Origin of the sequence: Bacillus altitudinis 41KF2b, from assembly GCF_000691145.1 — a bacterium.
Classification (GTDB): domain Bacteria; phylum Bacillota; class Bacilli; order Bacillales; family Bacillaceae; genus Bacillus; species Bacillus altitudinis.
The window spans coordinates 1-57,671 of the sequence record NZ_ASJC01000004.1; the positions used below are offsets into that span (position 1 = coordinate 1).

49 protein-coding genes (1 of these 49 running past the window's edge) are annotated in these 57,671 nt (G+C 41.5%); 21 read left to right on the forward strand and 28 right to left on the reverse strand.

What is annotated here, in order from left to right:
- Positions 1–57 precede the first annotated feature (57 nt).
- The gene (gene wecB, locus BA79_RS08365; protein ID WP_035702223.1) at positions 58–1,197 is read right to left on the reverse strand and encodes a non-hydrolyzing UDP-N-acetylglucosamine 2-epimerase; all 1,140 of its coding nucleotides are present in this window, start codon (positions 1,195–1,197) and stop codon (positions 58–60) included.
- 268 nt (positions 1,198–1,465) lie between these two features.
- Here wecB and galU point away from each other — a divergent pair, with 268 nt between their 5' ends.
- On the forward strand, positions 1,466–2,347 hold the full coding sequence (gene galU, locus BA79_RS08370; protein WP_008343198.1) for a UTP--glucose-1-phosphate uridylyltransferase GalU: 882 nt from the start codon (positions 1,466–1,468) through the stop codon (positions 2,345–2,347).
- A gap of 27 nt (positions 2,348–2,374) precedes the next feature.
- Here the strand turns inward: galU and tagH are convergent, their stop codons facing one another.
- From tagH to tagD, 6 genes are all read right to left on the reverse strand, one after another.
- The gene (gene tagH / locus BA79_RS08375) at positions 2,375–3,979 is read right to left on the reverse strand and encodes a teichoic acids export ABC transporter ATP-binding subunit TagH (protein WP_035702226.1); all 1,605 of its coding nucleotides are present in this window, start codon (positions 3,977–3,979) and stop codon (positions 2,375–2,377) included.
- A gap of 19 nt (positions 3,980–3,998) precedes the next feature.
- On the reverse strand, positions 3,999–4,826 hold the full coding sequence (locus BA79_RS08380) for an ABC transporter permease (RefSeq protein ID WP_008343200.1): 828 nt from the start codon (positions 4,824–4,826) through the stop codon (positions 3,999–4,001).
- Positions 4,827–5,000: 174 nt separating this feature from the next.
- Entirely contained in the window at positions 5,001–7,367 is a 2,367-nt protein-coding gene (locus BA79_RS08385; RefSeq protein ID WP_017359981.1) for a CDP-glycerol glycerophosphotransferase family protein, read from the reverse strand.
- 182 nt (positions 7,368–7,549) lie between these two features.
- Complete coding sequence (locus tag BA79_RS08390; RefSeq protein ID WP_017359982.1) at positions 7,550–9,820, reverse strand: CDP-glycerol glycerophosphotransferase family protein; 2,271 nt, start codon at positions 9,818–9,820, stop codon at positions 7,550–7,552.
- 47 nt (positions 9,821–9,867) lie between these two features.
- Entirely contained in the window at positions 9,868–11,334 is a 1,467-nt protein-coding gene (locus BA79_RS08395; protein ID WP_008343210.1) for an alpha-glucosyltransferase N-terminal domain-containing protein, read from the reverse strand.
- Positions 11,335–11,431: 97 nt separating this feature from the next.
- Positions 11,432–11,821 (reverse strand): glycerol-3-phosphate cytidylyltransferase, encoded by a 390-nt coding sequence (gene tagD / locus BA79_RS08400; RefSeq protein ID WP_008343212.1) that lies wholly within the window; start codon positions 11,819–11,821, stop codon positions 11,432–11,434.
- Between the two features lie 370 nt (positions 11,822–12,191).
- Between tagD and BA79_RS08405 the strand changes: the two genes are divergently transcribed.
- Positions 12,192–12,962 (forward strand): WecB/TagA/CpsF family glycosyltransferase, encoded by a 771-nt coding sequence (locus BA79_RS08405; protein WP_007499915.1) that lies wholly within the window; start codon positions 12,192–12,194, stop codon positions 12,960–12,962.
- Positions 12,963–12,973: 11 nt separating this feature from the next.
- A complete protein-coding gene (locus BA79_RS08410) occupies positions 12,974–14,161 on the forward strand; it encodes a CDP-glycerol glycerophosphotransferase family protein (protein ID WP_017368158.1) in 1,188 nt (395 codons plus the stop codon).
- Between the two features lie 17 nt (positions 14,162–14,178).
- Here the strand turns inward: BA79_RS08410 and BA79_RS08415 are convergent, their stop codons facing one another.
- The 12 genes from BA79_RS08415 to BA79_RS08470 form a co-directional block, all read right to left on the reverse strand.
- Positions 14,179–16,809, reverse strand: coding sequence for an N-acetylglucosaminidase (locus tag BA79_RS08415; RefSeq protein WP_035702230.1), 2,631 nt, complete (start codon positions 16,807–16,809; stop codon positions 14,179–14,181).
- Positions 16,810–16,932: 123 nt separating this feature from the next.
- On the reverse strand, positions 16,933–17,883 hold the full coding sequence (gene manA / locus BA79_RS08420) for a mannose-6-phosphate isomerase, class I (protein WP_007499909.1): 951 nt from the start codon (positions 17,881–17,883) through the stop codon (positions 16,933–16,935).
- A gap of 147 nt (positions 17,884–18,030) precedes the next feature.
- Entirely contained in the window at positions 18,031–18,852 is an 822-nt protein-coding gene (locus BA79_RS08425; RefSeq protein ID WP_008343219.1) for a carbohydrate ABC transporter permease, read from the reverse strand.
- A complete protein-coding gene (locus BA79_RS08430) occupies positions 18,849–19,820 on the reverse strand; it encodes a carbohydrate ABC transporter permease (protein ID WP_017359986.1) in 972 nt (323 codons plus the stop codon). Before BA79_RS08430 ends, BA79_RS08425 begins: the two co-directional genes overlap by 4 nt.
- A gap of 58 nt (positions 19,821–19,878) precedes the next feature.
- Positions 19,879–21,147, reverse strand: a complete 1,269-nt coding sequence (locus BA79_RS08435; protein WP_035702233.1) for an ABC transporter substrate-binding protein — start codon at positions 21,145–21,147, stop codon at positions 19,879–19,881.
- A 99-nt stretch (positions 21,148–21,246) separates the two neighbouring features.
- The gene (locus BA79_RS08440) at positions 21,247–22,668 is read right to left on the reverse strand and encodes a response regulator transcription factor (protein ID WP_035702234.1); all 1,422 of its coding nucleotides are present in this window, start codon (positions 22,666–22,668) and stop codon (positions 21,247–21,249) included.
- Positions 22,662–24,104 carry a sensor histidine kinase gene (locus BA79_RS08445; protein WP_035389711.1) on the reverse strand — a complete coding sequence of 481 codons (1,443 nt, stop codon included), beginning with the start codon at positions 24,102–24,104 and terminating at the stop codon, positions 22,662–22,664. The genes BA79_RS08440 and BA79_RS08445 overlap by 7 nt, the downstream gene beginning before the upstream one ends.
- Entirely contained in the window at positions 24,101–25,102 is a 1,002-nt protein-coding gene (locus BA79_RS08450; RefSeq protein WP_035702237.1) for a sugar-binding protein, read from the reverse strand. Before BA79_RS08450 ends, BA79_RS08445 begins: the two co-directional genes overlap by 4 nt.
- 70 nt (positions 25,103–25,172) lie before the next feature.
- The gene (locus BA79_RS08455; protein WP_008343228.1) at positions 25,173–25,628 is read right to left on the reverse strand and encodes a GNAT family N-acetyltransferase; all 456 of its coding nucleotides are present in this window, start codon (positions 25,626–25,628) and stop codon (positions 25,173–25,175) included.
- Positions 25,629–25,737: 109 nt separating this feature from the next.
- On the reverse strand, positions 25,738–26,346 hold the full coding sequence (locus BA79_RS08460) for a bifunctional 4-hydroxy-2-oxoglutarate aldolase/2-dehydro-3-deoxy-phosphogluconate aldolase (RefSeq protein ID WP_008343230.1): 609 nt from the start codon (positions 26,344–26,346) through the stop codon (positions 25,738–25,740).
- Positions 26,318–27,334: a sugar kinase gene (locus BA79_RS08465; RefSeq protein ID WP_035702240.1), complete on the reverse strand. Its 1,017-nt coding sequence runs from the start codon at positions 27,332–27,334 to the stop codon at positions 26,318–26,320. The genes BA79_RS08460 and BA79_RS08465 overlap by 29 nt, the downstream gene beginning before the upstream one ends.
- Before the next feature lie 86 nt (positions 27,335–27,420).
- Positions 27,421–28,431 carry a LacI family DNA-binding transcriptional regulator gene (locus BA79_RS08470; RefSeq protein WP_025208097.1) on the reverse strand — a complete coding sequence of 337 codons (1,011 nt, stop codon included), beginning with the start codon at positions 28,429–28,431 and terminating at the stop codon, positions 27,421–27,423.
- Between the two features lie 257 nt (positions 28,432–28,688).
- Between BA79_RS08470 and kduI the strand changes: the two genes are divergently transcribed.
- The 5 genes from kduI to BA79_RS08495 all read left to right on the forward strand — a co-directional run bounded on the left by kduI (position 28,689) and on the right by BA79_RS08495 (position 34,111).
- Entirely contained in the window at positions 28,689–29,516 is an 828-nt protein-coding gene (gene kduI / locus BA79_RS08475; protein WP_017368169.1) for a 5-dehydro-4-deoxy-D-glucuronate isomerase, read from the forward strand.
- Between the two features lie 4 nt (positions 29,517–29,520).
- A complete protein-coding gene (kduD, locus tag BA79_RS08480; RefSeq protein ID WP_007499885.1) occupies positions 29,521–30,294 on the forward strand; it encodes a 2-dehydro-3-deoxy-D-gluconate 5-dehydrogenase KduD in 774 nt (257 codons plus the stop codon).
- Between the two features lie 104 nt (positions 30,295–30,398).
- Positions 30,399–31,865, forward strand: coding sequence for a spore germination protein (locus BA79_RS08485; RefSeq protein WP_035702242.1), 1,467 nt, complete (start codon positions 30,399–30,401; stop codon positions 31,863–31,865).
- A gap of 3 nt (positions 31,866–31,868) precedes the next feature.
- A complete protein-coding gene (locus BA79_RS08490) occupies positions 31,869–32,969 on the forward strand; it encodes a GerAB/ArcD/ProY family transporter (RefSeq protein WP_007499883.1) in 1,101 nt (366 codons plus the stop codon).
- Positions 32,966–34,111: a Ger(x)C family spore germination protein gene (locus BA79_RS08495; RefSeq protein ID WP_035702245.1), complete on the forward strand. Its 1,146-nt coding sequence runs from the start codon at positions 32,966–32,968 to the stop codon at positions 34,109–34,111. The genes BA79_RS08490 and BA79_RS08495 overlap by 4 nt, the downstream gene beginning before the upstream one ends.
- Positions 34,112–34,315: 204 nt before the next feature.
- Here the strand turns inward: BA79_RS08495 and BA79_RS08500 are convergent, their stop codons facing one another.
- Positions 34,316–35,713 carry a bifunctional glycosyltransferase family 2 protein/class I SAM-dependent methyltransferase gene (locus BA79_RS08500; RefSeq protein ID WP_035702248.1) on the reverse strand — a complete coding sequence of 466 codons (1,398 nt, stop codon included), beginning with the start codon at positions 35,711–35,713 and terminating at the stop codon, positions 34,316–34,318.
- A gap of 136 nt (positions 35,714–35,849) precedes the next feature.
- Positions 35,850–37,214, reverse strand: a complete 1,365-nt coding sequence (locus BA79_RS08505; protein WP_136944595.1) for a sugar porter family MFS transporter — start codon at positions 37,212–37,214, stop codon at positions 35,850–35,852.
- Positions 37,215–37,484: 270 nt separating this feature from the next.
- Here BA79_RS08505 and BA79_RS08510 point away from each other — a divergent pair, with 270 nt between their 5' ends.
- Together BA79_RS08510 and BA79_RS08515 are read left to right on the forward strand one after the other, a co-directional pair.
- The gene (locus BA79_RS08510) at positions 37,485–38,450 is read left to right on the forward strand and encodes an LCP family protein (RefSeq protein WP_017360001.1); all 966 of its coding nucleotides are present in this window, start codon (positions 37,485–37,487) and stop codon (positions 38,448–38,450) included.
- A gap of 196 nt (positions 38,451–38,646) precedes the next feature.
- Entirely contained in the window at positions 38,647–39,528 is an 882-nt protein-coding gene (locus BA79_RS08515) for a Cof-type HAD-IIB family hydrolase (protein WP_186317853.1), read from the forward strand.
- 56 nt (positions 39,529–39,584) lie between these two features.
- On the opposite strand, the gene BA79_RS08520 is transcribed toward BA79_RS08515, so the two are convergent.
- The 5 genes from BA79_RS08520 to pgsB form a co-directional block, all read right to left on the reverse strand.
- Positions 39,585–40,808, reverse strand: coding sequence for a C40 family peptidase (locus tag BA79_RS08520; RefSeq protein ID WP_035702253.1), 1,224 nt, complete (start codon positions 40,806–40,808; stop codon positions 39,585–39,587).
- 106 nt (positions 40,809–40,914) lie between these two features.
- Entirely contained in the window at positions 40,915–41,085 is a 171-nt protein-coding gene (gene edmS / locus BA79_RS19575; RefSeq protein WP_008343253.1) for an extrachromosomal elements maintenance protein EdmS, read from the reverse strand.
- Complete coding sequence (locus tag BA79_RS08525) at positions 41,082–42,248, reverse strand: CapA family protein (RefSeq protein WP_017360004.1); 1,167 nt, start codon at positions 42,246–42,248, stop codon at positions 41,082–41,084. Before BA79_RS08525 ends, edmS begins: the two co-directional genes overlap by 4 nt.
- A gap of 18 nt (positions 42,249–42,266) precedes the next feature.
- Entirely contained in the window at positions 42,267–42,716 is a 450-nt protein-coding gene (gene pgsC, locus BA79_RS08530) for a poly-gamma-glutamate biosynthesis protein PgsC (RefSeq protein ID WP_007497520.1), read from the reverse strand.
- 15 nt (positions 42,717–42,731) lie between these two features.
- Positions 42,732–43,913, reverse strand: coding sequence for a poly-gamma-glutamate synthase PgsB (gene pgsB / locus BA79_RS08535; RefSeq protein WP_007497522.1), 1,182 nt, complete (start codon positions 43,911–43,913; stop codon positions 42,732–42,734).
- A gap of 747 nt (positions 43,914–44,660) precedes the next feature.
- Here pgsB and BA79_RS08540 point away from each other — a divergent pair.
- From BA79_RS08540 to rbsB, 9 genes are all read left to right on the forward strand, one after another.
- Positions 44,661–46,142, forward strand: a complete 1,482-nt coding sequence (locus tag BA79_RS08540) for a spore germination protein (protein WP_035702256.1) — start codon at positions 44,661–44,663, stop codon at positions 46,140–46,142.
- Positions 46,132–47,229, forward strand: a complete 1,098-nt coding sequence (locus BA79_RS08545) for a GerAB/ArcD/ProY family transporter (RefSeq protein WP_035702259.1) — start codon at positions 46,132–46,134, stop codon at positions 47,227–47,229. Before BA79_RS08540 ends, BA79_RS08545 begins: the two co-directional genes overlap by 11 nt.
- Positions 47,219–48,361: a Ger(x)C family spore germination protein gene (locus BA79_RS08550; RefSeq protein ID WP_035389743.1), complete on the forward strand. Its 1,143-nt coding sequence runs from the start codon at positions 47,219–47,221 to the stop codon at positions 48,359–48,361. Before BA79_RS08545 ends, BA79_RS08550 begins: the two co-directional genes overlap by 11 nt.
- A gap of 117 nt (positions 48,362–48,478) precedes the next feature.
- Positions 48,479–49,465, forward strand: a complete 987-nt coding sequence (locus BA79_RS08555) for a LacI family DNA-binding transcriptional regulator (RefSeq protein ID WP_007497527.1) — start codon at positions 48,479–48,481, stop codon at positions 49,463–49,465.
- Positions 49,462–50,340, forward strand: coding sequence for a ribokinase (rbsK, locus tag BA79_RS08560; RefSeq protein ID WP_035702262.1), 879 nt, complete (start codon positions 49,462–49,464; stop codon positions 50,338–50,340). Before BA79_RS08555 ends, rbsK begins: the two co-directional genes overlap by 4 nt.
- Complete coding sequence (gene rbsD / locus BA79_RS08565) at positions 50,337–50,729, forward strand: D-ribose pyranase (RefSeq protein WP_007497529.1); 393 nt, start codon at positions 50,337–50,339, stop codon at positions 50,727–50,729. Before rbsK ends, rbsD begins: the two co-directional genes overlap by 4 nt.
- A 15-nt stretch (positions 50,730–50,744) precedes the next feature.
- Positions 50,745–52,226 carry a sugar ABC transporter ATP-binding protein gene (locus BA79_RS08570; RefSeq protein WP_035702265.1) on the forward strand — a complete coding sequence of 494 codons (1,482 nt, stop codon included), beginning with the start codon at positions 50,745–50,747 and terminating at the stop codon, positions 52,224–52,226.
- A 1-nt stretch (position 52,227) separates the two neighbouring features.
- The gene (gene rbsC / locus BA79_RS08575) at positions 52,228–53,181 is read left to right on the forward strand and encodes a ribose ABC transporter permease RbsC (protein ID WP_007497532.1); all 954 of its coding nucleotides are present in this window, start codon (positions 52,228–52,230) and stop codon (positions 53,179–53,181) included.
- Between the two features lie 13 nt (positions 53,182–53,194).
- Entirely contained in the window at positions 53,195–54,112 is a 918-nt protein-coding gene (gene rbsB / locus BA79_RS08580) for a ribose ABC transporter substrate-binding protein RbsB (protein WP_017368181.1), read from the forward strand.
- Positions 54,113–54,148: 36 nt separating this feature from the next.
- Here the strand turns inward: rbsB and BA79_RS08585 are convergent, their stop codons facing one another.
- Positions 54,149–54,766, reverse strand: a complete 618-nt coding sequence (locus BA79_RS08585; RefSeq protein WP_211251391.1) for a flavin reductase family protein — start codon at positions 54,764–54,766, stop codon at positions 54,149–54,151.
- Between the two features lie 59 nt (positions 54,767–54,825).
- Entirely contained in the window at positions 54,826–55,713 is an 888-nt protein-coding gene (alsR, locus tag BA79_RS08590; RefSeq protein ID WP_035702272.1) for an acetoin biosynthesis transcriptional regulator AlsR, read from the reverse strand.
- 150 nt (positions 55,714–55,863) lie between these two features.
- On the opposite strand from alsR, the gene alsS reads away from it, so the two are divergent.
- On the forward strand, positions 55,864–57,564 hold the full coding sequence (gene alsS, locus BA79_RS08595; RefSeq protein WP_035702273.1) for an acetolactate synthase AlsS: 1,701 nt from the start codon (positions 55,864–55,866) through the stop codon (positions 57,562–57,564).
- A gap of 44 nt (positions 57,565–57,608) precedes the next feature.
- Positions 57,609–57,671, forward strand: partial view of an acetolactate decarboxylase gene (gene budA, locus BA79_RS08600; protein WP_370529243.1) — the beginning only. It continues 699 nt past the right edge of the window; the window shows 63 of its 762 coding nt (coding positions 1–63); it begins with the start codon at positions 57,609–57,611; its stop codon lies beyond the right edge, outside the window.

Below are 57,671 nucleotides of genomic sequence, written 5' to 3' on the forward strand. Positions count from 1 at the left end.
GTAGAAAAACATGGGTTTCTCTACAATCTGAGACTACAGGAATGTAGTCTTCTTTTTTTATGATTGGAATGGGGCTGGTTTTTCATCACTTAAACCATAGCGATGGAGAAGCTCTTCGACAATTCGTTTTGACGCTTGTCCATCACCATATGGATTAGACGCCTTTGACATGTTGTCGTACTCTTTCTGATCGACTAGAAGCTGTTTTGCCATGTTGTAAATGGTCTCTTCATCTGTACCTGCGAGCTTCAGCGTACCAGCTTTCACACCTTCAGGGCGTTCTGTTGTATCGCGCAGCACTAGTACTGGCTTCCCTAGAGAAGGCGCCTCCTCTTGTACACCGCCAGAATCCGTTAGAATAAAGTGCGAGGCAGCAGCGAAGTTATGGAAATCAACTACTTCGAGCGGCTCAATTAAGTGCACACGATCAAGATCACTGAATTCTGTCTGAGCCGCATCACGAACAGCAGGGTTTAAATGTACAGGATATACAACCTGAACATCTTCAAACTCTTCTACAATACGTCTAATCGCTCTAAACATGTTTTTCATCGGCTGGCCGAGATTTTCTCTGCGATGAGCCGTTAATAAGATCATTTTATCTGAACCGATCTTCTCTAAAATTGGATGTTGATATTGTTCTGTGACTGTTGTTTGCAGGGCATCAATGGCCGTATTCCCTGTCACACAGATGGTCTCTTCTTTTTTATTTTCTACTAAAAGATTCTGCTTCGCCTCAGCCGTAGGGGCAAAATGAATGTCAGCAATAGTGCCTGTCATTTGGCGGTTCAATTCCTCAGGGAACGGTGAGTATTTATTGTGAGTTCTTAAACCCGCTTCGACGTGGCCGACAGAAATTTGGTGGTAGAATGCGGCCAAGCTTCCTGCAAAGGTTGTAGTGGTGTCTCCATGAACAAGGACAATATCAGGTTTTTCCTCTTGGAATAATTGATCTAGTTTCAACAATGCATTTGATGTAATTTCAGATAATGTTTGGCGCTGCTTCATGATGTTTAGATCATGGTCTGGCGTAATAGAAAATGCCTCAAGAACTTGATCTAGCATTTCTCTATGCTGAGCTGTTACAGTGACAATTGAATTTATTTGTGGATGTTTATTAAGTTCAAGGACAAGTGGAGCCATTTTGATTGCTTCAGGTCTAGTACCGAAAATAGTCATTACATTTAGTTTTTTCACTTGTTTATGCCTCTTTCCTAGTATAATACTTTCAATTATACACAATTTGGAGGATAAATTTAATGATATAAAAAAGAAATTTACATTGAATTAACGTTATCATTCACCCTCCTTTACATTTAACATATAAAATGTAAACTATCTAAAAATCATTTTTAGTGAAATCATTTGTCTTTCCTATGATTTGTAAGTTACACTTTATAAAGACGACCAAGAACTAACATTGATTATTAAATCGGTTATCTATGTAAGGAAGGTGCAAAGTTCATTGAAAAAAGTACGTAAAGCCATAATACCAGCTGCAGGTCTCGGAACACGTTTCCTCCCTGCCACAAAGGCTATGCCTAAAGAAATGCTACCAATCGTTGATAAACCAACCATTCAATATATTATTGAAGAAGCCGTTGAGTCAGGAATTGAAGACATTATTATTGTCACTGGAAAAGGGAAAAGAGCCATTGAGGATCATTTCGATTTTGCGCCAGAGCTTGAGCGCAATCTAGAGGAAAAAGGAAAGAGTGAGCTTTTAGAAAAGGTGAGAAAATCCTCTAATATTGCTGATATTCATTATATTCGCCAAAAGGAACCTAAAGGACTCGGACACGCCGTTTGGTGCGCACGCAACTTTATCGGTGATGAACCCTTTGCTGTTTTATTAGGTGATGATATTGTCCAAGCCGAAACACCTGGACTTCGCCAGCTGATGGATGAATATGAAAAAACCCTTTCGTCCGTGATCGGCGTTCAGCAGGTAGCGGACAGCGATACGCATCGCTACGGGATCATTGACCCTCTTACCCAAGAAGGGCGCCGCTACCAAGTGAAAAACTTTGTTGAAAAGCCGCCGCAAGGAACCGCACCATCCAATTTAGCCATTTTAGGGCGCTACATTTTCACGCCGGAGATCTTTATGTACCTTGATCAACAAGAAATTGGTGCAGGCGGAGAAATTCAGCTGACAGATGCCATCCAAAAGCTCAATGACATCCAGCGTGTATTTGCCTATGACTTTGAAGGAAAACGATATGATGTCGGAGAGAAGCAAGGTTTCATTGAAACGACGCTAGAGTTTGCCCTTCAAGATGAAGAGCTCAAGAAAAAACTCATTCCATTTATGAAACAACTTCTTGAAAAAGAAGAAGTGAATTAAAAAAAGCTGCCGGCATCGGCAGCTTTTTTATTTGGTCGCTGAAACAGTCAGCGTATGCTGTTCATTATCAATGACAAACAGGTTATGTTCGCCCTTTACTGCGAACTTCGTTTGTTTCTCATTCATCCAGACATCCTGTTCTGTCAGTCCAAGTGTTGAAGGAGAGATGGGCATGATCTCGCGGAACACCATCGTATTTGCCTGGCCATTTTCAATCACATAATCGGTTTTCTCAGTGGTCAGCCGCTCAATGGTATTGCCTTGTTCACTTTTGACCGAGCTAAGTGTCTGCATTCTTTGCTTCAGCACAGACTCTTCTTTTCCAAGAAAAGAAAGTAAGTACTCATACGAACCTGCAGATGCGGGTGATACGTAGGAATTGAACTGTGCTGGTCCGATGGATAACGGCTTCAATTCATCTGCGTTTTGTAGCGCATCAGGTTTCACATAATACGTCTCTGATGCTGTTTTGATTTGAACGGCTTGTTTATTTTTAGCCACAGCCTTTACTTCTTGTCCAAACGATAATGTGACGTCTGCCTTTTTTTTCAGGGCCCTGTCTGTATAAACCGTCATTGGATCTGCCTTAACTATGGCCTGTTGGTCAATCTTTTTCATATCATTAGGTGCACCTTTCGTCTCATGGTTCGTTGACTGAGGCGCCTCTGTTTTACCTGAAGGAATTGCACCAAATGTTGCCAGTGTACGAAGCGGGCGATCCGAAAACATTGAAAGGGCAAGTAAGATGGTTAAAACAGCTATCATGGTCACTTGAAATGCCGGTCCAAAAAATGAACGTCGTTTCCCGTTCTCATGATAACGAGACACCTTCTCTGTCTTTTGTACGCCTTTTCGACCTTCTTTGTGCTTCAATTGGTATTCCTTTTTTTCTTTCTTGGAAAGCTTGTTAAACCAATCAACAAACTCCTTATACTCTTTCACAACCTTTTTCGTATCATCAAACATACGAAGTTCACCATAATGCATCCAAGCAACCCGATCACAGATTTTTTGGATTTGACTAATGGAGTGACTGACAAAAAAGATCGTCTTTCCTTGTTCTTTGAATTCGGTGATGCGATCCACACATTTTTGATAGAAGGTTTGGTCTCCTACAGACAGTGCCTCATCAATAATGAGGATATCTGGATCTATATGTGCTGAAATAGCAAAACCAAGACGGGATTTCATTCCGCTTGAATAGCTCTTTACAGGCTGGTCTATAAAGTCTCCAATATCCGCAAACTCTACGATTTTTTCATAAAGATCGTCAATTTCCTTATTTGTCAGACCCATCATTAAGCATTTTAAACGAATGTTGTCTTTACCGCTTAACTGATTGTTCAGCCCTGCCGCAATGGCAATTAACGATGGCTGGCCGTCCATATCAATCTCACCACTTGTCGGTGGAATGATTTTCGCTAGAAGGTTCGACATCGTGGATTTCCCAGAACCGTTGATCCCTACAAAACCAATCGTCTCTCCTTCATAGACATCAAACGACACATCACGAACGGCAAAGAAACCTTTTTCATTTTTATTAGGAAAAAACAGCCCTTTGATCTTGTCAGACTGCTTTTTATATAAGACGTACTGCTTGGATACGTTTCGAAACGAAACCTTTAGTTTCATCGTATAATCTCCTTACTTTTTAAAGAAAATCGACAAATTTATCCCTAAATTTCATATGAAGCAATGAACCGACTGTTAAAAAAAGAAGCGTAATCAGCCAGAAATAAAGCGTATATTTCACATCATGGAAGAACCATTCTCCCTTTAACAAGCTATTTCTGAAACCATCAATAATGTAGAAAAGAGGATTTAATCTTAAAATATCTCCTATCCATGCTTTGTCTCCAGTGAGCTTCTCTGAGATATTCCAAAAAATCGGCAGCAAAAAGAAAAGTAAACGTGTCACTGATTGTAAAAGAAATTGATAGTCCCTTACGAGTACACTAATTGTTGAATTAAACAAACTAAACGAAAACATAAACGCGATCATACATATAAGGTAGTAAATATATTGTAGCCAATGCGCGTCAGGATATATGCCATAAGAAATCAACACAATGAGATAGACACCCATCATGACAAAATAGCTGAATAAGTTGGACATAATGACCACAGACGGCAGCGCACTAATCGGAAAATTCATTTTTGATACCATATTAATGCGTTTAAACACACTGTTTGATCCATCAAGGATCGTCGGACTAATGAAGAACCACGGTATTAATCCAGCAAGCATCCAGATGATAAATGGAACCTCCATGCCTCCAATGACAATTGGCTGTCCTCCGCGAATGCCTAAACCAAAAACAAACCAGTAAGCCAGCATTTGAATCAATGGATTTAAAAACTGCCATAAAACACCTAAATAATTCATCTGATATTTTGATTTTGTTTCATAAACAGCAAGTCGCATAATCAGCGAAAATGAGCTGATTTGCTCCTTCAGTATCGTCAACATTGCGTTCATTCTAATCTTCCTTAGATATAAGTTTTTGGGATCACTTTTTTAAAAAGCACCGCTCATAATTGTAACAGATAACGATTCACATTTCATCTTATAACAAAAGTCGTATCATTTATTCAAGAAACTAAAAATCCCCCTGAATCCTTGCGATCGTAGATTCAGGGGGCCCCTCAGATGTTAGATGATTTGATGCTCTTTTAAGAAATCAGTAATTCTTTTTGTATTTTGATTATCGTTAAAGCTATTGATCTTCAAATATTTTTCTTTATACTCATCTTCTACCACATACTGATGATCGATTGCATGTTTGACAATACGAATCAGGTCTTGAGTGTTATATGCAATTGGACCTGGTGCATTCTCTTCGTTCACAGGCGGAATGGCCTTGTACTGTCTAATTAAGTAATCTTTCTCTTCCCAATAAAAGATCGGGTAGGCTCCTCTATATTGCGCATCATAAATAGCAGAAGAATAATCTGTAATAAACACTTTCGACACTTTTAGCGCTTCTGAAGGGTTATCAGAAATAATATGTTTATACTGCGGTAAATTCTGATACACATATTGTGAAAATTTATTATGCGGTACAAGTAAAAGACGATCAAGCAAGCCTGCTTCTTCAAAGCTTTTAATGATTTTAATTAGAACTCTATAATAAGAGGTTTCCTCAATTCTATTCGTATAAATAAGCCCCTCTTCCCAATATCGGTAAGTTGGCATGAAGGCAATCTTATCTGCACCCTTTACTAACTTTGCATGGTCAAAGGTCGCAAGCCCGGTCAAAATTAAATCATCACGGTCATAGTTCATTTTATAAAACTCACCGGCTTCTAATTCAGAGCTGATGACTGATTTATAAATATTGTATTGGTTCTTGTCTTTATGGAATCCAAAAGCCATTGGATTATCAACTGGCTTAGCAAACATAATGCCATGCTGTAAAAATACGAGCGGAACACTCATGATTCTCTCTCTAAGATGATCAATATATAGTCTATCATTCAGAACATGGTTAGATAGCTCACTTGAAATAAAATAACTGGCATTAAAAATACTTAAATAGTGTCTCAGACTATATTTCGGAATGATTCCTTTTCCATATTTCGCCTTCAATGCTGGATATGCACTGGATTTCTTATTGAGAATAAAGTAATTCTTTGAGTCTGTTTGACAATTCTCTTGAACATAGTCATAAACCCTAATAGCTGATTCATCTGCTTTGTCACTCTTTTTCTCAAAAAACAAATTGACACCATATTTTTTGTCTTTATAAAACGATGATAAAATGCTCGCTACTTTTATTTTGACCTTACTAAATAAAGAATATTCCTCAGAATAAGGAATAATAGTTGACGTGACATTTCCAAAAAGATTTGTTCTTAGTACTTGTAGCTTGTCCCCATTCTTTTTCGTGATATATGTCTTAACCTTTTTATCTCTTTTTTTCAATCTTAAACTATGGATAATCCGGTGATCATTTCCTACGAACAAGTTATTGTGGATTCTGCTATCTAAATCAAGATCATTTAACGAAATTTTAAAGAAGCCATATCTTTTCAGAAACTTGATCTTTCTAAATGGTCTTGTAAATTTCGCCAATTGGTGCTCAGAGTTTCTAATATAAAGATATTCATACTTCTGGTCTGAATTATATGCGTAATGAGTCAGTCTTCCATAAACATAGAAGCTATTAAACAAACTAAAAATACGTAATCTAGAAGTGTGTTTTGTGACAAGATATGGATTTCCTCTTACTAAATAAACACCATTTGTTCTTACATATATGTAATATCTTTGTTTATTTATCACTAGAATATTAAGAATGTTATCTTCTTTGAATTGCTCTAATGTATCTTTACCGAAAATCTTAAGCGGCTGATATGTAGGAACGAGTCTAAAGTTGACGATTTTCTTTTGCTCAGTTACCTTATTTAGAATTTTGATTTGATTACGGTTATTTACAGTCACTTCAATCTCTTTATGTTCCTGCATCACATCAAACAAGATTTTTCTAACATTTAGTTCTTTATTTTGACAATCGTACGTAATAACAAAGTGGAAAAGACCATATATGATAAAGGAGATGTCCACAAATCTTTTTTCTTCTCCATCAATGGCTAAATCCATTTTGTAATTTTGATTGATCTCATCTACATTTAGCAGCCCTGAAAATAACAACAGTTCCTTTTCTCCACTGTACAAGCCATAGCGGTCTAATCCTAATTGTTTAACATAGATTTTTTCAAATTGATTGTTAATTTCAATTGAATGTATTTGTTTTGGCTGAATCATGTCAGAGCTTTCTTTCAAGATATACAAATTTTGATCCTTAGCATAGAGATAAATCATTTCATTAGAATGATCTATTGTGGATTCAAAAATCATTTGATCCTTTACATCAATTTTACAAATCCACTTTGAATCGTTTACATTTAACTCTTTAAATTCAAAAGTGGACAACTTCTCTATTTCGTCAATATATATTACTAGCTTATGTTCATCTAAATTTAGAATTTCTATAAAATTATGATAAAGTTTGTACATTGAAGCACCTCTATATTATTTTCAGCATATTTACAATACCGGATAATCTTATCTAAATTTAGCATGTTTACTGTTAAATTTCTATGTTTTTTTATTTTTACCATTACTTTTAAATATGTGTACAATGGAATAAAAAAAACAAAAAAGTACCGTTCTACATGAGAGGAACGGTACTTTTTTTACTATTTTTCAGAAAACACTACTTCCACCACACGCTTCGATGACTCTCCGCTCTCTAGGTAGCAGAATTTTTCATAAAACGGCGTAAATGAAGGTGGTAATGTAAATGTCGGCTGTTCTGTTTCTCTTACCCATTCAATCACGCGTGATGTTTCTTTTACAAGTGGTCCTGGTGCTTCTTGTTCAAAGTCGAAGTAGAATCCTCTGAGCTTGTCACGATATGTTTCGATGTCTGGTACATAGAACAGCATCGGACGTTTAAGGTTTGCATAATCAAAGAACACGGAAGAGTAATCTGTAATGAGTAGGTCGGAAATCATATAAAGGTCTCGAATGTCCTCGTAATGAGAGAAGTCATAGGCAAAGCCTTCATATGGTCCGAGATCAAAGTTTTCCGCTACTAAATAGTGCATACGAAGGATGATGATATATTCTTCTCCGATAGATGCTCGTAGCTCATGCAGATCAAGGTCTAAATCAAATTTGTACTGCCCTTTTTTATAAAATTGATCGTCTCTCCATGTCGGTGCATATAAAATCAATTTTTTATCAAGCGGCAAGTTCATTTTTTGTTTGAGCGCTCTCATTGTTTCTTCATTGTTTTGATTGTGAAGGAAATCATTTCTCGGATATCCTGACTCAATCATGGTCTTTTGGAATTGGAACGCACGGGTAAAAATTTCGGTCGAGTATGCATTAGGAGAAATCAGATAATCCCAATTCGATGCTTCTTTCGTGAAATTCTTTTTGTACTTCTTCGTGTTTGTTCCAGGCATATGCACTTCGTCCATGTCCATCGCCAGTCGTTTTAATGGCGTGCCGTGCCATGTTTGTAAGTATTGGGTGTGTTCTGGTTTTGGAACCCATAGCGGCAAACGACTGTTTACGACCCAATACTCAGCTCTTGCCATTGCAAAAATCCATTTCAATGACAGACGATTGATATAGTAGATGCCTTTTTCTTTAAATGGTGCTTCATGACCTTTTTTAACACTCCAGATCAGCGTATATTCAGGGTGATTTTCTTTCATATATTCATAAATAGCACGCGGGTTACAGCTGAATTGTTTCCCATTAAAGCTCTCAAAAATAACGGTTTTCTTTTTGACGGACAGTTTACTCGCCAGTGTAAAGGTCGTTTGGAAAGTACTTGTCACAAGGCGATTGCGAACTTTTTTAATCTTACCCACTTGCTTCTTGAATTTCTTCCACTTGCTTTTTACGTAGTACTTAGCACGTGTCTTCATGGTGTAATCATTTATTCGGATGCCTAAAGTTTGTCTTTTTTTCTTTCTGTACACTTCATATCGAATTGGTACATCGTTTCTTTTATGAATTTGAACAAGTCCTTTGAGTTTGTTTGAACGATCTCCAAGCACTAAAGAAGTTGTTGTTAACGTTTCTTCCACTCCGTTAACATCGCAAATAAACTCAAAATAGAAGCGATAGACAAACCGTTTGTTTAAGGAATAAGTTAACTCCTCTAAAGGAACTTCTGCTGAAAATTGATACAGTTGTGGTGTTTGATGGTCGTCACGATATTGAATGACTTCATCTTTTTTATGTGTCATCTTGACAGGAAAACGATGCTCAACTGGTTCCTCACCATTTTTCTTCAATAGAAGCTTTACTTCTTTGATCTGATAAGGATGCTCTGCACTTAGAACGCCTGCATACCCAGATAAAGATAGCGTGCATTCTTTGTTGAGCTCGATATGATGGAATTTCACAACTTTGAGCTCCCGTTTGATTTTCAATGAAGCATTGCCTTTGTCTGTACGATATGGAATAACATACAACAGCGCTTCTTTATTTTCTAAAAATGTCAGCTCTGGCGTTTCAATTTCCATTTTCAAACGACGTTTATAATATGGTGTTTTTTCTTCTATTTCGGAAGTCGCGCTGGTATCCGCTTCTTTTGCGTCTTCATCCTCTTCTTCCGAATCAGAATCATAGGCTGAGTCTTCAAGCTCGTCTTCGTCCTCTTCTTTGTTTGCGCTCAGATAGTCCGTGACATACAAGTTGTATGTCTGGCCTTGCTCTAACGCAAGCGGAAGCGATGCTTCACTCAGTACCAATTTGAATAGATTCTCTTCTTGATGAACAAGCGGGAGGAATAGTTCTTGTTTTGAGACCCTTTCCCTCATAAACAGATAAAACTCTCTATCTGCTAATGGCATGTCATCGTAGATGCGAACGAGCATTTCCAATTTTTCATGATGATTTTTTAAACCTTCAACGACACTCTTCTTATGGATTCCCTCTTCAATCATTAATCGTTAATCTCCTCTGTTCAAAAATCTTACCGTTATTTGTATCATTATTTTACTTTCCAAGAATAGTTCCCCTGTTTCGTTTGATACGACCAACCATCAATTGAAGATGGTTTATTGGTAAGGAGCTCTCCCTCTACTTCTAGACGTTGTAAAACTTCTTGAAGTTCTTCTGTTTTAAAGCGGATGTAAAAATCCACAAATTTTGTTTGGTTGGTTTCGATGTTTTTCTTTGTTTGAAAATGACCAATTGGGAAACTGACTTGATCATTCTCATCAATTGTTTGAGAAATGATTTCAGCTCCATTCACTCGATCATATCCTGCAAAATCAATTTCCACATGATCCGCTTGGCTCATTTCGTCTGTCATCTTAAGCTGAAGATGAAGAACATGGTGTTCAGAGCTAAGATCATGCAGCACCCATTTCGTGCGATCCACGATCTTTCTCAGCTCATCTTTACGTATACGGTTTTCCAGCATCTGATGAAGTACTGTTTTCCAAGCTGACATTTCATCAGAAGGCACATGGTAGAAATAAGTTTGTTCTCCTAAAACCTTCTCAACATCTTCTTTATGCTTAGTATCGCCAAAGAAGACGGCATCCACTTGCTGTTTTCTTATTTGTTTAAATAATTCTCCATATTGAGAATTGATATGGTGCGGATTTTCCTCATAATGGGCTTCATGCACAAAAGCAGCATAATAAGTTGATTCCGGTTGATCTATTTTAAACAAATGGCGGTCCTGGTCCCGGTCCTCTGTGACCATCAGTTTTAACCGGTCATTTTGTAATTGAATGCTGGATAGCCATTGTTGTTTTATATCCGTCTTCTTTGTAAATGTTTGAATTCCTGTTTTTTTATACCAATTAATGTGACGGACTGGATTCTTTTTTGCATCACCAGCATAGATGATCTCCATAAAAATGCTGCCATCGTCCTTGATCAATTCTTCTAAATAGAGAGCACCTGTATGAGGAACAAAGCTTTGAACTCTGCGTAAAGCTCCCTGCCAATTGTATTCTTCTCTCTTCACTAATTGCTGCTCTTCATTATATTGATCAATCATACAGATTGGGGAAGAAGGCAGTTCATATCTCGTCACCTGAATGGTCGATGTATCTGCCGGGATAACTGCTTCATTGATGGATTGAGGTACTTCACCCGCAATAAACTCCGAATAATACCTTTTACTTCCGCTCTCTGGCAGAATGTAATGTTCAAATACATTCAGGATGTCAATTTGAGGATGAAAGGTCTCCTCCAAGCGGCGAATACGTTCCTTCACATTTACATCGAAATTCAAAGTTAACATCGCAGTACGTTTATGTTTCTCAGCCAATGGCTCTATTCTTGCTTTTAAAGACTTCGTTAAGCCGTCTTCCTCATTTGGTACGTCACCTACAATAAAGTAGTAGTCCATGTCAGGAATTTCAACTAATGTCATCGTTTCATTTTGTTCAGGTTGATCCAATGTATCTTCAACTTTTTTCTTCATCCAATTTTGAAACAAAGGAAGCTCTCCTTAAAAATCATGATAACTTGCTCATTGTATTTTACATGAAAAAGCACTTCTCACCAAAAGATAAGAAGTACTTTTTTTCGATCTATTAAAGTCCCGCAATTTCTTCCTTAATTTGAGTTGTCGAGATACCTTCTGTTCTCTTCAAGTAAACGACTTCGCAATGCTCTTTCAAGAAATCGAATTTACCTTCCCAGTCATCTCCCATGACAAAGACATCAATGTCATGCTCTTGTACATCGCGGACTTTTTGATCCCAGCTGTTTTCTGGAATGACTTCGTCTACATAACGAATGGTTTCTAAAATCAGCTTTCGATGCTCGTAGCTATGATAAGCCTTTTTGGATTTTTGTAAATTAAATTCATCTGTCGAGATGGCTACCACTAAGTAATCTCCAAGCTGCTTTGCACGCTCTAGCAGCTTAATGTGCCCCCAGTGTAATAAATCAAATGTACCGTAAGTAATAACTTTCTTCATTGCAAACATAAACTCCTTTCTTCATTCCTTATTCGACTGCTTCAAGCAGTAATGTTTATCCGTAATCCTATTATCTTCGATCGTGTTTTTCGCTCTTCGGAACCTCATTATATCACAGCGCCTAACAAACGTTAAGCAGATGTAAAGACAAACTATTTCCAATTTAATGGGCACGGAACGTAAAGTCCGAAAAATCAATGTTTTATGAAGCACCTTCCATATGAAGTTATCAAAATGTCACGAAATTTAAAGGATTGTAAAGTTATTGTTAATATTTCATGGAGCAACTGTGATAAAATGATGAGTAGGCGAAGAATGAATTTACAATGAACGTTTCATAGATAACAAAATGAAAAAGGAGGTCTGAACAATGCAAACAGAAGTGGTCTCTAACCTTTCTTATGTTAATGGTGACTTAGATGAATTTATTAGCTATATCAACCAGCATCATATTTCCCAGAGAAGAGGCGCCATGATTGCGACAGTGAATCCAGAGATCGGCTATGCTGTCATGAAGGATGATGCATATCATCAAGTGGTTTCTTCCGCGGATTATGTACTGCCGGATGGTGTAGGTGTTGTGTTGATGTCACGCATGACGCAAAGTCCATTGAAATCAAGAATTGCAGGTTTTGATGTGTTCATGTCTATGCTTGATCTCGCAAACAAGCAATCTAAAAGTATTTTTTTATATGGGGCGAAAGAAGAAGTGCTCGAGGCTGTCAAACAGCGAATTGATACAGAATATCCAAATGTGGTGATTGCAGGCAGCTGTGATGGTTATCAAGCGGATAAACGATTTGTGGCAAAACAAATTGCTCGTTCAAAAGCAGATATGGTGTTTGTTGCTTTAGGTTATCCAAACCAAGAGAACTTTATTTATGAATACCGTCATTTGTTCCCGCAAGCTGTTTGCATCGGTTTAGGTGGAAGCTTTGATGTATTTAGCGGTACGGTGAAGCGTGCACCACGCTGGATGATTAAAACAAATACGGAATGGCTGTACAGACTCATTGTCAATCCGTGGAGATGGAAACGAATGCTGAATATCCCAAAGTACGCTTTTGCCGTATTAAAAGAAAACAAAGGGAAAAAGCGCTACTATCCTGAGCAAGTAAAAGATCAGACGAAGCAGCTGTGAGAGACTGATACATGATGAATATACGCTCAATGATCATCTCATGCTATGCAGCTTTTGTTTCTTTTGCTGGATGGCTCATGAGCGGCGTGAAACCTCGTGACAATCAGGTGACGCTGCTTGTTTCATTCCAAGAGAATGCAGCTGCTCTCATCGATACTTATCAACAACAGGCGAATATGACAATGAAGCTCACTGTCCTCTATACGAAGCATGCTTCCGTGATAGAAAAGGACGTGCCTCATGTGTCATTTCGCTATTTTCATGAAAAAAATCCCTTCCATCTCATTCAATGTATCTATACGATGCTAAAAAGCAAAGTTGTCGTCACAGATAATTATTTTCTGATGACAAGTGTGCTAAGAAATAGACCTTCTACCACTTGTATTCAAGTGTGGCACGCCAATGGTGCTTTGAAAAAGTTCGGTCTTGAAGACGCTTCAAATCATCACCGTAGTTCTCGTGATCTGCAGCGTTTCAAGCGGGTCTATGCGTCTTTCGATTATATCGTTACTGGCTCAGATCACATGCGCGAGATTTTCAAAACTTCATTTGGCGTCAAGGACGATCGTTTTCTGCCAACAGGTGTACCATTCACAGATGCGTACTATGATGAGCGCCCTATTTCCTTTCAGACGGATATTTTTCCAAAAGGCAAAAAAGTGCTGCTGTATGCGCCGACCTACCGGGACTTTGCAATGGACGGTCTTGTCTTACCTTTTTCTAAAGAACAATTGCATAGAGAGCTGAATGGTGACTATATCCTGCTCGTCAAACTTCATCCTGCAGTGAAACATTTAGCCAAAGCAGAAACAGATGGTGAGTGGATATTTGATGTGTCCGATCAGCCGCTCTTTCCATTGCTCTCTGTATGCGATGTCCTGATTACAGATTATTCGTCCATTGTGTTTGAATATGCGCTGCTCCGAAAGCCTGTTTTGTTCTTCACTTACGATCTAGAGACTTATCGCATGAAACGCGGTTTAGTCGAACGTTATGAAGACATTATTCCAGGAAAGGCTTGCGTCACACAAGATATGCTCTTAAAGGAGCTTAAGGGGCTAAACGAATCAGCCAATCAAGACTTATTGAAAACCTTTGCTGAGGAATGGAACCAATATTCAAAAGGGAAATCAAGTCAGCAGCTTCTTTCCTTTATTGAACATCAGCTCTTACACAAAAAACGTCCGGCTTCTCATTAAGAAGCACGGACGTTTTTTTATTTGTTATACACGGGGATATCATAATACAGCGTATAGTTATCAAGTAAGTTATACAAACTATACATACGAGTGACCTGTTTAGAAGCCCAGCCAATATCTGTTGCATATTGGTGAGTCGCTGTCGCAGACCACCGCATTTTGTAAATGGTATCTTGTTTGTATGTGGCGTTATTGATATAGCTGTTGCCAATGAATTTTGCCCCGCCAATAATGGCTGCCTCTGGTGTGAACCATTGCTGTTCATACGCATACTTTGCACCGAGGTAATTCGGGTTACTGTCATATGCACCAATGCCATACATGTTATACACGATTCTATCATTAAACTTCGTACCGTTCGCTAAAATGGAACTGCCGTTGCCTGTTTCAAGCAATGCATGTGAAATGAGATAGATTTCGTTAATATGATACGTTTTCGCTGCTGTGATAAAGGCTTGTCCTTTTCCGGCAAGAATGCCTTTCCCTGCTAAAATCTTCGTATTCACTTCAGTCGGGTTGAGATTTGCAGCTTCAGAGAGTTTGAGAAATTGAAAATAAGATTGAGTGCCCTCCGCGATATTCGCTGGGTCTACATATTTTAATACTTCTGCTGAACTCGCATTTCTCCAGCCGAGGCTGATCTTGATCCAGTTGCCTTCTTTTCCAAGCTGCTTCACTTTTGTTCCTTTGTTCAGCTGTGCGACGATGTTGCTAGCCGAACTTGAATCAGGTGTAGAACGTACATTTAGCCCGTCTGTATTCACTGTGGATGTCGCTGGGTCTACATATGTCGCATAGACATATGCTGCACCATCTGTCTGCGGCGATACCTTCATTTGTTTGTTTACCATCTCATTGACAGTGAGGTTATAATTCGTCTGCATCACCATTGGACCGTTTTTGATTTTTGTCGCTGTGGCTGTCCAGCCGTATTGGCTTTTCACAAAAGCAATGGCCGCATTCGCATTTGGTAACCCTGTAAACTGCTGTGTGATGTTGATTTTATATGCCGGTTTTGTCGTTGTTGTATAAGCAGCTGGTTCATTTCGTTTTTTGAAGAATGTCATGCCTTGATCTCTTAAGGCAGCAGTTGAAATAACCCCTGTTTTGATCTGATATTGACCATAATCAGTTGCTCCCGTTTTTTGAGCGGCTGCTTTCATTTTTTGTTTGGTTAAATAACTTAAGGCTTGATTCAGCTTTGTTTGATTCACAGTTGCCTCTGTCGTAATACGGTATTGCTTAACAGCTTCTGTTAATGTTTTTGTACTACTGGCAACTCCATTTTTTTTCATGATCTCTTGCGCCTGCTTTACTTTGCTTTGATCATATACAGGAGTTGTCATCAGGCTGTATGCTTTACTGACGGCTTGCCCCTTGCCTGTTGTGATGCTGCTTGTCACCTTTTGTGCTTTTAAGTATGCAGCACCTTTATTTACTTTTGTCTGATCCGTTGCTTGATTCACAACAAGTCGATACGTGCTGTCAGATGCTTTGCCTGTTTTTTTCGTTGTGGCGGATACTTTTTTCTTTTGGAAAAATGCCGTTGCTTTTTTCGCTTGATCATCGCCCAAAAGATTCCCAGTCACTACTTGATATGGCTGTGTAGAGGAGATCTTTTTAGATGTATAGCGCCATTTCTTTTTCTTGAAAAAGGCAACTGTTTTTGCGTAAGTTGTGTCATTTAATTGATTGAGCTTTACGATATAATTTTTCGTTTTTCCTACTCGCTGCACAGTACCTGACGCACCAGCTTGTTTTTTAATCTGAGACGCCGCTGAGGCTGCTTGCTTACTGTCTTTGAAATAGCCTGATTCCATGCTATATACATTTTTAACAGCTCCAGCCTTCTGAATCTTTCCGCTGATTTTCGCTTCTTTTTGCAGCTGGGTCAGAAGGGTTTGCGCTTTAGACTGATTCGTTTGTGCAGCAGATGTGACGATGTAATACGGTTTGCCTGTTGCTACCGTTTGGAGTACTGCTTTTAAACCAGATTCCTTTTGAAAACCTTGCAGGATGGTATTTGCCTTACTCTGTCCAACCATATTGCCTGAGATCAGCTGATACACGGTGCCGGCCTTGTTTTCAGTTTGGTATGTACTCGTGACTCCGGCCTGTTTTTGTAGTTCGGTTTGAATATTTTTGACTTTCGTTTCAGAATCAATGGCTCCTGAAATGACCTGATAAGATGGTCTGCTTTGATTGATAGCTTCATACGTGCTATTGAGTCCTGATGTTTTTGTCAGCTCGAGCGTCAGTTTTTTCGCCTGACTTTCATCGTTGATTGGATCAGATACGATTTTCTGTAAAGGAAGGCGGTCACCTACTGGAGACACCGTACCGCTCATGCCTAACTCTTTTTTTAATGCAGCGGCACTTGCATTAGCTGCTACTTGTGAGTCATATCCTGAGGCAGTCAGTTGATAAGTCGATGTATTTCCTGAAGTTTGATAAGTGGCTGTCCATTTCTTATCCTTTTTCAACGTGTCAACCGCTTTTTTCACTTCTGCTTCTGTTGTAAATACTTTTGAGGTGCTAATCGTATAAATAGATTGATCGACATAGGAGGCTGCTTGCACTTCTTTGCCTGTGTGTAATGTCATACCAAAGGCAGCTGCGAGTAACATAATCTTGATGGTTTTTTTCACGTTCCCTGTCCCTCTCTTAACTTTGCATAATAGTCTACTAATCTCTTTATCGACAAAAACAAGTCTCTTTCAAGTCCTTTATGCAATAGAAAAATAGAGGACCTCTCGAAGTCCTCTTTTTCTTTATATATGTGACACAATCAGTTCACAAGATCCTTCAATTGTGAAGTTCCCTGTTTCAGCAGGCAGGATAAAATGGGCTCCTTTTGGCAGCGGATATGTATGCCCATTATGCTCTAAGGACCCTTCCCCATTAATAACGCTGCACAGCAAAAACGGATAATCTTGCGATAGCTCTACTTTTTGATCAATTTCCCATTTATACACAGAGAAGTATTCTGCTTCTACAAATGTTCTAATGGTCACCCCTGGACGAGTTTCTACTGATTCATCTGCATAACCGTCTACATGAGGAACCGTTGTGACATCAATGGCCTGCGTGAAGTGAAGTTCACGTTCATGGCCATTTTGGTCTTTTCGTTCATAATCATACACCCGATAGGTCGTATCTGAACTTTGCTGCGTTTCAAGAACCAGTGTGCCTTCACATAGCGCATGAATGGTACCGCTTGGCACATAATAAAAATCACCCGGCTTAATTTTCACTCGCCGCAAAAGGCCTTCCCAATCTCCGCTGTTCATCATGGTCACAAGCTCAGTTCTCGTCCTTGCATTATGACCGTAGATCATTTCTGCGCCTTCTTTGCAGTCAATGATATACCAGCACTCTGTTTTTCCAAGCTCGCCATTTTCATGTCTTTCCGCATAATCATCATCTGGATGAACTTGAACGGATAAGTCTTGGTTTGCATCTAAAATTTTTGTTAAGAGCGGAAAGCGATCGCCTTCTATTCCCCCAAACAATTCTCTGTGATTGTCCCATAGTTCGATCAACGTTTTCCCTTTATATGGACCGTCTTGCACGACACTTGGTCCGTTTGGATGAGCAGAAATTGCCCAGCATTCTCCCGTTTGATCAGAAGGAATATCATAGCCAAATTGATCCCTTAAGGCTGTACCTCCCCATATTCTCTCCTTCAATTCAGGCAGTAAAAAAATTGGTGACTGCTTCATTCAGGATGACTCCTCCCTTTGCTACCCTTTGATAATCCTTGACTAGCATAATGAAAACTAGCAAGTCTCAACTTTTATTATGACGCTATCTAAAGAGAAGTCAATCCTTTCAGTACACCGAATGAAAACGATAACAAGAAAATCAATTTACCCTTTGACTGAGCCTGCAAGAAGCCCTTTCACAAAGTATTTTCCGAGTAGAATATAGACCAAAAGTGTCGGCAGCGCAGCCAAGATGGCCCCTGCCATTTGAACATTCCATTGCACAATTTGACTGCCTGATAAATTTTGCAACGCAACCATGACCGGCTGATTCTCTGCCGTGGTCATAGTAACCGCAAATAGAAACTCATTCCACACATTTGTGAACTGCCAAATGGCAACCACGACAAACCCTGTGATGGAAAGCGGCAGAATCATATGTCTGAAGATCCCGATAAATCCGGCCCCATCCATCTTCGCTGATTCAATCATTTCATCAGGAATGCTCACATAAAAATTGCGGAACATGAGTGTTGTGATTGGCAGGCCATATACGACATGGACAAGTACAAGTCCCGGAATGGAGTTATACAAGCCGATTTCACGTAAAAATTGAATAAGTGGAATGAGGATACTTTGGTATGGAATAAACATACCGAACAGCATGAAGGTAAACACCACTTCTGATCCTTTAAAGCGCCATTTAGACAGCACATAGCCATTCATCGCACCTAATACAGCTGACAATAAGGTAGCAGGAATGACTAGATAAAGAGAATTCATTAAATTAGGTGATAACTTTTCAAAAGCGATTTTGTAGCTTGAGAAATCAAGTGTAGATGGAAGCGACCACATTCGCTCAAGGGTCACTTCACCTAATGGCTTTAAGCTTGTGACGAGCATGACATAAACAGGCATGAGAAAAAACAAACTGCACAGTATTAATAACGCATAAAGAACTGGACGGACAAACCCTCTTGCGGTCATGATGAAGCCCCCTTCCGGCTAGACAGGAGATACGGCACGATAAAGACCGCAACAGAAATCAGCATAACGATCGCAATGGCGGCACCACCTGCATAATGGTTTCCTCTAAAGGTCATTTCAAACATATACACACCTGGCACATCGGTGACAAAGTTTGCACCTGGTCCTGTCATCGAGTAAATCAAATCGAAGATCTTTAAAGAAATATGTGCCATGATAATGACGACGCTCGCTGTGATTGGTTTTAACAGCGGGAAAATGATTTTCCAGTAGATTTGCCACTCGGTTGCGCCATCCATTCTAGCAGCCTCTCTCACTTCCTCTGGAATTCCTCTAAGACCAGCCAAATACATCGCAAGTGAAAATCCTGTCATCTGCCACACAGCAGCGATGACAACTGCAATCATTGCTGCCGGTACACCAAACTCAATTTTTCCCCAGACAAATCCAGCTAAAATGTTCGTATCCGTGTACCACTTGGGCTGGATGCCGAGTGTTTTTAAAAACAGATTTACCCCAGTTGATGGATTTAGGATCCATTGCCACACAACACCTGTGACAACAAAGGAAAGGGCCATCGGAAAGAAAAAGAGATTCCGAAAAAGTGATTCCCCCTTTATCTTCTGATCTAGTAAAATGGCCAGCACAAGCCCAGAAGCAATGACTGCTCCAATAAAGAATAATGTAAAAAAGACCGTGTTTCGAAGATCTGACTGAAAGCGAAAATCTTGAAACAGCATGACATAATTTTTCATACCTGCGAAAGAAAAATCAGGAACAAGCGAGGTCCAGTTCGATAATGAAACATATCCTGTCCAGCCAATAAATCCGTAAACAAAAATGAATAATAAAACAGCTGACGGTGCTAAAAATAGCAGGGCAAGCAGCTGGTCTCCATTCCATTTTTTCCGAACACGTTTCACTTTTGCTGCTGGTGTTTTTGTGGTCGGCGATGTGTCCATGCGCATGAAGCTACACTCCTTTTTTTAAAAAAGAGGCGGTGCCTAACGGCCGCCTCTTTCATCTTTATTTCATTGAATCTTTTAAAGAAGAAACGAACTGGCTGCTGTCTTTTTGTGTCACGAAAATATTGACGGCTTGGTTCGCCTTCGTGACAAAACCTTCTTCAGCAGCTGAGCCATGCGCAAGAGACGGTGCCAGCTTTGACTCTTTAAACGCCTTCATTGCCGATTTTCCGTATTCATCATATTTTGATACATCTGCATCCACACGAGCCGGAATTGACCCTTTCAGCGGATTAAACGCATCCTGTCCTTCCACAGATCCTAAGACAGATAAGAATTTTTTCACGTTTTCTGGTTGTTTGACACCCTTCGGCAGTCCGAATGTATCCGTGATGACCATAAAGCTGCCCTCCGTACCAGGAGTTGCCACGTATCCAAAGTCTTTATTCACCTTCAAATCTAGATCATTCACAAAATATCCTTTTGCCCAATCGCCCATGACATTCATTGCAGCTTCCCCTTTTGCCACGAGTTGTGAGGCATCCTGCCAGTTACGCGAGCTATGATCGTCGTTGACGTATTCGAGCATACGTCCAAAGATGTCTGCCGCTTCCTTCACTTTTGCATCATCCATTTTTAAGTCGCCCGCCCAAAGTTTTTGATAGTCATCTGCACCTAGTACTCCTAGAAGAACGCTCTCAAACAAATGAGTCGCTGCCCAAGGTTCTTTATCCCCAAGCGCAAGTGGTGTAATCCCTTTTTTCTTTAAGGCATCGGCTGTTTTGAAAAATTCATCAAACGTCGTTGGTGGCTGTAAGCCCTGTTCTTCAAATACTTTTTTGTTATACCAAAGCACATTGCCTCTATGAATATTCACTGGAACGGAATAGATTTTCCCGTCTTTGCTCACAAGGTCAATCAGTGATTCTGGAAATTTATCCTTCCAGCCTTCTTTTTCATATAGATCATCCAGTGGCTCCATTTTGCCTGCGGCTACCCAGCTCTCATTCAGCTCTGCTCCCCCGTGTACTTGGAAAGTAGCTGGCGGATCATCTCCTTGCATCCGGCTTGTTAGAACAGCCTTTGCATTCGTACCAGCGCCACCAGCGACAGCTGCATTTTCAATTGGAATGTCTTTATTTTTCTCTTCAAACAATTGAATGAGTGCCTTCAGCCCGTCTTCCTCACCTGCACCAGTCCACCAAGAGAAAATTTCTAGTTTCTCCGCTCCGCCCTCTTTTTTTGCATCTGAGTTCGTCGATGAACTGCAAGCAGAGACGACCAGCATACAGAGTGCCAATAAAGTAAAGCCTAATTTAAACTTCATCATGGATCCCCCATCCCTATTTTGTAAGCGTTATCAAAATAAGTATACTGGCAGATCCTTGCCTTTTTTCAGGCAAACTTCTTCACTTTTTTATGAAATTCTTCATTTTTTTACGACCTGTTTTCGATATTCCTTCGGTGAACAGCCAACCATTTTTTTAAACACACGACTGACGTAATTCGGATCAGTATATCCTGCTTGATAGGTGATTTCTTTTAAACTAAGCGAACTCTCTTTCAGTAGCTTCTTCATTTTATCCATCCTACAGGTCGTCACATATTCTTTAAACGTCAGACCTGTCTCATCCTTAAAGCGTTTGGTGAAATACGTCGGGCTTAAATCAACATAGGCGGCCGTTTGCTCCAGCGTGATATGTTCGCAAAAATGTGTTTGAATGTATCGTTTCGCCCGTTCTATATCATTCACCGTCTGGGTTCTTGCTTCATACAGATCAAATAAATGTTCACAGCATTGGCGGCATCCTGTTTCTGTAGTGATAGCTAGAATCGGCACATCTGCACGAAGTCGTGATTTGAGTAAAATGAGCAGCTCTTTCACATGAGAAATGGTTGCCCCTTCTAATTGGAAGGCATCATAGTAAGCAAGAGCATCATCTCTTCTCCCTTCTTCTAGTGCCAGCATCATGTCATCGGCAAGCTCAGGCAAGTTGATCAATACGTAAGGTTGTCTATCTGTATAGTAAAAGCCATAACGAACCGCACCGTCATCTTTTTTTCGCTGATAATAGGAAAGCTTCGCTTCTGCCGCACTTTTCTGAAGTTGAAGTGGATTTGAGACAGGATGACCCATGCCAACAATGACAGGGGAATGCCGTTCGCTTGTCATAGCAGCGCGAATGGCTTGCAGTACATTCGCCTTTAGATGACCAGGTGATTGACGGCTGTAAATCAAGCATGTAAACAGCTCACCGCTCACTTTGATAGGCACTGCTTGAAAAAGAGCAGACTCCTGCAAATGATTCAGGAGTTGATCCCCACCTGTCCGCTGAACAGCGATCACTAGACCTGCTTGAAAATCATGAAACAGCCGCTCAAACGCTGTGGAGGAATAAGATTGACCGTTTAACACATGAGCTTCCAGCCATTTTGACTGCTGATTGACTTTCTCCGCCTGCCGCAGGGAGACCTCCTGCTGAATTTCTGCCGCAACAGAACGAATCGCTGTAATGGTTTCGTCTTTATCAGCTGGTTTGACAAGGTATTGTTTGACCCCTTCCTGCATGGCTTGCTTGGCATAATCAAACGTATCGTAGGCTGTCAGCATAATAAATTTAGTATGAGGACAGCTTGCTTTGATCTGTTTGATCGCTGTGAGTCCATCCATGCCTGGCATTTGAATATCCATGAGCACAAGGTCAATTGGCTTAGACCGCGCCAATTCCACCGCCTTTTTTCCATTCGCAGCTTCCCCTGCAATATGACAGTCTGGCAGCCATTCGGTCATGAACTTACGCATCGCCATTCGTTCAATTTTTTCATCATCCACAATCAGCACGTTCAGCATGCTCGTTCCTCCTTGATTGGTATTGTCAATTGAATAGTGGTCCCTTCGTTTGGCTTTGAATCAATTTGAAGGGCATCCTGCACTCCGTAAAACAAACGCAGCCTCGACATCACATTTCGAAGTCCAATTCCTGTCGAGTGACCTTTACTACGTGTGTCTGAAAGATCTTCTTCCTCTTGCGATAGCAATCTCTTTTTCTCTTGATCACTGATGCCAAGTCCATTATCCCGAATCCGAATCATGACAAAGCCATCATCTCGATCAATAGAGAGCTCTACAAGCCCACCCTCCTCTTTTGGTTCTACCCCATGAATAAAGGCATTTTCGACAAGCGGCTGCAATGTAAGGCTCGGAATGTGAACAGATAGACACGACTCATCTATGGTCGTTTTGCATGTAATACGATCGGAAAATCTTGTTTCTTGTATATGAAAATATTCTTTTACCACTTTCACTTCTTGTTCTAACGTAACAGATGCGCTGAGAGGAGATAGCGAATACCGCATCAGCGTAGAAACGGATTGTATCAATCTCGATGTCGCATCAGCTGATTCTAAGTACGCCATACGTGAAACGATGTTTAATGTATTAAATAAAAAATGTGGATTCATTTGGTTTTGTAGTGTTTTCAGCTTCATGTCTTTAATTTTCTGATCTAAAGCGGCCTTTTGTTTCATCTCTTCAATCATGACCTTCATCTCTCGCCGCATTCGCTCAAAGGCATGATTTAACACAGAGATTTCGTCCTTTGATGACACATGCAAATTCGGACCATCAAAATTTCCTTCTGATACTTCTTTGGCACTTCGAGACAGATGAACGATCGGTCTTGAAATTCCACCCGCAATGATATAGGCCATCCATAAAGCGATGCCTATCGATAATGTAAACAGACATAGAGTAAAAAGCGCATACGTTTGATGTCTTTTTTGAAGGGATTGGTAGAGTACTTGATACTCAGATAATTCATCATCCAAAAGAGTCATTGTCTGTTCTTGGATATAAGAGGACACGGTTCTTACTTCCTTCACACCTGCAGCATATTCTTTGATTTTCCCTTTTTTGACATGATTCATTGTCGCATCACTTTCGTTTATGAGCGTCCGCATCATATATTGATATTTTTCAATGGAGGGGATGGCGGCATGAAGCCCTGCATCTTTGAGTAATGCTTGGTCATATGATGTCATTTTCTGTTTTGATTCAGCATAGCCCTTGGCAAACGCCTGATCCTTTTCGATGGCAAAGGCGTTGACCTTTTCATACATCGTTTTTGCCTCTGTCGAAATATCATTCAGCAGGAGAAAGGAACGAAAGCTCTTGCTATATTCTGATGTGATTTTTGAACTGCTCCAATACACAAAAAAAGCGGCCACATTGCCAAGGAGCACAAGAATTAAAAAAGCCAATAATAACTTACTTCGAATTCTCTTCATGGCTGAACCCCCTGTGGTCTTTCCGTTTGATGAAGGGGCAGGTCTCCTCGCCGAATCACACTCGTCCCTGTGTACTGCAGCGGTTCTTGTTTATCCCCTTGTTGCAAACGAACAAGAGATTCAACCGCTTGATAGCCCATTTCATAAGGGTGCTGTACAACCACTGCATCAATTTCCCCATCATCCAGAGCTTGAATCGTATCAGGCAGAGTATCAAATGCGAGCACATAAACATCTTTAGACGAATGATATTGCTCTGTTGCTTGAATAATGCCGACACCGTCTAATGCACTTGTTCCATAAAATGCGGTGAGCTGCGTATGATCATTTAACAATTTATACGCAGCACCGGAAGCACCTGATTTCGTAATCGCCGACTCTTCTATTCCAGCAATATGAATGCGTTTCTCACCAGAGACGGCATCTCGAAACCCCTTCACGCGAAGCTTCTGGTGAATCGCATCAAGCCGTCCCGTCACAATGCCCACATACTGTTCACCTTTTGTATCGGCGATGAGTGCCTGTCCGGCGATAAAGCCAGAATAATAGTTATCTGTTCCGACATACACTTGACGCTTGCTCCCCTCTGCATCGGTATCGACTGTGACGACATCTATACCTTTCTCTCTTGCTTTTTGAAAGAGCGGTTTGTATCTCTTTGCATCAAGCCCTTGTGTCATAATGCCGTCCACATGACCAGCAATCGCCATATCAATGGTTTTCAGGTGATCATCCAAATCAGCCTGCTTTGGACCTAGGTATTCAAGATACACCCGATGAACTTCCGCCGCATCAGCAGCTCCCTTTTGCACCAATTGCCAATATTCATTATCAAGTTCCTCCGGTACAAGAACAAAGTGATATCGATAAGTTGATACCGCCTCATCGGAAGCGCTTTCAATTTTAACTAAATCTTGACCTAATACAGATAAAAAAAGAACAGATATAACACAAAATGTGAGAAATGCGCCCATTCCGAACAACTTCGACCATTTCATTCACATTCCCCTCCTTCCATTGTTGCCTCATAAAAAAAGAGCTGCTTATAAAAGCATACTCTCTCGACCTCTATAATTCCTTTGTCATAAATAAACTGTTTGGATCTTCTTGGTATGAACCAAAAGGCGGACAATATTGAAATCCAAAGCTTTCATATAATTTTCTTGCCGGTTCAAAGAAAGCAATCGCACCTGTTTCAAGGCTGACTCTTTTATACCCCCGCCGCTTCGCCTCTTGGAGAAGGTGAGTCAACAGATGCTTCGCCACGCCTTTTCGCATATGGGCTGCTGCCGTCCTCATCGATTTGAGTTCACCATGTTCACTTGATAGCTCCTTGATGGCTCCGCAGCCAAGAAGCGCCTCTCCATCCCTTGCACTCCATACTGTGACGTCTTGTTTTTTCAGATCGTCTAACGGAAGGGCATGAATGCTTTCTGGCGGTGAATGTTTTTTCATCTCTTCTACATGAGCTTGAATCAATTGCTCAATTTGACCATCTTTTAGTTCATCTTGTTGAATGTACATATCGACCTCTCCTTTATGCTCATTTTACGTGAAAAGATGCGTCTTCTGAGCTTTTTTGTCAGATAAACGAACAAACAACCGGCAGTCATCCGCCGGTTGTTTATGTGAACTACAAGATTGTGGAAGAAAGAACAGCCTGTAATTCTTCTGCTGTACTGCTTTCAAGCTGGCTGCCGACACCTACTGCCACGGCTCCTGCTTCAAGCCACTTTGGCACATCGACTGGATGAATGCCTCCTGTTGGGATGAACTCAATCTCTGGAAACGGACCTTGCAAATTTTTCATATAGGACAAACCGAAGGAGCCGCTCGGAAAAAGCTTTAACACGCTGTATCCATTTGCTTTTGCCTGCATAATTTCACTCGGGGTCAAAACACCTGGCACGTAAAGTGTATCGTGAAAAGATAGGTGCTCTCCGATAATAGGAAGATATCCCGGGCTGACGATAAATTGAGAGCCGGCTTCAATGGCTGATTGTGCCTGCTCAAGTGTTGTAATCGTTCCGGCTCCGACAATCAAGTCGTGGTCATGCTGGTAAGATGCAATGATCCGCTCTGCTTTGGGCGTGGTATATGTCACTTCGATGGCCCGCACCCCTTTTTTCTTTAAACGACCAATCATCTCTATCCCCTCTGCTTCACTACCTGCTCTGACCACCGCAATGAGTTTACAAGCTGCGAGCTTCTCTTTAACGCTCATACTTGCTGACTTTCCCATACCTCTCATCTCCCTTCATATCGTGTCGCCTTTGATATCGTTTGGCTTCTTTTATAAATGCCTGAAGCTCTTCCCGAGTCGGCAGTCCCTCGTGATCTCCTGGGGACATGACTGCAAGTGCTCCAATGGCATTGCCTCTTGTCACCGATTTTTCATATGATAATCCGTCCAGCAGACCGCTCATCACTCCCACTGCAAATCCATCACCAGCTCCGACTGTATCCACGACATGAGACACATGAAAACCAGCCACTACACCTTGGCCGGATGCACTTTTGAAATAGGCTCCTTCTGCTCCCAGTTTAATGACCACAAGCTTGACACCTTTTTGTAAATAAACATCCGCAATCGCTTCCGGCTCATGACATCCTGTGAGTCTTTGACCTTCTGCAAGCCCTGGGAAAAACCAATCTACTTGAGCAGCCATCTGGTTCACCGTATGAATCATGTCTTCTTCCTCTTCCCATAGTTGAAGTCTAAGGTTCGGATCAAAGGAAATGGTTTTTCCTGCTTTCTTCATTTCTTTAAGGGCATGAAAAGAAAACGCTCTCATTTCACTAGACACAGCAGGCGGGATTCCGGTCATATGAAGATGTCCTGCCTGCTGAAAATAAGTGGACGGGAAGTCGCTTGGGTTCAATGTGCTCGCAGCAGAGCCTTTTCGGTAGTACGTCACATCAGGGTCTCCATCGATGACTTTTGATTTCAGCAATATCCCTGTTTTAGCCCCATCATTTGAACGAAGCACTGCCTTCGTATCGACCCCTTCTTTTTGAAGCTCTTCTAAAATAAATGTGCCAAGTGAGTCCGTCCCGACCTTGCTCATCCAGCCTACGCTAAAGCCTAATCTTGCCAAGCCGACCGCAACATTACTCTCTGCACCAGCAAGTGCTTTTTGAAACGTATGCACTTGGTGAAGCTCGCCAATTTCTTTTGCATAAAACATCGCCATTGATTCCCCAAATGTGATCACATCCAATGCTTTCACTGATTTCTCCCCTTTCTTGGTACCGGTTTCAAAACAGTTGAAAAAGAGAGAGCATGCACGTATGTATACTCTTCTCTGCCTGACGTTTATAAAGATTTTCTCACAATGATTTCTCCATCAAGTTGAATGGTCTGGGGTGCACTCTTATCCCCTTCAAGACGCGTCTTGATTTTTTGCATCGCCGCTCTCCCCATCTCATGAGATGGCTGCGCCACCGTAGTGATGCCTGGCCCGATCAGCTTATACCATTCTGTATCATCAAATCCGGCAATGCCTATCTCCTCAGGAATCTTCACCCCAAGATCGACGAGTTCACTGATGAGCTTCAGCATGAGTAATCCATTGCCTGCTAAAATCGCTTTTTTCTGATGGTTTGATTGTAAAAAACGACAAATCTCATCTCGCATTTGTTCCTTTTGCTTCAAATTGATTTCTGCAATCATGGGTGTCTTATGTTGACTCATGGCCGTCTGTTCATAGGCTTCTTTTCGTTCTTCACGAGGACTAATCCCATCGACCGGCTCAGTAAAGAAAGCGATATGCTCGTAGCCTTTTTGAATCATTTGATGAAGTAGACGAGCCGTGATGTCACGGTTATTCGTTGTGACGGTATCGACCTTGAGTTCAGGTAACTTACGGTCAACAAGAACAATCGGTACACCGTTTTGCTTAAAGTCTTGCAAAATGTCATTGTTTTGACCCGTCGTATTAATGATCAGCCCTTCAATATAATGCGCATTCAGCTTCAGAAGCATTTCTCGTTCTTTTTCTGGACGATTATCTGTGTTGCACACCATGATGCTGTATCCATATTCATCACAAATCTCTTCCACACCACGAAGTGTCGCAACAGAGAATGGATTCGTAATATCAGCCACAATAAAACCAATGACCTTGCTCTTTCTTACTTTCAATCCTTGGGCAAGCTGACTCGGACGATAATGGAGCTCCTCAATGGCTTTTTTAATCTTTTTTACCTTTTCAGGAGAAATTTCATTTGTTCTGCCATTGATGTATCTGGATACCGTTGATTTTGAGACACCTGCATATGCTGCAACTTCGTTAATGGTGACTTTCGTTTGCTTTTTCTCTTTCATACAAAAAACTCCCAAGATCGATCTTCTCATTTGTTTCGAAACCGATTTCAAATAAACTTAAAAAAATCATACCACAAGTTGAGCTGTATCAGAAGATTTTTTTCATGAACATGAAGAAAAAAAGCTTTTATACAATTAAAGAAAGCGATTTCAAATTAACGGTTGACGCCGCCCTCTTTTTCCTCTAGAATTTTCCTTGAAACCGATACCAAATAAAACAATCATATGTTTCAGATGGAAAGGGAGGCTTATCTCAAATGGAAAATCGTTATGCTGTACATCCTGAGCAGGTCAAGCGTTTTACAACAGAGGAACTTCGTCGTCATTTTCATATTCCGACACTTTTTGTCAGTGGTGAATTGAAGCTGTATTATTCGCATGAGGACCGTGTGGTGATTGGCGGTGTTATGCCGACATCAGAACCGATCAAGCTAGATGCCGGCGACTTTTTACGTACAGAATATTTCCTTGAAAGACGGGAAATTGGCATTGTGAATGTCGGCGGCCAAGGTACGGTTACAGTCGATGGTGAGTCATTTGTGCTGGAGCATAAAGATTTCTTATATATTGGACTTGGACACGAACATGTACAGTTTGCTAGTTCATCAGGTGAGCAGGCCAAATTTTATCTTGTGTCAGCCACAGCTCATAGAGCGTATCCGACACAAAAGGCTGCGATTGCTGAATTAACACCGAATCATTTAGGGGAAGCATCCGCCTCGAACGTACGGAATCTGTATCAGGTCATTCATGCAGACGGCATCCAAAGCTGCCAGCTTATGATGGGCATCACTCAGCTTGAAACCAATAACACATGGAACACGATGCCTGCTCATATACATGACCGGCGGATGGAAGTGTACTTATATCTTGATATAGAGGAAGACGCACGTGTCTTTCATTTTATGGGGGAGCCATCTGAAACGAGACATCTCGTTGTGGCAAATGAAGAAGCCGTCATCTCACCTGCCTGGTCCATTCATTCAGGCTCAGGTACCGCAAATTATTCATTTATTTGGGCAATGGCGGGAGAAAACTATACGTTTAAAGATATGGACTTTGTCCCGATGGACCAGCTGAGGTAATGAGATGACGACGACATCATATGTAGCGTCCCTCTTTTCCCTCGAAGGCAAAACAGCTCTTGTCACAGGTCCTGGAACTGGTATTGGGCAAGGGATTGCCGTAGCGCTTGCCCGTTCAGGTGCAGATATCATCGGCACCTACCACCATACGCCGCTTGATGAAACAAAAGAACTTGTCGAACAGACCGGCAGATCATTTCATGCGATTCAAGTAGACTTTTCAGACCCTAAGTCCGCAAAGCGGGATGTTGATGCCCTTTTAAAGCAGCATTCAATTGATATTTTAATCAATAATGCTGGGACCATTAAAAGAGAAGAGGCCGCTCAATATTCAGAGGAAAACTGGCATACTGTGATGGATGTGAATATCAACAGTCTCTTTTTCCTCACGCAAAAGGTCGGACAGCAGATGCTGAAAAAAGGGCAAGGGAAAATTGTCAATATCGCTTCCCTTCTATCATTTCAAGGTGGTGTCTTTGTTCCCGCTTATACAGCAAGTAAGCATGCTGTCGCAGGTTTGACGAAAGCTTTTGCAAATGAATGGGCAAGTCAGCATATTCAGGTCAATGCGATCGCGCCTGGTTATATTGCAACCAATAACACGCAAGCCATTCGTGACGATGCGAACCGGAATGAAGAGATTCTGAAACGAATCCCCGCTGGACGCTGGGGACGGCCTGAAGATCTAGCAGGTGCCGCCGTCTTTCTCAGCTCCCCTGCCTCTGATTATATGAACGGTCATATTTTAGCCGTAGATGGCGGCTGGCTGGCGAGATAAACATGTGAAGAGAATTCCTATTTTAGGGGATTCTCTTTTTTCTATTTGCATAATTCTTCTCCTTTCGAGTCACTCTATAAAAAAAGACATGAGGGTGAGGTATTATGAAAAGTCGTATTGAACAAGATATAGAGTCCGTCATTCAGCGTGTCAAAAGCTTTGCCGGCAAAAGTGATGATATCGTGTTCCACTCTTTTTCATTTGGTCCTTCCGCTGTCTCTGCATGTCTCGTGTACGTTGAAGGACTCACAGAATTTGAGATGCTTTCCAAACAAATCATTTCACCTATGCAAAAGGAACTGACCATTACCGAGGTCGACCACACCACACTTTCTTCCCTTTCTAAAACGTTCTTTGGCATTCAAAATGATGTGCTGGAAGATATGAACCTTGCCATCGAGCAGTTATACAGCGGCAGGGCTATTTTATTTGTGGATAGGGCCACTCAAGCGCTTGCGCTCCATACGAATCTTTTTCAATTTAGAGAAGTAGAGGAGCCGCAATCAGAAGTCCTTGTAAGAGGACCCCGGATTGGATTTATTGAAAATCTTGAAAAAAACACGGCATTGCTTCGTGAAAGAGCAAACGATCCGAATCTTGTCATTCAAAAGGTGAACATAGGTACTCGTAACAAGAAATCTGCTGCTCTTGTGTATGTTCGTGATATCGCAGACCCCAAACTAGTAGATGATGTATTCTCTCGTATGAAGCAAATCAAAATGGATGATATTCCTGAGAGCGGCTACATAGAACAGCTGATTGAAGACAGTCATATCTCTATTTTCCCGCAGATTCAAAATACAGAACGTCCTGATCGGGTGATTGCCTCTGTGCTCGAAGGAAAGGTGTCTATTTTGCTCGATGGGACGCCATTTGCCCTCATTATGCCGATGACACTCACTGCCTTGATGCAATCACCGGAGGATTATTATCAAAGATGGACAAGTGCGACTCTTTTGCGTTTGCTCCGTTATATTGCCGTGCTTTTGACGATCTTTTTACCGGGACTCTATATCGCCCTTGTTTCCTATCATCCTGGTTTATTACCAACACGAATGGCACTGACCATCGCAGGCAGCCGGCAAAATGTGCCCTTTCCTCCTGTAGTGGAAGCCATTTTGATGTCGTTTACGATTGAACTGCTGCGGGAAGCTGGACTTCGTCTTCCTAGGGCGATCGGGCAGACGATTGGACTGATTGGCGGCGTCATTATTGGACAGGCGGCTGTCCAAGCCAATATCGTCAGTGCCTTAATGGTCATTATTGTGTCTCTGACGGCACTAGCCGATTTCACTGCTCCATCATATGATTTCAGCTTCCCCTTACGCATTCTGCGGTTTATGGCGATCTTCAGTTCAGCCATGTTTGGATTATACGGCCTCATCATGTGTTATTTATTTGTACTTTGTCACTTGATGCAGCTGAAGACCTTTGGTTTTGACTATTTCACACCTGTTTTGTCTTCACCGTTTTCAGATTTAAAAGATACGTACGTTCGTTTACCAATAGGGCTATTTAAATCAAGACCGAAAACAGCCAAGACAAAAAATCTCAAAAGACAAGGAGAGTAAACGATGTACAGAGCTGAGAAGCTATCATTGTTACAAGTCACCATTCTGTGCAGTTCTACAATGATAGGCGCTGGAATTTTAACCATTCCTCGCAGTTCTGCCAATTCAGGATTCCCTGATGGCTGGATCATTGTATTAATACAGGGAGTCATCTTTGCTTTCGTTGCTTTTTTGCTAGGTTGGATTGCGGAGAAGAATGCACCGGATACCATTTTTGAATCGAATACAAAAGGAGCCGGTGCCTTCTTTGGTACGATCTTTAACCTAATGCTGATCGGTTATTTACTAGCCATTGTTGGCTTTGAGGCGCGTGTACTGGGGGAAGTGGTTCAATTTTTCCTGTTGCAATCGACCCCGATGACAGTGATTGTGATGATTTTTTTACTGGTGGCGATCTATCATTTAAAAAGCGGCATTTTTCCGGTAGTGAAAATGGTGACATATATTTATCCGATGACCATGATCATTTACATTGGGCTCATGCTGTTTAGTTTGAAAATATTTGATTTTGATTACTTACGCCCGGTAATGGCTCACGGGTTTAAAGATTTTAGTAATTTGTTCTCTCAAACATTTATTCAATTTACAGGCTTTGAAGTCATTTTGTTTGTCGTACCGCTTATCTATAAAGACAAATGGTCAAAAGCGAAATGGGCCGCAGCGATCGGTGTAGGGATCACCACACTTATTTACTCCCTCACGCTCTTTATTGTGATTGGTTCCATGACGGTTGGAGAAACGAAATCACTCACCTGGCCCACTGTCTCACTCATTCAAGCGCTAGAACTAGAAGGGGTCTTCATTGAACGCTTTGATATTTTCTTACTGACGATCTGGACGTGCCAGCAGTTTATTTGTATGCTTGGCTTTTTCCAATTTGCGATTAAAGGATGTCAAACGGTGTTTAAGACAACCAATTTAACGAGACTGCTATGGTTGCTGTTTTTGCTGACCTCAGCTCTCTCTCTTTTTCCGAGAAATATCAATGAAGTCTTTTACTACTCGACTTTACTCGGCTATGCATTATTCGCTGTTTTGGCGATTCCTTTTATAACAGCTATTCTGCTCATGATACGTAAAAAATGGGGAGGTCGATCTGCATGAAAGGGAGGCGTTTATTGCTCATCTTTCTGTCTTGCTGTCTTTTGCTTTTATCGACAGGTTGCTGGGACTTAAAAGATATTGAGAAATTATCGTTTGTGCGCGGTGTTGGCATTGACGAGGAAGATGATAACGGAGTCAAACTCACCTATCAAAACCTTGTCCCTAAAATGGGCGGAACACAAGAAGCAGATTCCCCTGGCTATGTGAATGTCGTCTCAAAGGGGAAAAATGTACTGGAAGCAGTCAGCAATGTCGCTTTGAAGGACCCGCCGATTTACAGTGATCACCTTAAAATCTTTTTGTTTGGCAAAGATCAAGCTGAACATCATGATATTCAAGGGACACTCAACCACTTTATACGAGATGATGAGGTTCGAAGAAGCAGCTACCTCTTAGTGTCACGCCATGAGGCTTCAAAAGTCATCAATCAAAAATTAAAATCACAACAGAGGGTTCCAGTCGAGCATATTTTTGAAACATCAAAAAACCGGAGCTTTAACGGGAAGATTTTACTGCCAACACGTATTGGCCGAGCGTCGGATTACTTTCAGATGGGTACAAGCTTTCTTGTCCAAAGTGTGGATGTCGTAAACGGAGAACTCACCTATGATGGTGCAGGCATTATCCATGGGAAAACGCGAAAACTGATAGGATTCATACCAGCAAAGGATGTCCAATCTTTAAACTGGGTCATGAATCGCATCTCAGGCGGAGTCGTACCCGCCACCTACAAAGGCTTTCCGATTACGTATGAAATCAAGAAAGCAAAGTCCAAGATTGAACCCTATCTGAAGAACGGAAAGATTTCCTTTAAAATTAGTGTACAAACAAACGGGAAACTATCAGAAGATCAATATCCCCCTGAAAACTCATACGATGAGCAATACATCAAACGATTTGAGCGCATTTTTGAACGCAAAATCAAAGAGCGCATTCAAAAAGCTGTCCACCACATGCAAAAAGAAGTTGGTGTTGACCCGATCCTTTTAAATCGGCAGGTGCGCATCAAGTATCCAGACTTTTGGGATCAGCACCGCAACGAATGGGATACACTATTTCAAGAAGTAGACATTGCATATGACGTAAAAGTCAGCATTTTGAATTTTGGTGCAGAAGGCGCAACGAAAAGCTTTAAATGGTAGCACAAAAGGCGGATGACCGCCTTAGATGGTTGACAAAGGGCTAAAATGAACTTTGCTTTAGCCCTTTTTCTTCTTTTCAGCGTGATAGAAAACCTTTGCAGTCTAGGAAGGACGAGTACCGGAGCAGAGCGAATGAAGGATTCGCGAGCACTGGCGCAGAGGACTGACAAAGAATGCGAGGGTTTGCCTACACGCTGAGGCGGATTACCCGGAGGGGGAACCGCCTTTTTTACGTGCAACGATCAAAAGCTGATAGAGCGTCACTTGATCAGATAATGCTTTTGTTTGAAAGCCAAGTGACTCTCCTACTCTCGCCACTTCGTCAAAAAACAATTGAACGTTTTGATCAATTGGCACATTGATGGGCTGTTCAATCACGCGATGAAACAAATGGTCTGGAAAGAGCGCCCGCATTGTATTTGGTGTGAAAAATCTCATATGTGTTCGATCTAAAATCCCCACATCTTGATACGTAAAATCGCCTGCCATTAAAGGCAGCAGTACTTCCGCATGCATCATATTAGGTAAGCAGCAAATAATCACGCCACCTGGTTTTAAAGACGCATGCGCTTGAGCAATCATCTTCCATGGATCTGCCACATGCTCTAACACATCAGAAAAGATCACAGCATCAAAAAAAGCTTCTTTCTCTGACCAAGGATACGCCTCCGCTTTTGTCTCAATTACTTCTTTGTAATACGCCTTTGCCATCTCTGCTTTTAATGCATCCGCCTCTACTCCGTACATGTCAACGGACTGCCGGTTGATCAGTTCAAGCCCTGTCGCCCCAGCACCGCAGCCAACATCCAGCACACATCCGGCATCCTCAGGGAGCAGTGCTGCAAAATATGGATGGGGCGTTATCAGATTTAAATCAATGCCCCATTTATCTAAAAAACGAAGCCTGTTCTCCGCAAACAACGTAGAGATGTTCGTTTCTTCATTGGCATTGAAGGTAGCATGACCATGATGATGCACAAAAGAATCATGGACGATTTGAAGCTGGTACCCCTTCAGCAATGAGCGCAGACAAAGGTCATCATCCTCAAATGATCCATATACAAACCGCTCATCAAATAACCCTACATCCTCGATCAGCTCTCTTTTGACCAGCAAACAAAAACCAACAAGTCTGTGCACATATGTTCTTTGACCTTTTCTCGAAGCCGTATATGCCTTTGCAAAGGCAGGAAGCTCCTTCACATCTGTGTAAGATGGCTGAACGAGCTGAGGACCACTTACATAATTGGAGACAGGGCCTACCATGCCAATACGATCTGATGCAAAAAGGGCTTCTCTTAAAGGCAAAAGCCAGTTTTCGGTCACAATCGTGTCGTTATTTAAAAAAAGAAGACTATCTCCTGTTGCTTTTTTCGCCCCTTGGTTACAGCCCTTGGCAAAACCTTGATTCTTCTCGTTGTCGATCAACACGACATCTTCCAGTTGTCTCACATATTCCTTTGTTCCGTCTGATGAAGCATTATCCACGATAATGAGTTCATATTCATCACGCCGAGTATGCTTCTTGATACTGTCGATACATTTTTTCGTTAGGTGCAGTTCATTGTACGTCAGCATCACAATGCTCGTTTTTCCTTTCATCTCATTTCCACCTTTCGCCCGCCTGTTCCATATGTATGTCATAGGCAGCACGTTCAGAAGATGAGTGATTGTCCTTTCTTGATTAAACGTTTGTTTAACAAAGGAAGACCAGCGGCCTCATGCAGCTGGTCTTTTTTCATACCGTTTCCCCTTCGTCATTCACGACGGCACGGTTTCTCTTTTTTAAATCTTCTTCAATCTCTTCAAGACTTTTCCCTTTCGTTTCTGTGACTAAATATTTCACAAATAAGAAGGCACCTATGCCGATGGCTGCATAAATAAGGAAAAGGTTACTGATGCCAATTGCACTTAACAAGGCTGGGAATGTGAGCGAGATGATCAAATTCCCTGTATGCAGTAGGAAGGTCGATACCCCCGTACCGATTCCCCGGACATGTACTGGGAACAGCTCCGGCAGCATCACCCATACGACCGGGCCCCAGCTGACAGCAAAAATGACGATGAAAAGTCCTAAACATATAATCGTCGTCCACCCTGCAGCTGTTGATCCCTCGAAAAAACGATTGACCACTGCTAGAACTATCAAACTAAGAACCATCCCTACATTTCCAAATAGGAGTAACGCTTTCCGCCCGACACGATCAATGATTTTAATCGCAACAAACGTCATGACAACATTGACTGCACCAATTCCTACAGTTCCTAAAATGGCTGCTGAATCGCCAAAGCCGACACTTGTGAATGTTTTTGGTGCATAATAAATGATCGTATTTGTCCCAATAAACTGCTGTAAAAAGGCTAAACCGACACCAGCAATTAAAGCCGGGCGCACCCATGGTTCGAGTAATTCCTTAAGACCGCCCTTTTCTTCACTTTCTGCTTTTTGAATATCCGCAATCTCGTCTTCAACTTCTTGCTTACTTTGTCTAAGTTTTGACAATATTTCTTTCGCCCGGTCCGCCTGTCCTTGGACAAACAGCCAGCGAGGACTTTCTGGCATAAACAAAATACCACATAACAAGAGCACAGAAGGAACAACGGCAATTCCAAGCATCAGACGCCATGCCTCTGCATCTGCTAAAACGTAGTTCACAATATAGGCAAGAAGAATACCAAATGTGATCATGAGTTGGTTTAATGAGGAAAGTGCCCCTCTTGATTCCTTTGGCGCAAGTTCAGATAAATACAATGGAACAATCGTCGTCGAGCATCCGACAGCAAGTCCTAGCACGATTCGGAATAAAACCATAACCTCCGTATTCGGCGCAAGGGCTGTTCCAAATCCACCGAAAATAAATAAAATGGCTGCGGCGATTATCGCTTTTTTCCGTCCGAATTGATCTGTCAGTTTTCCAGAAAGAGAAGACCCGAGCATCGCCCCGATTAAAATCGAGCTGACCACAAGTCCCTCTGTAAATGCATTTAAACCCAAATCCTCTTTCATAAATAAGATAGCGCCAGAAATGACACCTGTATCGTAACCATATAAGGCGCCGCCAAGTGCGCCGAAGAAATAAAGCCACCCATTCCGATTTTTCATGATCATAACCCCTCTTTTATCTATGTAATGACTAGATGTTTCTCTATGAAAAATCATTTTCCTCACTTCCTGTCATTTCAAACATTTCGATGTTTTATGACAAATATATTTCATTTGCGTATCATTGAAACTTTTTTAGATAAGGAAACGTCAATTAAGCGTTAGTGAAAAAAATGTCGCACTATATCCCGTTTTAAGGTATATTTGTTTTAGTTTGTAAGCAGGAAGAAGGACATCTTTACTATAAAATCATAGCGAGGGTTTAAATATATGGATCAAACAAGAAGTAAACGCAAAGGCAAAAAGCGTTTAAAACCATGGGTGAAAGTCACTCTTTTTATTTTTGGTATTCTTTTACTGACAACCGCTTCTGTCACCGGCTATGCCTACTATAAAGTGACATCGGCTGCGAAAAAAGCACAAGTCTCTCTAGACCGCGGTGCACAATCTGTCAAACGGATTGAAGCATTTGATCCTGGGAAAGACAGCTTTTCTGTCTTGCTGCTTGGCATTGACAGCAGACCAGGCGAAACCGTCAAACAAGCACGAAGCGATGCAATGGTATTAGCGACAGTAAATCGTACGAATAAAACCGTGAAATTATTAAGTATTCCAAGGGACTCATATGTTAATATTCCAGGTCATGGTTATGACAAAATCACACATGCACACGCATTTGGTGATGCAGACCTCACGGTGAGTACAGTTGAGAATTTACTAGATATCCCTGTCGACTTTGTAATTGAAAGTAATTTCAAAGCGTTTAAGGAAATTGTGAACGAATTAAACGGTGTTTCCGTTAACATTAAAGATGAATATGTTGTGAAACAGATTCTTAAAGATACAAAGGGCAAAGTTCAGCTGCAAACGGGTACTCACACACTAGATGGTAATCAAGCTCTCGCTTATGTGAGAACAAGAAAAGCAGACAGTGATCTCATGCGCGGACAGCGTCAAATGGAAGTTTTAAAAGCCATTTTCGATAAATCAAAATCAGTAACGTCCATTCCGTCTTATGACAATATCATAGATACTCTAGGTGATAACGTCTCAACTAACCTGTCAATGAAAGAACTAGTCGGTCTTTTCCCACTACTCACTTCATTGAAATCTGTTGATACGATTCAACTAAAAGGATCTGATTACCAGCCAAATGGCGTTTATTATTACCAATTGGATCAAAACCAACTGAACGAAGTCAAAACGGAATTGAAGAAACAGCTTGAATTATCATAAAAACAGAAAGCGTCCTTTTGGGCGCTTTTTATGTGTTGAAAAAGGTGTTTGCCCTTTTTCTTATATCCTTGATCAATTGACCATTTTTGTTTAGCCTTAAAGAGAGGAATCCACGATCCGACTCTTTCATGAGAATGAAGGAAATCGTACATACTTTGAAGAGGCTATTGCATGAATGAAGGAGGATATAACAGCAATGAAAAAAATGATTGCGATTGATTTAGACGGTACACTCTTAAATACGAAAAGTGAAATATCCGCTCAAAACCGGCAAGCATTGATTCGTGCGAAGGAAGCTGGATATATTGTGACCATTTGTACAGGGCGCGCGACTTTTGATGTAAAAGAGCTTCTTGGGGATTTAGACATTCCCATTATTGCGGCAAATGGAGGAACTGTCCATACAGAAGGGTACAAGCTCTTCAGCAGAATCACCCTTGATCAAGAAGCTGGTAGACGTGCCGCAAAGGAATTAGTGGAACGGAACATTTATTTCGAGGTCTATACAGACGATGCCCTCCTTTCCCCATTTGATGGAAAAGATAAGCTCAAAGCTGAATTTGATATGATCAAAAGCGCCAATCCTAACGAGGATGTAGCTGATTTATGGGAAGGAGCGATGACTCAATTTAAACAGTTTGGCATCAAACCTGTCGATGACATCCGTCAAATTTTTGAGTCGAATGAACCAACTTATAAATTACTATGCTTCTCATTTGATATGAATAAGCTGCAAGAAGCACGAGATCTTCTTTCTAAGATGCCTGAGCTCTCCTTGACCTCATCTGGAGAACATATCATTGAGGTACTGCCAAAAGAGTCAGGCAAAGGACATGCCCTCAAGAAACTTGCAGCCCATTATGGCGTTGACCGATCCAATATTTATGCGATCGGTGACAGCCCTAATGATCTATCCATGTTCGATGAAGCAGGACACAGAATAGCGATGGGGAATGCGGTGGATGTCATTAAAGAAAAAAGCACCTATATCACAAAAGGCAACCATGAAGATGGCGTCGCCTATTTTATTGATCTGCTTTTGCAGAATCAATTTCAAGAAAAAAAGACGCTTGTCTGATCAGCGCCTAGTGAGAAGTCGAGAAGTCCGATCTGAGCATTGATCGGGCTTTTTCTTTATTTTTTAATTCTAACAGCCGTCTCATATTTATCCTTCCAATACGTACTTGTTTTCATATTGGTAATGACAACGCCATTTGAAACCGTCACATGAATGACTTGATTTGAACCAGCATAAATGGCTGGCATCAACGAAGTCCCTTTAAAAAAGACAAGATCTCCTGGCTTTAGTTCCGATCGTTTCACAGGTGTACCTGCTTTAACTTGTCCCTGCGCATAGCGAGGCATCTCCATTCCAAGCACTTCTTGATAGATATACTGCGTGAATCCTGCTGTATCAAAGCCTTGCTTTGGGCTCGCACCACCTTTTACATAGGGTACTTCTCCAATATACGTGGCAGCTTTTGATACGACTGGGTCTTCTTTCGCTAGTTTCAGCTCAGTTAATCGTTTCGCACCTGTCCATTTCTCACGCCAATACGATTCAGACAAATAAGAAATCGTCACACTTTCCGAACGGCTCGCATGAATAAAGCGGTCTCCTCCGATGTACATGCCTACATGTGAAATTCCTTTTTTATACGTGTTGCTAAAAAAAACAAAGTCTCCAGGGCGAATATCGTCTCGTGCTACTTTCTCTCCAACCATCCATTGCTGCTCAGCACTTCTTGGTAAATAAATCCCAAGTGATTTTTCAAATAAATATTGTAAAAAACCTGAACAATCGAATCCTACTTTTGGATCTGATGCCCCGAATACATAAGGGATTCCTAAATATTTCATCGCATCTTTCACCAGTTGATCATCCGACATCTCTTGGGAGACAGGCAGCCGTTTGACCGCATAGAACCGATCGGTCCAATATTTACTTTTGCTGACATCTGTTTTCACCACCCCTTGACTGAGTGTGATGTGGATCACTTGATCATTTCCAGCGTACAAAGCAACGTGTGTCGGGATGTCTTTTGTTTCTTCAAGACTGCGAAAATAGACAAGGTCTCCGGGCTTTGCTTTTTCCCATGATACATTTTCACCGATTTGGTATTGATCGATCACCTTTCGCGGCAAATCAAATGCACCTGTTGTTTTGTATACATATTGTATAAAGCCAGAAGCATCAAAGCCCGTTTTCGGATCGATTCCTCCTTTATGATAAGGCGTGCCTATCAGCGTTTCCGCTTGTTTTAAAGGAGATGTTGTTTGAGCAGACACCTCTGTTTGGGACATAAACATGAGTCCTACAATGGCACATCCTCCAAGCAGTATTCCTTTCCATTTCATCCTCTCTTCCCCCTTTCTTTTATAGTTTCGACATGACCCCTTTCATTTTACACCTTTTTCCGTCAAAAAAGAGCACGCCTCGCGTGCTCTTTTCATCATCATTTCTTTATTTACTCGCTTCCGCTTTTGACTGCTTTTGCTGTTCAATTTTCTGCATTTCAACCGAGATCTTTTGTTTCTCATGATCTGTGAGGCTGTCACTGAATTTAAAAGCAGACATAAAGACAAAGACTAAAATTAACGCAACAAACGGCCAGCTTGCTTTAAGGAATTTCATTTTTTATCCTTCCCTTCGTTTTCTTTTAATGTTTGAACTTTATCAGAATGATCGACTTCAAAGAAAATATGTCCGTCTTTTTCTTTCCAATCCGCATTCGTGCCATTTGTCAGCATACGGATAATCGATTTTGATTCAAGAGATCCTGCTTTGACTGGAGCAGGTGTCGCTTCTTTGATGTACATTGGAACCACTTCAAATGTCGCTTTTCCATCTTCATTCAGATGATACTGAACAATAGCAGAATCACGTGTTCTTGACCAACCTTGGTCAAAAATAAAGTTCCCCAAGCTATAGAAAATCGCTGTTCCGTTATAGACTTCCATCGGCTCAAGAACGTGCGGGTGTGCACCGATAATGATATCAGCACCAGCCTTTGACATCGCTCTTGCCAGCTCTCTTTGTCTGTCGTTTACTTCATTGTTATATTCCTGTCCCCAGTGCGCATGAACAACAACGATATCTGCCTTTTCAGCAGCTTGTGAAATCATCGGAATAAAGATAGATGGATCAGCTGGCAGAATACCTGCCTTTCGATTTGTTGCTTTAAAATCTTTTCCATATACATCTGTAAAACCAAGGGTAGCGATTTTAACGCCATTCACTTCTTTGTATGAAATGTTCTGCTTCGCATCATTGACGTTGCGCCCAGCCCCTGTATAATCCATGTCAGCTTTTTCAAAAGCATCAATCGTGTTATTTAAGCCTTTTTCACCGTAGTCTGCTGCATGGTTATTCGCAAAGTTTAGTACAGAGAAATTCAAATCCTTTAACGCTTGTACAGAATCTTCATCTGTTTTCAAATGAATATTCTTTTGTGCTGCCTGTTCCTTATCTGAAGCCACTGGATGCTCAAAATTCCCAGTTACATAATCTGATACATCAAAATACGGCTTCGCATAGCGGAACAGGTGCTGCTTTCCATAGCGGTCTGTTACTTTCTCTACATTTCTTCCAAACATAATATCTCCGACAAACGAAGCGGTCAGGATGTTTTCTGGATTCTTTTCTACAGTTGGTACTTGTGCTTTCCCGATAAATGTAAATAGAAATGTACAAGCAATGACAATCGGTAAAGCAATCAGTACGTGTTTATTCGTCTTTTTCTTTTGGTTCTTTGTGATTTTCAGCAGCTTTTCCTGAAAGCTCAATTTTTTATTCATCATTGGACACACCTTATCTTAAAATAGATAGTAAACATACATGATGGCAAATGTTGCACCACTTAGAAGTAATGTGCTTCCAAGGGTAATCGTAAGACCTTGCTTTTGAATCGTATTCGCAATCAATCCAGGCACGATGATTCCGATTCCGCGGAATTCTGCTATTTCAAACGGAACCACTGGATAGAAGAAATCAAATATGAGCTTTAGGGCAATTCCTGTAATCAGCATCGCCGCAAACTTTCTGCGTCCGTACAAAATCATAAATTTCGATAGACCAAAACGAACGATCACATATGTCAGCAAGCTGACAGATAAAACAACTAAAATGAAGACTGGCTGGTTAAAGACGAGCGCCAGATAACCTGGAACAACCAACCCAGCTGGTACGATTCCTGTTTTTTCTGCAAAAATTAAACTGAGTAGAACACCTAAAATTAACGAGATATAAAGATCTGATCCGAACATTTTCTATATTTCCTCCTAGCTGACAAGCTGCTTAATTTTGTATTCTTGAATTTTTTCGATTAAAGGTTCAGCGGCGCCGTGAATATTGCCGACTCCATAAACCACTCGATTATGAAGCTTTTTCTCAAGCATGTTCATAATTTGTTCTGTAGATTGATATTCAAGGTTGTGTAAGTGGTCAGCCGGAATTTTTCCATCCTCAAATGCCTTCACAATTGGATCTGTCGTTTCACCAATTAAGACAAGATCACTTGCTTCAATATAAGGAAGTACATCCTCCGCAAACTGGATCGTTCTATCTACACGATCCGCACGACAGTTCATGATAATAATCGGTTCATCTGTTGGATACCCAATTTCCTTCACACGCTTCCAAATGTTCAATGTAGATGCTGCGTCATTAGCCGCAAATCCATTTACAAAATGTCCAGGTGTTTTTGCGTCCATTAATGGAAGAATTCTCATCGCTCCTGGATCAGGCGGCGCATTTAACATGCCTCTAAATGCCGTATCTTCATCAATTCCCAATGCTTGTGCGACACCAAGTGCAAGTGAAGCATTATCCGGGAACACCATATACTCAAATTTCCGTAAATACTCATCGGTAATCTTGGAATTATCTGCAACAATCACTTCAGTATTGCGTTTTTTCGCAATCTCTTTAAAGAAATCTGTATATTCACTATCCGTAATAACCAAGTGCCCATTGTAAGGAATTGTCGCTGTAAAGGCTTCAGCTATTTCATCAAGAGTTGGCCCCATCACATCCATATGATCTTCAAGAACGTTTACGATCACGCCAATATTCGCTTGAAGCAGCTCTTCCTGAAAGATAATTTGGTAATCTGGATTCACCGCCATACATTCACTGACGATGGCATTTGCTCCTCTTTCAACGGTTTCTCTCATAACTTCTTTCTGCTCTCCGATATTTGGTCCTTGCGGTTTCCTTTTAATCGGTTTCTCTTCTGGCGTATCCCAATAAATCATTCTTGCATCCGTTCCTGTTGTTTTGCCGACAGTTTTATAACCTGCCTCCATTAAGATACCGGTTGTCAATCTTGTAACGGTAGACTTTCCGCGTATACCATTAATATTGACGCGTACCGGCAGGGCATCGATATTTTTCTGATGACGCTTCTTTTCAATAAAGCCAATCCCTAACATGATGACACAGGCTATAACGATTAACCACATCGCTTATCTACATCTCCTTTTTTTATGAGTGTGATATGTAAATTCAATCAACAGTATATAGGTTCAGCATAAAATCACAATCGGTATTATGTAACATAATCTTTCACTTCCTCGTATGCCAAATTCCTCTAATCAGAAGGCGTATTTGCCTATCTCACGCTCAAATGAAAAGGCCAAAAGACGGACAAAATGACGACTGAATTTCTGCTCAGAATAAGAGAAAGCGTTACCATCAAACAGTGAAAAATCTTTTGTCCTTTTCTCCCTAAATTTTTCGACAATTATTAAGATGTATTTTGAATCAATGTTTTAAAGCCCTTTCATCTCTACGAAATCAGTCATATCAGCGCTTTAAATGAATAGTGCGTGTTTTAGAATATTTTATATTTTTAAATGAACAGGTTAGAAAGTCATCCTCATCGGTCAGAACGCTATGTGTTGACCTATGACAAAGGTCACCTGTCAAAAAATCAAGTCATCTGCTTATTTTCAGGTCACAAAAAATTGGGATAAGATGTCAAAGATTAATCATTTTGTTATAGCCTCTCTTTACGATATTCACTCCTTATGACCTAAACAATGAAACATTATTCATTTCTTTTTATCAAGATTCATCATTTCTTAACATTTTTAATGTGATTTTAGTTGAAAGTTGTCGGTTCGTGTCATGCTTTCCCCAAAGATGACGCATAAAATCATCTTCTCGGCTTACACTATGGTTAAAAAATCTGTGAGAGGAGGCTAAAGATGCCAAATACGAATGAGCAAACACGCTTACACTTTTTATCAGGCGGTTTTGAGGAAAAGATTCGGATTCTGAACAAAGCATTTCAACAAAGCGCTGATTTTGAATACCGGGAATTGATGGTGAATGAAACGAAATCAGTGCTGTTTTTTATTAAAACTAGAGTCGATGAAAGCAAATTAAACGACTTCATTATCGGCAACTTGCTCGGTCCTCCTGGAAAACAGGACTATGCAAAATCTCTTAGTTCACTCGAAACAGGTGACTTGACGCTGATTGTCGACAGCATTATTGCCGGAAGTATTGCCTTCCTTGATGAAAAATCCGCACAGATCAAAATATTTGCTGTTGGGCAGCCGCCGCTGCGTTCCATTTCTGAACCTTCTTCTGAAAGTATTATTGCAGGCGCACATGATGGGTTTGTTGAGAGTTTAGATACCAATTTATATTTGCTGCGTTCACACTTAAATGATCGAAAACTTGCAATCCAGTATCATAAGGTCGGTACAAAATCTGAAACAAAGGTTGCGACGGTTTATATTTCTGATATTGCCAATCAAGAAAAGATAGATGAGGTTAACAAACGAATTTCTTCTATTAAAGTAGACACGCTGCTTAGCCCAGGTTCTATTGTAGAGGCGATTGAGGATGATTCGTATTCCATCTTCCCGCAGCTTATTGACACAGAACGACCTGACAAAGTGAGATCCGCCATTCTTGAAGGAAGAATTGTCGTCTTAATGGACGGCAGCCCAATGGCTATCATTCTGCCTATTACGTTCTTTAGTTTCTTTCAATCACCAGATGACTATAATAGCCGCTGGATTCCGGCTACATTTATTCGTATTCTTCGCTATGTTGCCTGTATCATCGCAGTGATTTTGCCTTCTTTTTATATTGCGGTCATTGGTTTTCATTATGAGGTGGTCCCGGATGAATTAGCGATTACGATGAAAAATTCCATCATCGGCATTCCTTTCCCGCCGTTAATTGAAGCAATGCTGATGGAAATTACGATTGAGCTCATACGAGAAGCAGGGGTGCGACTGCCAAAGCCAATTGGTCAGACGATTGGGATTGTAGGCGGTTTGGTGATTGGAGACGCTGTGGTAAAAGCTGGACTCATTTCGAATGTCCTTGTCATTGTTGTTGCCGTGACAGCTGTTGCATCCTTTGTCCTCCCATCCTTTGAAATGACGTCCACCATTCGTATGCTTCGTTTCCCTCTCATGTTTATGGCATCGATGTTTGGGTTTATTGGCATTTCATTCGGCCTGTCGATCGTATTGATGAATTTATGCCGCCTCGAATCACTAGGTGTCCCGTACTTATCACCAGTGGCTCCATTTAACTGGCAGGACTTAAAAGATACTGTGATCCGATTACCGATGTGGATGTACAAAAAGCGCCCTGTTTACTTAAATCCAAAAAAGAAAGAGCAAATTGAAAATTTGAGAGGATGGAAAAATAAAGATGAAAAATAAAATATCTCCACCTCAAGCTGTCTTTTTTATCATTCAATCTCAAATTGGTGTCGGTATTTTAGCTCTCCCCCATTTGCTGATGAAAGACATGGGACACGATGGGTGGATGGCGATTATCTTAGCCTGTTTTTTCATTCAAATCATTAACACCATTTTTATTTACATCATTCAGAAGTATCCTGATACATCATTTTTCCAAGCCTTAATTGAAGTGTTCGGAAAATGGATCGGCCGGACATTGGTGGCACTATATACGTTATACTTCGCCTCCGTCTGCATTGTTGTTTTATCCATTTTCACAAGAATTCTTGGCATTTGGGTGCTGCCGCTCACACCAAATTGGGTCATTAATCTATTACTGATGATCTCCATCATTTACATTGCAAAGGAGCAAATTACGGCGATTGTCAGGTTTAACTTCATTTTGACGCCCTTTTTGCTCATGCTGTCTCTCTTAATGCTCTATTCATTAAAAGGAACCAATATCGACTACCTCATGCCCTTTTTCCAAGTGGACGTTTCTCAAGTTTCACTCGGATTAAAGGACGTCGTTCTATCTATGAATGGGTTCGAGATGATCCTCATTATCTCTCCATTGATGAAAGGAACCATTAAGGAACGATATAAAGTCATGACCATTGCCAATATATGCACGACGCTTTACTACCTATTTATTACATTGATTTGTTTTATGTTCTTCAGTCCGATTGAGCTCAATATCATTCCCAACCCTGTTCTTTATTTGTTAAAAACCATTTCGTTCGGTGTGATTGAGCGAACAGACTTGATCTTTCTCAGTTTCTGGGTATTTATCATTCTTGCCACACTCAGCAATTACCTTTACTTTTGTGCGAATGGCGTGGCAAGTATTCTTAAGAAAAAAGAACACAAAAAATATGTCTTTTATTTTGCCATTTTGATCTATGCGGCTAGCTGTTACCTTGCAACCGATAATTTTAGAATTCAGCGTTTTAATGATTTTACCACCATCGCTCAATATTCATTTATTTACACACTCCCAATCTTTATGGCCATTATCATCTTTATCAAACATCGCAAAGGGAAGGTGAAATCACATGCGTCATAAGTACATACTGACGTTGCTCATGTGTGTTTCTCTCATATTCATGCCTGGCTGCTGGGATCAAAATTTATTAAAGAACATCTCTCTTGTGTTAACCTCCGCTGTTGATCAAGGAGAGGATGACAATGCGAAGTACTCGATTACTTATCGAAAGGTGCAGCAGTCTCAAAGTATGGAGCAAGGAAATACAGGTAGCTTTTTAACCACTCTTCTCACAACTGAAGCCCCTACTTTAAGAAAAGCGAGAACCAACTTCAGCCGGATTGTGGATCAAAAAATAGACATGTCGAAAATGCGGGTGATGCTGATCGGTGATGAATTTGCCCAAAATCGTCTTCTGCCCTACTTAGATATGTTTTATCGTGATCCAAAAAGTCCCCTCCTCGCAAATCTTGCCGTTGTTCAAGGGGGGACCTGTGAAGAAGTGATTAACTCGCTGCTGAAGGAAAAACTCATCGTGAGTGACTATTTAAATAACTTGATCACAACCGCATCACGCTCCTCCCAAGTAGCACCTAAAAACATTCAAAGTATTCGATCTAAAATGCTCCAAACTGGAGAGGACTTCACACTGCCGTTAATCTATTTTGATCAATCGAAGAAATTAATCAGTGTAAAAGGGGTTGCTCTATTTGACAATGAGAAGAAGAAAGGCGAGTTGTACGGTCAAGATGCGATCCTACTCACCGTCATGGACGGAAAAATGGGCAAGTATGCCAACTTCACAAAAAAAGTGAGAAGCGACATGAAGTCAAAAGAAAACAATTACATCACCATCCAAGTCACTGATGTGAAGAGAGACATCGAGATTCTGAATCCCGATCATCGAAACTTAACATACTCACTCAAATTTGAATTTAATACTTCTGTCCTTGAGTACCCAAAAGATAATCTAGATACAGACAAAAAAATTGAAATGCTGAACAAAAGACTTTCAACCATCTTGACAAAAGAAGCAGAAAAAATTGTTGCTACATTACAAGAAGCAAATTCTGACGTCTTAAGCCTTGGCAGAAAATACAGAGTCAGACATTATGATGAGTATATGAAAATGAATTGGGTCACTGATTATCCAAAAGTGAAGATCATCCCAAAAATCAAAGTGAACATTACCCAAACGGGCATTATTAGTTAAGAAAAGGAAGACGTCCTCTTTCTTTTCTTTTTTTATTTTTTTAAGATTGTCTTTTTAATGCTTTCGTGATAATCTATCTGTGTAAACGGTTACACATCAAAGAAGGGAGGCACTCCATTGGCTACAATTAAAGATGTTGCAAAAGCTGCTCAAGTGTCTGTTGCGACTGTTTCACGCGTGCTCAACGATACTGGATACGTCCATATTGATACGAAAACCCGTGTGACACAAGCGATGCAGGAGCTAAACTACTTCCCCAATGAAGTGGCACGATCCCTTTTTAAAAGAGAATCAAGATTAGTTGGTCTCATCTTACCTGATATCACAAACCCCTTCTTCCCTCAGCTGGCTAGAGGCGTTGAGGATGAGATTCATGCACACGGTTTTCGCTTATTATTCGGAAACAGTGATGAAGATCGGGAGAAGGAAATGGCCTATTTACAAACCTTTAAGCAAAACCAGGTGGTCGGTGTCATCGCTGTCACAAACGAACCTGAATCGGATTTGTACAATGATGATGAACTGCCTGTTGTCTTCTTAGATCGTACCGTTCCAAATGCGCCTTCTGTGTTTGCAGATGCTACGGCTGGCGGGAAAATGGCTGCAATGGAATTAATCAAACGCGGCAGTCAGCAGATTACATTGCTAAAAGGGCCCGCTCATCTTCAAACGGCGCGGCAAAGATTCAAAGGCGCACTTGATGTTCTGACTGAAGAAGGTGCTAACTTTCATGTGATGTCTAACGCTTCTTTTTCTTTTCAGGAAGCCCGAAAAAGCGCCAAGGCTCTTTTCAAGCTGTACCCTGAAACAGATGGCATCATTGCCAGCAATGACATCGTCGCAGCAGCCGTCGTACACGAAGCGCTTCGTATTGGAAAAGCCATTCCAGAAGACGTCCAAATCATTGGATTTGATGATATTCCGCAAAGTGAACTGCTCTTCCCTTCTCTATCAACGATCCGGCAGCCTGCCTATGATATGGGGAAAGAAGCCGCAAAGCTGATCATTAAAGCCATTCAGAAACAGCCTATAGATCAAGCAGTTATTCAAATGCCCGTCTCTTTTATTGAACGAGAGACCACAAGAAAGGTGGATTCACAATGAGTCAAATAGTTGTCGTAGGAAGTTGTTCCATGGATTTAGTTGTTACATCGAATAAACGTCCTAGTGCAGGAGAAACCGTCCTAGGCGAATCATTTAAAACGGTCCCTGGGGGAAAAGGAGCAAATCAAGCAGTAGCAAGCGCAAGGCTCGGTGCAGATGTATATATGATCGGCCGAGTTGGTGATGACGCGTATGGTCAGGACATTATGAGCAATTTGCAAGCACAAGGTGTTCGCACCACCTATATGAAACCGGTTACCGAAATGGAAAGCGGAACAGCTCATATCATTTTAGCTGAAGGAGATAACAGCATTGTTGTCGTCAAAGGAGCAAACAATGAGGTAACACCTCATTATGTAAAAGATGCTCTTTCTTCTATTGAAAATATCGGAATCGTCCTCATCCAGCAGGAAATTCCTGAAGAAACAGTCGAAGCCGTCTGCGCCATTTGCAGCGAAAAAGGGATTCCTGTCATCTTAAATCCCGCACCAGCTCGCAAAGTCTCTCAGCAAATATTAGATCAAGCTGCCTATATCACGCCAAACGAACACGAAGCAGCTCTTATGTTTGATGGACTCACCATAGCAGAAGCTTTGCGCCAATATCCAAACAAATTACTCATTACAGAAGGAAAAAATGGTGTTCGTTACTTTGATGGATCAAAAGAAGTGTTGGTACCGGGCTATCCTGTGAAAGCCGTCGACACTACAGGCGCTGGTGATACTTTTAACGGCGCTCTAGCTGTAGCACTGACAGAAGGAAAATCCCTATACGACGCACTTGCTTTTGCCAACTTAGCTGCGTCTATCTCAGTCACAAAATTTGGTGCCCAAGGCGGCATGCCAGCAAGAGAAGAATTGGAGAATAAGAAATGAAGAAAAATGGTATTTTAAATAGTCATATCGCCAAGGTGCTTGCTGACCTTGGTCATACAGATACGATTGTCATCGCAGACTGTGGCCTGCCCATTCCAGAAGGCCCGGTCAAGATCGACCTTGCATTATCCATCGGCACACCATCCTTTCAGGAGGTTACTTCCCTCCTTCTTGAGGAAATGGCCGTTGAACACATCACAATTGCCAGTGAAATCAAACAAGCCAATGAGAGAGATCATTTATTTCTAAAGAAAGCGTTCTCACATCCGTTAAATGAAGTCGATCACGAGACGTTCAAAGACATGACCAAACAGGCAAAAGCAGTGATTCGCACGGGTGAAGCCACCCCATACGCAAACTGCATTCTTCATGCCGGTGTCATCTTTTAAAAGGAGGAGCCACTTATGAACATTGAAATGCATAACATCCATAAGGCCTTTGGAAAAAACACCGTTCTCGCCGGGGTCTCCTTTGACCTCGTCACAGGTGAAGTCCATGCACTTATGGGTGAAAACGGGGCAGGAAAATCAACGTTAATGAATCTGCTGACAGGACTCTATTCCCTGGATCAAGGAACGATTCAAATCGACGGAAAAGAAACCGCTTTCAAAAATCCGAAAGAAGCCGAGCAGAACGGGATTGCCTTCATTCATCAAGAACTGAATATATGGCCTGATATGACGGTACTCGAGAATTTATTTATCGGGAAAGAAATCTATACAAAACTTGGTCTCCTAGACACCAAGAAAATGAAAGCCCTCGCCCAAGCGCAGCTCGACCGATTGTCTGTCAACCTCTCGCTCGATCAAGAGGCAGGAAGCTGTTCTGTCGGACAAAAGCAGATGATTGAGATTGCGAAAGCGTTAATGACCGATGCAAAGGTCATTATTATGGATGAACCAACAGCTGCTCTCACAGACCGTGAGATTGAAAAGCTATTTCAGGTCATTGAATCACTCAAAAAAGAAGGCGTTTCCATCGTCTACATTTCTCACCGGATGGAAGAAATCTTTGCCATCTGTGACCGGATTACGATCATGCGTGACGGAAAAACGGTCGATACGAAAGCGATACCAGACACGAATTTCCATGAAGTCGTCAAAAAAATGGTCGGCCGCGAATTAACCGATCGTTACCCTGAGCGCACACCTTCTACTGGTGATATCGTCCTAGAGGTGAAGCAAGCAACGAGGAAAGGCCGCTTTCAAGATGTCAGTTTTTCCGTCAAAGCTGGGGAAATTGTCGGTGTTGCAGGCTTAATGGGCGCTGGCCGGACGGAAATGATGCGGTCGCTCTTTGGACTCGATCCCCTGGATCAAGGAGAAATTTGGGTTCATGGGAAAAAGGCTGTCATTAAAAAACCAAGTGATGCAGTCAAACTTGGCATCGGTTTTATCACGGAGGATCGCAAAGATGAAGGACTGATGCTGGATGCATCCATTCGGGAAAACATCGGCTTGCCTAACTTAGACAGCTTCTCACCAAAGGGGCTGATCGATAAGAAAAACGAGCAGGACTTTGTTGACCTTCTCATCAAACGACTCACGATCAAAACCGCTTCATCTGAAATCTCTGCACGCAGCCTGTCCGGTGGAAATCAGCAAAAGGTCGTCATCGCCAAATGGATCGGCATTCAACCGAAGGTACTCATTCTAGATGAACCGACAAGAGGTGTCGACGTCGGGGCGAAACGAGAAATTTATCAGCTTATGAACGAGCTGACGGATCGAGGCGTTGCGATTTTGATGGTCTCCTCTGAACTCCCAGAAGTTCTTGGGATGAGCGATCGAGTGCTTGTCATCCATGAAGGAACCATCAGCGGCGAATTAAGTAAAACAGAAGCTACACAAGAACGAATTATGACATTAGCTACAGGAGGGAAGTAACATGAAACCACTTACTTCAAATGGACGATTTGACAACATCATGCAAAAGCTTGGGCCATTCTTAGGACTCATCATCCTTGTTGCCATTGTTTCTATTTTAAATCCGGCCTTTTTAGAACCATTAAACATTTTAAACTTACTCAGACAGATCTCCATTAACGCCCTCATTGCCTTTGGCATGACGTTTGTTATTTTAACCGGAGGAATTGATTTGTCTGTCGGTGCCATTCTAGCGCTGTCTAGTGCTCTGACTGCCGGCTTTATTGTATCTGGTTTGGACCCAATTCTTGCCATCATCGTTGGATGTATCATCGGTGCCATCCTTGGAATGATCAACGGTCTTTTAATCACAAAAGGAAAAATGGCTCCTTTTATCGCAACACTTGCGACGATGACGATTTTCAGAGGATTGACGCTTGTTTATACAGACGGAAATCCAATTACAGGGCTTGGCTCTAACTATGCATTTCAGCTATTTGGCCGTGGATATTTCTTAGGAATTCCTGTTCCAGCGATCACCATGCTTCTCACCTTTATCGTACTTTGGGTCTTGCTTCATAAAACACCTTTTGGCAGAAGAACGTATGCCATTGGCGGAAATGAAAAAGCAGCCCTCATCTCAGGCATTAAAGTACCACGCGTCAAAATCATGATTTACTCATTAGCCGGCTTTATGTCTGCTTTAGCAGGTGCGATCTTAACATCTCGTCTCAACTCAGCCCAGCCAACAGCTGGTACGTCGTATGAACTTGATGCAATTGCTGCCGTTGTACTTGGCGGGACAAGCCTATCCGGCGGAAGAGGACGAATTGTCGGCACACTCATCGGGGTGCTCATTATTGGTGTCTTGAACAATGGTATGAACTTACTTGGTGTTTCATCATTTTATCAATCTGTTGTGAAAGGGATTGTCATCTTGATTGCAGTCCTACTCGACAGAAAGAAATCTGCTTAAGGAGGCAGCTGCTATGAAAAAATATGTAATCCTGATCGTGACTCTCTCATTATTCATGCTCTCTGCCTGCTCGCTTGAACCGCCAGAGTGGGCCAAATCAACAAAGGATGGCAAGAAAAAAGACATTAAAATCGGACTGTCGATCTCGACTTTAAATAACCCATTCTTCGTTTCTCTTAAAAACGGCGTGACAAAAGAAGCGAAAAAGCTTGGCATCGAAGTTGTCATTGCCGATGCACAAAATGATTCAGCGAAACAAACGAGTGATGTAGAAGATTTAATTCAACAAGGGGTTGATGCATTACTCATTAACCCAGCCGATTCCTCTGCCATATCAACGGCTGTCGAATCTGCGAATGCTTCAGACATACCGGTCATCACATTAGACCGCTCCGCAGAAAGCGGAAAGGTTGAAGCGCTCGTTGCTTCCGATAACATCAAAGGCGGCGAAATGGCCGCTAACTTTATCATCGACAAGGTTGGTAAAGGCGCAAAAGTGGCTGAACTAGAAGGTGTACCAGGTGCTTCTGCGACACGTGAACGAGGAAAAGGTTTCCATCAAATTGCAGACAAAAAGTTAGATGTCACAGCAAAACAAGCCGCTGACTTCGACCGGACAAAAGGGCTCAACGTGATGGAAAACCTTCTTCAAGGAAACCCTGACATCAAAGCCGTTTTTGCCCACAATGATGAAATGGCGCTTGGCGCACTAGAGGCCATCCAAAGCTCTGGAAAAGACATTCTTGTCGTCGGTTTCGACGGTAACGAAGATGCACTCAACTCGATCAAAGCAGGAAAACTATCTGCAACAGTCGCGCAGCAGCCAGAGCTGATCGGTCAACTGGCAGTCGGCGCTGCTGACGATGTATTAAAAGGCAAAAAGGTAGAAAAAAATATCGCCGCACCATTGAAACTAGAACAAAAGAAATAAACACTAAACCCCCGATAGCCTCGGGGGTTTTAGATGTTATTCCGGTCTCTTCAGTACAAATGGCGTGCCTAAATGGGCATAATCATTACCTGCTAGGCGCGCGACTGGCTTTAATTCATTCGTAAAAATATATCCTTTTTCCGCATCATAGACAGACTCATCTAAATGCGCACACACCACCCGGCCAATGATATGATCGACTGTGACCTCCCCTTCATCATTTTGAAAGGTCAGATGTCTTTCCAGCTGACATTCAAAGCGAATGCGTGCTTCCTTGATTCCTGGCACTGACACCACGCTGCTCTTCACTTGATGAAGACCGGTACGAGTCAGCTCACTCTCTTCCTCTGGCAAAGTAGCAGCTGTTTCATTAATATCTTCAATCATCGCTTCATCACTCACATGGACAACAAATTCTTCCCTGTCGATGATATGTTTTGCTGTATCTTTCATCTCTCCTTGACGACGTCCAATAGAAACAGCGATCAGCGGAGGATGACCGCTGATGACATTAAAGAAACTAAATGGTGCAGCATTGACGACTTCTTCTTTAGAAAGGCTTGTAATAAATGCAATGGGTCTTGGAACGACGGAACCAGATAATACTTTATATGCTTCTTTTCGTGACAACTGATCCATTTGTAATGTAATCACTTCAGACATGCCTCCTCTTGTATGTAACGACATCATACCATACCCCGTTCTCTCTTCCCTTATTCCGGCTCAGCGCGATGGAGAATATGATGGACAAGATGAAACAATGCCGGATTATGATTTTCTCGTCTATAAGAAATGGTCCATTCCGCGAGTAGCTGCTCACCTTCAATTGACCGATACACCACATCTAAATTAAATAAACGCCGGGCCGATGTTGGAATGATAGCAATTCCGATTCCCGCTGTGACAAGCCCAATGACCATTTGATATTCTGCTGCTTCCTGCACGATATTAGGTGAAAATCCATACTTTTCACAAAGTAGGACAAAATACTGATAAAGGGACGGCCATGATTCCTTTGATAAAGAAATAATCGGCTCATCACGAATATCTTCAATCGTGACCGCTTCTTTTTCCGCCAGCGGATGGTTTTTCGGAATCGCAAAAATACATTCACTTTGCTTCATTAAACGACTGACCAATTCTTCTTGCGGTGATGTAGGATGCAAAAAACCAATATCAATCTCACCATTCAAAAGCGCCTCAAGCTGCTGCGGGACAGAGAGCTGTTGCAGCTCAATACTGACAGAGGGGTACAGCTCTCTGAATTCACGGACAACTGGCGGCAGAATATCATATGTCGCTGTACCAACGAAACCGATGATAATCTTCCCAAGCTCCCCTCTTGCCGTATGCCGGGCATGATCAACGGCTTTATCAAGCTGATGCAGCACCCCCCGGACCTCATGTAAAAAAACCTTTCCAGCAGCTGTTAACTCCACCACCCGTTTAGACCGGTGAAACAAAGGAAATCCCAATTCTTCCTCAAACTGCTTAATTTGCTGACTAAGTGGAGGCTGTGTCATGTTCAATCGTGCGGCCGCTCTACCGAAATGCAGCTCCTCCGCGACTGTGACAAAATACTGCAAATGTCTCAGTTCCATCCTTTCACTCCTCAAACACTTATTCGTGAAACATATTAAAACTACGTTAAACATATATTGGAAAATTTATTTTGTGAAATGTATAGTAAATCATATCATGAAAATATATTTTCATAAAAAATTTTACTTGCCGAAAGGAGTGCGGGGTATATGAATTCTCAAACACAACCCCTAACAAAACGAGGAGCAGAGTTGATTGTCGATACGCTCATTGCCCAAGGTGTGACCCATGTTTTTGCGATTCCAGGTGCAAAAATTGATGCAGTATTTGATGTATTAAAAGACAGAGGTCCAGAGCTTGTGCTATGCAGACACGAACAAAATGCGGCATTCATGGCAGCAGCTGTCGGTCGTTTAACTGGCAAACCAGGCGTTTGTCTCGTCACATCAGGTCCTGGCGCATCCAATTTAGCGACAGGTCTATTAACAGCCAATACAGAAGGTGACCCTGTTGTTGCAATCGCTGGAAACGTCATCCGTGCGGATCGACTCAAACGAACACATCAATCACTCGACAATGCGGCATTATTCAAACCAGTGACAAAATATAGCGTTGAAGTACAAGACGTAAACAATATACCAGAAGCATTAACAAATGCTTTTCGCGCGGCACAAAGAGGTCAAGCTGGAGCAGCATTTATCAGCTTTCCACAAGATGTCGTGACCGAACACACCACACAAACACCAGTGTCTGCTCACCCTTCTCCAGAACTAGGTCCTGCACCGGATGCTCTCATCAGTTCGGCCATCGCCAAAATTCAAAATGCGCACTTACCTGTTGCAATTGTGGGAATGAAAGCTAGCCGTCCAGCTGCGGCAAATGCGACAAGAACATTATTAAAAACACTTGGTATCCCATTTGTCGAAACGTACCAAGGAGCCGGCGTTCTCTCAAGAGAGCTTGAGCCTCAATATGTGGGCAGAATCGGCTTATTCCGTAATCAGCCAGGGGACCTTCTCATTGAGAAAGCGGATGTGATTTTAACTATTGGATTTGATCCAATCGAATACGATCCGAAGCATTGGAATTTGAAACCGCAGCAGCGTCAAATCATTCATGTGGATGACATGCAGGCAGATATTGACCATTTCTATGAACCGACGCTTGAGCTTGTGGGCAATATATCTGAAACGGTGCAACATCTAGCCCACGACAGCGTTCCACTTTCATTATGCAAAAAGAACATAGATCTGGTCACAGAATTACAAGAGCTGTTAAGTGATATCGAAAAAGCACCAGAAAGAGAAAGTCATTTATCACACCCGCTGGATGTCATTCATACGTTGAGACGTATCATCCCAGATGACACGAAAGTGACATGTGATATCGGATCTCATGCCATTTGGATCTCTCGCCACTTCCGTGTTTATGAACCGAACACGTTCCTAGTGAGTAACGGAATGCAAACACTTGGCGTGGCTTTACCATGGGCAATTGCAGCCTCCATATTGAATCCAGATGAAAAGATCATTTCAGTCTCAGGTGATGGCGGTTTTCTCTTCTCCGCCATGGAATTAGAAACAGCCGTGCGCATGAAAACAAATCTCGTTCATCTCGTTTGGAACGACAGCACATACGATATGGTGGCATTCCAGCAGGAAATGAAGTATGACCGTACGTCTTGTGTTGAGTTCGGTCAGATCGACTTAGTGAAATATGCAGAAAGCTTTGGAGCAACTGGATTACGTGTCAACTCACCTGAAGAGCTTTCAACTGTCCTTCAAAAGGGTATAAACATAGAAGGACCCGTTATTATTGATATTCCGATAGACTATCAAGACAACCCAGACCTCGCCAGTCAAAAATGGCCAGAAGTCTTTCGTGAAAAACACACAACGAACGTCAGATAAGACTTCGATACATTACGTTAAAGGAGTGAGCGGATATGGGTATGATGCACCCAATGAATCAACAAAACAACACAATACCGCAGGACAAAAAGCAAGAGGTCTATCAA

Coding starts and splice junctions, on each gene's coding strand:
- kduD (WP_007499885.1), top strand. CDS start 29,521: ATGACGACGACATCATATGTAGCGTCCCTCTTTTCCCTCGAAGGCAAA.
- BA79_RS08490 (WP_007499883.1), top strand. CDS start 31,869: ATGTACAGAGCTGAGAAGCTATCATTGTTACAAGTCACCATTCTGTGC.
- BA79_RS08540 (WP_035702256.1), top strand. CDS start 44,661: ATGCCAAATACGAATGAGCAAACACGCTTACACTTTTTATCAGGCGGT.
- kduI (WP_017368169.1), top strand. CDS start 28,689: ATGGAAAATCGTTATGCTGTACATCCTGAGCAGGTCAAGCGTTTTACA.
- tagH (WP_035702226.1), bottom strand. CDS start 3,979: ATGAAACTAAAGGTTTCGTTTCGAAACGTATCCAAGCAGTACGTCTTA.
- BA79_RS08435 (WP_035702233.1), bottom strand. CDS start 21,147: ATGATGAAGTTTAAATTAGGCTTTACTTTATTGGCACTCTGTATGCTG.
- BA79_RS08410 (WP_017368158.1), top strand. CDS start 12,974: ATGATGAATATACGCTCAATGATCATCTCATGCTATGCAGCTTTTGTT.
- BA79_RS08515 (WP_186317853.1), top strand. CDS start 38,647: ATGAAAAAAATGATTGCGATTGATTTAGACGGTACACTCTTAAATACG.
- rbsB (WP_017368181.1), top strand. CDS start 53,195: ATGAAAAAATATGTAATCCTGATCGTGACTCTCTCATTATTCATGCTC.
- alsR (WP_035702272.1), bottom strand. CDS start 55,713: ATGGAACTGAGACATTTGCAGTATTTTGTCACAGTCGCGGAGGAGCTG.
- BA79_RS08450 (WP_035702237.1), bottom strand. CDS start 25,102: ATGAAATGGTCGAAGTTGTTCGGAATGGGCGCATTTCTCACATTTTGT.
- BA79_RS08570 (WP_035702265.1), top strand. CDS start 50,745: ATGAACATTGAAATGCATAACATCCATAAGGCCTTTGGAAAAAACACC.
- BA79_RS08525 (WP_017360004.1), bottom strand. CDS start 42,248: ATGAATAAAAAATTGAGCTTTCAGGAAAAGCTGCTGAAAATCACAAAG.
- BA79_RS08510 (WP_017360001.1), top strand. CDS start 37,485: ATGGATCAAACAAGAAGTAAACGCAAAGGCAAAAAGCGTTTAAAACCA.
- pgsB (WP_007497522.1), bottom strand. CDS start 43,913: ATGTGGTTAATCGTTATAGCCTGTGTCATCATGTTAGGGATTGGCTTT.
- BA79_RS08495 (WP_035702245.1), top strand. CDS start 32,966: ATGAAAGGGAGGCGTTTATTGCTCATCTTTCTGTCTTGCTGTCTTTTG.
- BA79_RS08500 (WP_035702248.1), bottom strand. CDS start 35,713: ATGAAAGGAAAAACGAGCATTGTGATGCTGACGTACAATGAACTGCAC.
- BA79_RS08385 (WP_017359981.1), bottom strand. CDS start 7,367: ATGTACAAACTTTATCATAATTTTATAGAAATTCTAAATTTAGATGAA.
- BA79_RS08380 (WP_008343200.1), bottom strand. CDS start 4,826: ATGAACGCAATGTTGACGATACTGAAGGAGCAAATCAGCTCATTTTCG.
- BA79_RS08545 (WP_035702259.1), top strand. CDS start 46,132: ATGAAAAATAAAATATCTCCACCTCAAGCTGTCTTTTTTATCATTCAA.
- rbsK (WP_035702262.1), top strand. CDS start 49,462: ATGAGTCAAATAGTTGTCGTAGGAAGTTGTTCCATGGATTTAGTTGTT.
- BA79_RS08390 (WP_017359982.1), bottom strand. CDS start 9,820: ATGATTGAAGAGGGAATCCATAAGAAGAGTGTCGTTGAAGGTTTAAAA.
- BA79_RS08445 (WP_035389711.1), bottom strand. CDS start 24,104: ATGAAGAGAATTCGAAGTAAGTTATTATTGGCTTTTTTAATTCTTGTG.
- BA79_RS08460 (WP_008343230.1), bottom strand. CDS start 26,346: ATGGGAAAGTCAGCAAGTATGAGCGTTAAAGAGAAGCTCGCAGCTTGT.
- alsS (WP_035702273.1), top strand. CDS start 55,864: ATGAATTCTCAAACACAACCCCTAACAAAACGAGGAGCAGAGTTGATT.
- rbsC (WP_007497532.1), top strand. CDS start 52,228: ATGAAACCACTTACTTCAAATGGACGATTTGACAACATCATGCAAAAG.
- BA79_RS08505 (WP_136944595.1), bottom strand. CDS start 37,214: ATGAAAAATCGGAATGGGTGGCTTTATTTCTTCGGCGCACTTGGCGGC.
- BA79_RS08405 (WP_007499915.1), top strand. CDS start 12,192: ATGCAAACAGAAGTGGTCTCTAACCTTTCTTATGTTAATGGTGACTTA.
- BA79_RS08550 (WP_035389743.1), top strand. CDS start 47,219: ATGCGTCATAAGTACATACTGACGTTGCTCATGTGTGTTTCTCTCATA.
- BA79_RS08455 (WP_008343228.1), bottom strand. CDS start 25,628: ATGTACATTCAACAAGATGAACTAAAAGATGGTCAAATTGAGCAATTG.
- pgsC (WP_007497520.1), bottom strand. CDS start 42,716: ATGTTCGGATCAGATCTTTATATCTCGTTAATTTTAGGTGTTCTACTC.
- rbsD (WP_007497529.1), top strand. CDS start 50,337: ATGAAGAAAAATGGTATTTTAAATAGTCATATCGCCAAGGTGCTTGCT.
- BA79_RS08430 (WP_017359986.1), bottom strand. CDS start 19,820: ATGCGCATGGACACATCGCCGACCACAAAAACACCAGCAGCAAAAGTG.
- BA79_RS08470 (WP_025208097.1), bottom strand. CDS start 28,431: ATGAAAGAGAAAAAGCAAACGAAAGTCACCATTAACGAAGTTGCAGCA.
- tagD (WP_008343212.1), bottom strand. CDS start 11,821: ATGAAGAAAGTTATTACTTACGGTACATTTGATTTATTACACTGGGGG.
- edmS (WP_008343253.1), bottom strand. CDS start 41,085: ATGAAATTCCTTAAAGCAAGCTGGCCGTTTGTTGCGTTAATTTTAGTC.
- BA79_RS08485 (WP_035702242.1), top strand. CDS start 30,399: ATGAAAAGTCGTATTGAACAAGATATAGAGTCCGTCATTCAGCGTGTC.
- BA79_RS08425 (WP_008343219.1), bottom strand. CDS start 18,852: ATGACCGCAAGAGGGTTTGTCCGTCCAGTTCTTTATGCGTTATTAATA.
- BA79_RS08440 (WP_035702234.1), bottom strand. CDS start 22,668: ATGCTGAACGTGCTGATTGTGGATGATGAAAAAATTGAACGAATGGCG.
- manA (WP_007499909.1), bottom strand. CDS start 17,883: ATGAAGCAGTCACCAATTTTTTTACTGCCTGAATTGAAGGAGAGAATA.
- BA79_RS08520 (WP_035702253.1), bottom strand. CDS start 40,808: ATGAAATGGAAAGGAATACTGCTTGGAGGATGTGCCATTGTAGGACTC.